The sequence below is a fragment of the Streptomyces sp. NPDC006743 genome, assembly GCF_040703815.1.
GTDB lineage: Bacteria > Actinomycetota > Actinomycetes > Streptomycetales > Streptomycetaceae > Streptomyces.
The window spans coordinates 168,104-223,965 of sequence record NZ_JBEYJA010000005.1 but is presented as its reverse complement, the minus strand read 5'-3'; the positions used below and the strand labels follow the sequence as shown (position 1 = coordinate 223,965).

The 55,862-nt window shown below is 74.6% G+C and carries 53 protein-coding genes and 2 pseudogenes (2 of these 55 running past the window's edge); 27 read left to right on the top strand and 28 right to left on the bottom strand.

All coding sequences use genetic code 11. The features are described from left to right. Positions 1 to 417, bottom strand: partial view of a DMT family transporter gene (locus ABZ719_RS07200; RefSeq protein WP_366724217.1) — the 5' end (the start) only. It extends 669 nt beyond the left edge of the window; only the first 417 of its 1,086 coding nucleotides appear in the window; the start codon lies at positions 415 to 417; its stop codon lies off the left edge, out of view. 74 nt (positions 418 to 491) lie between these two features. Here ABZ719_RS07200 and ABZ719_RS07195 point away from each other — a divergent pair, with 74 nt between their 5' ends. Next, positions 492 to 1,394 (top strand): LysR family transcriptional regulator, encoded by a 903-nt coding sequence (locus ABZ719_RS07195; protein WP_366724216.1) that lies wholly within the window; start codon positions 492 to 494, stop codon positions 1,392 to 1,394. A 40-nt stretch (positions 1,395 to 1,434) separates the two neighbouring features. Here ABZ719_RS07195 and ABZ719_RS07190 read toward each other — a convergent pair whose 3' ends face one another. Continuing rightward, complete coding sequence (locus ABZ719_RS07190) at positions 1,435 to 1,947, bottom strand: Rieske (2Fe-2S) protein (RefSeq protein WP_366724215.1); 513 nt, start codon at positions 1,945 to 1,947, stop codon at positions 1,435 to 1,437. Between the two features lie 148 nt (positions 1,948 to 2,095). On the opposite strand from ABZ719_RS07190, the gene ABZ719_RS07185 reads away from it, so the two are divergent. The 6 genes from ABZ719_RS07185 (at position 2,096) to ABZ719_RS07160 (ending at position 6,825) form a co-directional block, all read left to right on the top strand. Continuing rightward, the gene (locus ABZ719_RS07185; RefSeq protein WP_366724214.1) at positions 2,096 to 2,863 is read left to right on the top strand and encodes a HipA family kinase; all 768 of its coding nucleotides are present in this window, start codon (positions 2,096 to 2,098) and stop codon (positions 2,861 to 2,863) included. Positions 2,864 to 2,940: 77 nt separating this feature from the next. Beyond that, the gene (locus ABZ719_RS07180; protein WP_366724247.1) at positions 2,941 to 3,369 is read left to right on the top strand and encodes a DUF3037 domain-containing protein; all 429 of its coding nucleotides are present in this window, start codon (positions 2,941 to 2,943) and stop codon (positions 3,367 to 3,369) included. A 125-nt stretch (positions 3,370 to 3,494) separates the two neighbouring features. Next, positions 3,495 to 4,256: a 3-oxoacyl-ACP reductase FabG gene (gene fabG, locus ABZ719_RS07175; protein ID WP_366724213.1), complete on the top strand. Its 762-nt coding sequence runs from the start codon at positions 3,495 to 3,497 to the stop codon at positions 4,254 to 4,256. Between the two features lie 12 nt (positions 4,257 to 4,268). After that, positions 4,269 to 5,036 carry an SDR family oxidoreductase gene (locus ABZ719_RS07170; protein ID WP_366724212.1) on the top strand — a complete coding sequence of 256 codons (768 nt, stop codon included), beginning with the start codon at positions 4,269 to 4,271 and terminating at the stop codon, positions 5,034 to 5,036. Positions 5,037 to 5,321: 285 nt separating this feature from the next. Then, positions 5,322 to 6,005, top strand: a complete 684-nt coding sequence (gene ung, locus ABZ719_RS07165) for a uracil-DNA glycosylase (protein ID WP_366724211.1) — start codon at positions 5,322 to 5,324, stop codon at positions 6,003 to 6,005. 292 nt (positions 6,006 to 6,297) lie between these two features. After that, positions 6,298 to 6,825, top strand: a complete 528-nt coding sequence (locus ABZ719_RS07160; RefSeq protein ID WP_366724210.1) for a hypothetical protein — start codon at positions 6,298 to 6,300, stop codon at positions 6,823 to 6,825. A gap of 9 nt (positions 6,826 to 6,834) precedes the next feature. Here ABZ719_RS07160 and ABZ719_RS07155 read toward each other — a convergent pair whose 3' ends face one another. Next, positions 6,835 to 7,365: a hypothetical protein gene (locus ABZ719_RS07155; RefSeq protein ID WP_366724209.1), complete on the bottom strand. Its 531-nt coding sequence runs from the start codon at positions 7,363 to 7,365 to the stop codon at positions 6,835 to 6,837. Between the two features lie 200 nt (positions 7,366 to 7,565). Further along, positions 7,566 to 8,081: a DinB family protein gene (locus tag ABZ719_RS07150; protein WP_366724208.1), complete on the bottom strand. Its 516-nt coding sequence runs from the start codon at positions 8,079 to 8,081 to the stop codon at positions 7,566 to 7,568. A 321-nt stretch (positions 8,082 to 8,402) separates the two neighbouring features. Here ABZ719_RS07150 and ABZ719_RS07145 point away from each other — a divergent pair, with 321 nt between their 5' ends. Further along, on the top strand, positions 8,403 to 9,314 hold the full coding sequence (locus tag ABZ719_RS07145; protein ID WP_366724207.1) for a Gfo/Idh/MocA family oxidoreductase: 912 nt from the start codon (positions 8,403 to 8,405) through the stop codon (positions 9,312 to 9,314). Here ABZ719_RS07145 and lnt read toward each other — a convergent pair. Next, positions 9,232 to 10,809, bottom strand: a complete 1,578-nt coding sequence (lnt, locus tag ABZ719_RS07140; RefSeq protein ID WP_366724206.1) for an apolipoprotein N-acyltransferase — start codon at positions 10,807 to 10,809, stop codon at positions 9,232 to 9,234. The genes ABZ719_RS07145 and lnt overlap by 83 nt on opposite strands. 711 nt (positions 10,810 to 11,520) lie before the next feature. On the opposite strand from lnt, the gene ABZ719_RS07135 reads away from it, so the two are divergent. Then, complete coding sequence (locus ABZ719_RS07135) at positions 11,521 to 12,261, top strand: glucose 1-dehydrogenase (protein WP_366724205.1); 741 nt, start codon at positions 11,521 to 11,523, stop codon at positions 12,259 to 12,261. A 62-nt stretch (positions 12,262 to 12,323) separates the two neighbouring features. Here ABZ719_RS07135 and ABZ719_RS07130 read toward each other — a convergent pair whose 3' ends face one another. The 3 genes from ABZ719_RS07130 to ABZ719_RS07120 all read right to left on the bottom strand — a co-directional run bounded on the left by ABZ719_RS07130 (position 12,324) and on the right by ABZ719_RS07120 (position 14,458). After that, positions 12,324 to 12,503, bottom strand: coding sequence for a hypothetical protein (locus ABZ719_RS07130; protein ID WP_037856514.1), 180 nt, complete (start codon positions 12,501 to 12,503; stop codon positions 12,324 to 12,326). A gap of 109 nt (positions 12,504 to 12,612) precedes the next feature. Next, positions 12,613 to 13,488: an undecaprenyl-diphosphate phosphatase gene (locus ABZ719_RS07125; RefSeq protein ID WP_366724204.1), complete on the bottom strand. Its 876-nt coding sequence runs from the start codon at positions 13,486 to 13,488 to the stop codon at positions 12,613 to 12,615. 190 nt (positions 13,489 to 13,678) lie between these two features. After that, positions 13,679 to 14,458: a VTT domain-containing protein gene (locus ABZ719_RS07120; protein WP_366724203.1), complete on the bottom strand. Its 780-nt coding sequence runs from the start codon at positions 14,456 to 14,458 to the stop codon at positions 13,679 to 13,681. Between the two features lie 146 nt (positions 14,459 to 14,604). Here ABZ719_RS07120 and ABZ719_RS07115 point away from each other — a divergent pair. The 3 genes and pseudogenes from ABZ719_RS07115 to ABZ719_RS07105 form a co-directional block, all read left to right on the top strand. Beyond that, positions 14,605 to 14,961, top strand: a pseudogene (locus ABZ719_RS07115) (DNA alkylation repair protein); the annotation flags it as partial. Between the two features lie 266 nt (positions 14,962 to 15,227). After that, a complete protein-coding gene (tuf, locus tag ABZ719_RS07110) occupies positions 15,228 to 16,397 on the top strand; it encodes an elongation factor Tu (RefSeq protein ID WP_366724202.1) in 1,170 nt (389 codons plus the stop codon). Positions 16,398 to 16,629: 232 nt separating this feature from the next. Continuing rightward, on the top strand, positions 16,630 to 17,475 hold the full coding sequence (locus ABZ719_RS07105) for a fused MFS/spermidine synthase (RefSeq protein WP_366724201.1): 846 nt from the start codon (positions 16,630 to 16,632) through the stop codon (positions 17,473 to 17,475). An 89-nt stretch (positions 17,476 to 17,564) separates the two neighbouring features. Here the strand turns inward: ABZ719_RS07105 and ABZ719_RS07100 are convergent, their stop codons facing one another. Next, positions 17,565 to 18,641, bottom strand: coding sequence for a hypothetical protein (locus ABZ719_RS07100; RefSeq protein WP_366724200.1), 1,077 nt, complete (start codon positions 18,639 to 18,641; stop codon positions 17,565 to 17,567). Between the two features lie 145 nt (positions 18,642 to 18,786). Between ABZ719_RS07100 and ABZ719_RS07095 the strand changes: the two genes are divergently transcribed. Both ABZ719_RS07095 and ABZ719_RS07090 read left to right on the top strand, forming a co-directional pair. Beyond that, positions 18,787 to 19,224, top strand: coding sequence for a DUF4442 domain-containing protein (locus ABZ719_RS07095; protein ID WP_037856531.1), 438 nt, complete (start codon positions 18,787 to 18,789; stop codon positions 19,222 to 19,224). Between the two features lie 351 nt (positions 19,225 to 19,575). Then, positions 19,576 to 20,232 carry a DedA family protein gene (locus tag ABZ719_RS07090; RefSeq protein ID WP_366724199.1) on the top strand — a complete coding sequence of 219 codons (657 nt, stop codon included), beginning with the start codon at positions 19,576 to 19,578 and terminating at the stop codon, positions 20,230 to 20,232. A gap of 189 nt (positions 20,233 to 20,421) precedes the next feature. Here ABZ719_RS07090 and ABZ719_RS07085 read toward each other — a convergent pair whose 3' ends face one another. Beyond that, complete coding sequence (locus tag ABZ719_RS07085) at positions 20,422 to 20,979, bottom strand: gamma carbonic anhydrase family protein (RefSeq protein ID WP_366724198.1); 558 nt, start codon at positions 20,977 to 20,979, stop codon at positions 20,422 to 20,424. Between the two features lie 130 nt (positions 20,980 to 21,109). On the opposite strand from ABZ719_RS07085, the gene ABZ719_RS07080 reads away from it, so the two are divergent. Continuing rightward, a complete protein-coding gene (locus tag ABZ719_RS07080; protein WP_366724197.1) occupies positions 21,110 to 21,904 on the top strand; it encodes an acyltransferase in 795 nt (264 codons plus the stop codon). A gap of 187 nt (positions 21,905 to 22,091) precedes the next feature. Here the strand turns inward: ABZ719_RS07080 and ABZ719_RS07075 are convergent, their stop codons facing one another. Continuing rightward, positions 22,092 to 22,949 (bottom strand): DMT family transporter, encoded by an 858-nt coding sequence (locus ABZ719_RS07075; protein WP_366724196.1) that lies wholly within the window; start codon positions 22,947 to 22,949, stop codon positions 22,092 to 22,094. 94 nt (positions 22,950 to 23,043) lie between these two features. On the opposite strand from ABZ719_RS07075, the gene ABZ719_RS07070 reads away from it, so the two are divergent. Further along, positions 23,044 to 23,616, top strand: coding sequence for an XRE family transcriptional regulator (locus ABZ719_RS07070; protein WP_366724195.1), 573 nt, complete (start codon positions 23,044 to 23,046; stop codon positions 23,614 to 23,616). Between the two features lie 42 nt (positions 23,617 to 23,658). Further along, positions 23,659 to 24,213: a YbaK/EbsC family protein gene (locus tag ABZ719_RS07065; RefSeq protein ID WP_366724194.1), complete on the top strand. Its 555-nt coding sequence runs from the start codon at positions 23,659 to 23,661 to the stop codon at positions 24,211 to 24,213. Positions 24,214 to 24,350: 137 nt separating this feature from the next. Here ABZ719_RS07065 and ABZ719_RS07060 read toward each other — a convergent pair whose 3' ends face one another. Then, a complete protein-coding gene (locus tag ABZ719_RS07060; RefSeq protein WP_366724246.1) occupies positions 24,351 to 25,580 on the bottom strand; it encodes a 4-hydroxybenzoate 3-monooxygenase in 1,230 nt (409 codons plus the stop codon). An 87-nt stretch (positions 25,581 to 25,667) separates the two neighbouring features. Beyond that, positions 25,668 to 26,081, bottom strand: a complete 414-nt coding sequence (locus ABZ719_RS07055) for a CoA-binding protein (protein WP_366724193.1) — start codon at positions 26,079 to 26,081, stop codon at positions 25,668 to 25,670. Positions 26,082 to 26,245: 164 nt separating this feature from the next. Here ABZ719_RS07055 and ABZ719_RS07050 point away from each other — a divergent pair, with 164 nt between their 5' ends. The 4 genes from ABZ719_RS07050 to ABZ719_RS07035 all read left to right on the top strand — a co-directional run bounded on the left by ABZ719_RS07050 (position 26,246) and on the right by ABZ719_RS07035 (position 32,723). Further along, positions 26,246 to 26,977, top strand: coding sequence for a hypothetical protein (locus ABZ719_RS07050; protein WP_366724192.1), 732 nt, complete (start codon positions 26,246 to 26,248; stop codon positions 26,975 to 26,977). A 492-nt stretch (positions 26,978 to 27,469) separates the two neighbouring features. Next, positions 27,470 to 28,096 (top strand): YigZ family protein, encoded by a 627-nt coding sequence (locus ABZ719_RS07045; protein WP_366724191.1) that lies wholly within the window; start codon positions 27,470 to 27,472, stop codon positions 28,094 to 28,096. A gap of 120 nt (positions 28,097 to 28,216) precedes the next feature. Further along, on the top strand, positions 28,217 to 29,380 hold the full coding sequence (locus ABZ719_RS07040) for an exonuclease SbcCD subunit D (protein ID WP_366724190.1): 1,164 nt from the start codon (positions 28,217 to 28,219) through the stop codon (positions 29,378 to 29,380). A 349-nt stretch (positions 29,381 to 29,729) separates the two neighbouring features. Then, positions 29,730 to 32,723, top strand: coding sequence for an SMC family ATPase (locus ABZ719_RS07035; RefSeq protein ID WP_366724189.1), 2,994 nt, complete (start codon positions 29,730 to 29,732; stop codon positions 32,721 to 32,723). A gap of 39 nt (positions 32,724 to 32,762) precedes the next feature. On the opposite strand, the gene ABZ719_RS07030 is transcribed toward ABZ719_RS07035, so the two are convergent. After that, the gene (locus ABZ719_RS07030) at positions 32,763 to 33,209 is read right to left on the bottom strand and encodes an Lrp/AsnC family transcriptional regulator (RefSeq protein ID WP_366724188.1); all 447 of its coding nucleotides are present in this window, start codon (positions 33,207 to 33,209) and stop codon (positions 32,763 to 32,765) included. 123 nt (positions 33,210 to 33,332) lie between these two features. Here ABZ719_RS07030 and ABZ719_RS07025 point away from each other — a divergent pair, with 123 nt between their 5' ends. Next, positions 33,333 to 33,851 (top strand): rhodanese-like domain-containing protein, encoded by a 519-nt coding sequence (locus ABZ719_RS07025; RefSeq protein WP_366724187.1) that lies wholly within the window; start codon positions 33,333 to 33,335, stop codon positions 33,849 to 33,851. Between the two features lie 62 nt (positions 33,852 to 33,913). Here ABZ719_RS07025 and ABZ719_RS07020 read toward each other — a convergent pair whose 3' ends face one another. Then, a complete protein-coding gene (locus ABZ719_RS07020; RefSeq protein WP_366724186.1) occupies positions 33,914 to 35,602 on the bottom strand; it encodes a DUF885 domain-containing protein in 1,689 nt (562 codons plus the stop codon). A gap of 272 nt (positions 35,603 to 35,874) precedes the next feature. Then, positions 35,875 to 36,366, bottom strand: coding sequence for an Lrp/AsnC family transcriptional regulator (locus ABZ719_RS07015; RefSeq protein ID WP_366724185.1), 492 nt, complete (start codon positions 36,364 to 36,366; stop codon positions 35,875 to 35,877). 59 nt (positions 36,367 to 36,425) lie between these two features. Here ABZ719_RS07015 and ABZ719_RS07010 point away from each other — a divergent pair, with 59 nt between their 5' ends. Next, complete coding sequence (locus tag ABZ719_RS07010; protein WP_366724184.1) at positions 36,426 to 37,718, top strand: PLP-dependent transferase; 1,293 nt, start codon at positions 36,426 to 36,428, stop codon at positions 37,716 to 37,718. 150 nt (positions 37,719 to 37,868) lie between these two features. Here the strand turns inward: ABZ719_RS07010 and ABZ719_RS07005 are convergent, their stop codons facing one another. The 3 genes from ABZ719_RS07005 to ABZ719_RS06995 form a co-directional block, all read right to left on the bottom strand. After that, a complete protein-coding gene (locus ABZ719_RS07005; RefSeq protein WP_366724183.1) occupies positions 37,869 to 39,335 on the bottom strand; it encodes a GNAT family N-acetyltransferase in 1,467 nt (488 codons plus the stop codon). Positions 39,336 to 39,641: 306 nt separating this feature from the next. Next, on the bottom strand, positions 39,642 to 41,225 hold the full coding sequence (locus ABZ719_RS07000; protein WP_366724182.1) for an alkaline phosphatase D family protein: 1,584 nt from the start codon (positions 41,223 to 41,225) through the stop codon (positions 39,642 to 39,644). 221 nt (positions 41,226 to 41,446) lie between these two features. Continuing rightward, on the bottom strand, positions 41,447 to 43,018 hold the full coding sequence (locus ABZ719_RS06995; protein ID WP_366724181.1) for a PLP-dependent aminotransferase family protein: 1,572 nt from the start codon (positions 43,016 to 43,018) through the stop codon (positions 41,447 to 41,449). Here ABZ719_RS06995 and ABZ719_RS06990 point away from each other — a divergent pair. Beyond that, a pseudogene (locus tag ABZ719_RS06990) lies at positions 43,009 to 43,854 on the top strand (DMT family transporter); the annotation flags it as partial. The gene ABZ719_RS06995 and the pseudogene ABZ719_RS06990 sit on opposite strands and share 10 nt — an antisense overlap. 93 nt (positions 43,855 to 43,947) lie before the next feature. Here the strand turns inward: ABZ719_RS06990 and ABZ719_RS06985 are convergent. Next, entirely contained in the window at positions 43,948 to 44,778 is an 831-nt protein-coding gene (locus ABZ719_RS06985; protein WP_366724180.1) for an alpha/beta fold hydrolase, read from the bottom strand. Between the two features lie 222 nt (positions 44,779 to 45,000). On the opposite strand from ABZ719_RS06985, the gene ABZ719_RS06980 reads away from it, so the two are divergent. Together ABZ719_RS06980 and ABZ719_RS06975 are read left to right on the top strand one after the other, a co-directional pair. Continuing rightward, positions 45,001 to 45,885: an RNA polymerase sigma-70 factor gene (locus ABZ719_RS06980; protein WP_366724179.1), complete on the top strand. Its 885-nt coding sequence runs from the start codon at positions 45,001 to 45,003 to the stop codon at positions 45,883 to 45,885. 329 nt (positions 45,886 to 46,214) lie between these two features. Beyond that, complete coding sequence (locus ABZ719_RS06975; RefSeq protein ID WP_366724178.1) at positions 46,215 to 46,976, top strand: GntR family transcriptional regulator; 762 nt, start codon at positions 46,215 to 46,217, stop codon at positions 46,974 to 46,976. 105 nt (positions 46,977 to 47,081) lie between these two features. Here ABZ719_RS06975 and ABZ719_RS06970 read toward each other — a convergent pair whose 3' ends face one another. Beyond that, a complete protein-coding gene (locus ABZ719_RS06970) occupies positions 47,082 to 48,239 on the bottom strand; it encodes an ROK family transcriptional regulator (RefSeq protein WP_366724177.1) in 1,158 nt (385 codons plus the stop codon). A 236-nt stretch (positions 48,240 to 48,475) separates the two neighbouring features. Here ABZ719_RS06970 and ABZ719_RS06965 point away from each other — a divergent pair, with 236 nt between their 5' ends. Further along, positions 48,476 to 48,919, top strand: coding sequence for a hypothetical protein (locus ABZ719_RS06965; protein ID WP_366724176.1), 444 nt, complete (start codon positions 48,476 to 48,478; stop codon positions 48,917 to 48,919). Between the two features lie 85 nt (positions 48,920 to 49,004). Here ABZ719_RS06965 and mug read toward each other — a convergent pair whose 3' ends face one another. The 7 genes from mug to ABZ719_RS06930 all read right to left on the bottom strand — a co-directional run. Then, entirely contained in the window at positions 49,005 to 49,553 is a 549-nt protein-coding gene (gene mug / locus ABZ719_RS06960) for a G/U mismatch-specific DNA glycosylase (RefSeq protein WP_366724245.1), read from the bottom strand. Continuing rightward, the gene (purB, locus tag ABZ719_RS06955; protein WP_366724175.1) at positions 49,550 to 50,992 is read right to left on the bottom strand and encodes an adenylosuccinate lyase; all 1,443 of its coding nucleotides are present in this window, start codon (positions 50,990 to 50,992) and stop codon (positions 49,550 to 49,552) included. Before purB ends, mug begins: the two co-directional genes overlap by 4 nt. A gap of 59 nt (positions 50,993 to 51,051) precedes the next feature. Further along, positions 51,052 to 51,885, bottom strand: a complete 834-nt coding sequence (locus ABZ719_RS06950; RefSeq protein ID WP_366724174.1) for an SGNH/GDSL hydrolase family protein — start codon at positions 51,883 to 51,885, stop codon at positions 51,052 to 51,054. A 261-nt stretch (positions 51,886 to 52,146) separates the two neighbouring features. Next, a complete protein-coding gene (locus tag ABZ719_RS06945; protein ID WP_366724173.1) occupies positions 52,147 to 53,160 on the bottom strand; it encodes a hemolysin family protein in 1,014 nt (337 codons plus the stop codon). After that, positions 53,157 to 54,542: a hemolysin family protein gene (locus ABZ719_RS06940; RefSeq protein WP_366724172.1), complete on the bottom strand. Its 1,386-nt coding sequence runs from the start codon at positions 54,540 to 54,542 to the stop codon at positions 53,157 to 53,159. Before ABZ719_RS06940 ends, ABZ719_RS06945 begins: the two co-directional genes overlap by 4 nt. Positions 54,543 to 54,713: 171 nt before the next feature. Next, on the bottom strand, positions 54,714 to 55,148 hold the full coding sequence (locus ABZ719_RS06935) for a GNAT family N-acetyltransferase (protein WP_366724171.1): 435 nt from the start codon (positions 55,146 to 55,148) through the stop codon (positions 54,714 to 54,716). Between the two features lie 148 nt (positions 55,149 to 55,296). Continuing rightward, positions 55,297 to 55,862, bottom strand: partial view of an ABC transporter permease gene (locus ABZ719_RS06930; protein WP_366724170.1) — the 3' portion only. It continues 2,008 nt past the right edge of the window; only the last 566 of its 2,574 coding nucleotides appear in the window; its start codon lies beyond the right edge, outside the window — the gene reads right to left on this strand; the stop codon is at positions 55,297 to 55,299.

The following is a 55,862-nucleotide window of genomic DNA, read 5'->3' as shown; positions in this document are numbered from 1 at the left end:
CGGCCGGTCCTCGGAGAGGGCGACCAGGGACAGCGCCATGCCCCACAGCGGCGAGGTCGCGTTGCAGATGCCCGCGAGGGTGGACGGGATGGTCAGTTCCGAGTACGCGAACAGGGAGAAGGGCAGCGCGTTGAGGAAGAGACCGGCGACCGCGAGATGACCCCACGTGCGGGCGCCGCGCGGCAGCCGCTCCCGCTTCACCGCCATGGCCACGGCCAGCACGGCCGTGCCGAACACCAGCCGTCCCAGCGTCACCTGGAAGGGCGCGAAGCTCCGCGTGCCCACCTTCATGAACAGGAAGCTGAACCCCCACACCAGTGCGAGGAAGGCGAAACGGACCCGCCAGTGCAGCGGGCCGCGGGCCCGGCCGGGCGGGGCGGTCGGGGTCGGAGCGGAGGATGCGGTCGCGGAACTCATGGACGTAGCGTGCCCGGACACCACCTCGTAGCACAATCGAGAATTGGCGGCCGGTACCTCGTAGTATCGCTTACATGTTGAACCTGGAGCGCCTGCGCACCCTCGACGCCCTCGCCCGGCACGGCTCGGTCAGCGGTGCGGCCGACGGGCTGCATGTGACCACCTCGGCGGTCTCCCAGCAGATGGCCAAACTGGAAAGGGAGGTGGGCCAGCGGCTCCTCGCCAGGAACGGCCGGGGCGTGCGGCTCACGGACGCCGGCCGGCTCCTCGCCGAGCACGCGGCGCGCATCCTCTCCCAGGTCGAGCTGGCCCAGTCCGACCTGGAGGCCCAGCGGGGGCAGGTGGTGGGCGAGCTGCGGCTGGCCGCCTTCCCCACCGGCGCCCGCGGACTGTTCCCCCTCGCGCTGCGCCATCTGCGCGCCCGGCACCCGGCCCTCGGCGTCACCACCGCCGAGGTCGAACCCGCGCCGGCCGTACGGGCCGTGCTGCGCGGGGACGTCGATCTGGCCGTGGTGCTCGACTGGTACAACAAGCCGCTGCCCGTGCCCGACGGGCTCACCCGGGCGCCGCTCCTCGACGACCCGGTCGACGTCGCGATGCCCGCCACGCACCGGCACGCGGACCGCGCACAGGCCGCCCTGGAGGACTTCGCCGACGACGACTGGATCACCTGGGGCGACGACGAGTTCTGCCACGAATGGCTGCTGGACACCCTGCGGTCCAAGGAGGTGGAACCGCGCGTCGCGCACCGCGCGCAGGAGCACGCCACACAGCTCGCGCTGGTCGCCGCCGGACTCGGCGTCTGCGTGGCGCCCCGGCTCGGGCGGGGACCGCTGCCCGCCGGCGTGCGCACGGTCCCGGTGCGCCAGGCCGTGCGCAGGCACGTCTACGCGGTGTGGCGCACCGACGCCGACCGCCGCCCCTCGATCCGCGCCGCCGTGGAGGCCCTGCGGGAGGCGGGGGAGCAGATCGGCTGAGCGGCACCCGCCCGGGGGCGGGGGCTTCGTGCCGCCGTCTTCAGGCCAGTTCGATCCCGTCGCCGTGGACGGAGATCTTCCGGGCGGGCAGCGGCCGGAGCGCGGGGCCCTTCCGCACGCTCCCGTCGGTCACCGAGAACTCACTGTGGTGGCACGGGCAGCTGATCACCCCGTCCGCGATCCCGCTCACCGTGCAGCCCTGGTGGGTGCAGGTGGAGGAGAACGCCTCGAACCGGCCCTTCTCGGGCTGGGTGACGACGACGCCCCGGTCGGCGAAGATCCGGCCGCCGCCCTCTGGGATGTCGGACGTCCTGGCGAGGACCCCACCGGCACCCGGCGAACCGGCGGAAGACGGCCCGGAAGCCCCCGGCGAACCGGAGGAGGACGGTCCGGAGGCGCCCGACGCCGGCTCGCCGGCTCCGGAGGTGCCCGACGCCGGCCCGCCGTCCGGCCCGCAGGCGGTCAGGGTGACGGCGATCCCCGCCGCGCCCAGCGCCGCCACGACCGTACGGCGGGCCGGCTCCTGCGGGGGACGGTTCGATGCGCTGGTCATGCCGGCGTTCCCTTCTCGCGGACTCCGCCGCGGACTTCGCGACGGATCTGTGCGCAGGGGTACGTCCGCGCGGCGCCGGGCGTTCAGATCGCCTCCGGACCCGTCCGGGGCCCACCGGAGCCGCCCGGGGCCCCAGTAACCTGGGGCGATGCTCAAGGAAGTCAACGCGACCCGCTTCATCACACCCCTGCGGGAGGGCGGCTCGCTGCCAGGACTCGTCGAGGCCGACGACCTCGGGACGTACGTCCTGAAGTTCAGCGGCGCCGGGCAGGGCCGCAAGACGCTCGTCGCCGAGGTCGTGTGCGGAGAACTGGCCCGGCGGCTGGGGTTCCGGGTTCCCCCGCTGGTGACCATCGGCCTCGATCCGGTCCTCGGACTCGGCGAACCCGACGAGCGGGTCCAGGAACTGCTGCGCTCCAGCGGCGGCGCCAACCTCGGGATGGACTTCCTCTCCGGAGCCCTCGGGTTCGACCCGCTGGCCTTCCCGGTGGACGCCGGCGAGGCGGGGCGGATCGTCTGGTTCGACGCGCTCGTGAACAACGTGGACCGCTCCTGGCGCAACCCCAACCTGCTCAGGTGGCGCGGCGAACTGTGGCTCATCGACCACGGCGCGACGATGATCTGGCACCACAACTGGCCGGGTGCCGAGGCCTCCGCCGCACGCCCCTACGACGCCACCGACCACGCGCTCGCGCCGTTCGGCCCGGACCTCGCGGCCGCCGCCGCACACCTGGCCCCGCTCGTCACCGAGGAACTGCTCGCCGAGGTGACCGCCGAGATCCCGGACGCCTGGCTGACCGGGGAGCCCGGCTTCGGCACGCCCGGCGAACTGCGCCGCGCCTACGCCCGGCCGCTGCTCGCGCGGGCCGCCGTGATCCACGAGCGCATCCACGGAATCGAGGGGACGGCCAAGTGAGCGACCACGACACCACCGGGCGGCAGGCGGCGGACCACTCCGTCACGGGCCGCCGGCAGACGGGCGACCACCACATCCTGGGGGGCCGGCAGGCGGGGGAGCGCCACATCATCGGCGGCCGGACGAGCGAACGGGACGTCTTCGAGTACGCCCTGCTGAGGATCGTCCCGCGGGTCGAGCGCGGCGAGCGGATCAACGCCGGGGTGCTCGTCTACTGCCGTGCCAAGGCCTACGTCGGCGCCCGCACCCATCTCGACGAGGCCCGGCTGCTGGCGCTCGACCCGCACGCCGACGTGGCGGGCGTGCGGGCCGCCCTCGCCGCTGTGGAGAGCGTCTGCGCGGGCGGCAGCGCGGCCGGGCAGGCGGCGGGCGACGACGCCGGACGCCGGTTCCGCTGGCTGGCCGCGCCCCGCTCCACGATCGTCCAGCCCGGCCCGGTCCACACCGGACTCACCCTGGACCCGGCCGCGGAGACGGAGCGGTTGCTGGACCTTCTGGTGAGGTAATGGATCACACGCACCCGGTGTGCCGTTGACACCGGGTGCCAGGGCTTCTAGCGTCACACCCACCGAAGGTACTAAGCGGTTGCTCACCGCACACCGGGTTCTCTCAAGGGCGAGGAGAAGCAGCAATGTCCACCACTGACCAGCGGGTCGCCGTCGTCACCGGTGCCGCGCGCGGCATCGGCGCGGCCACCGCCGTACGACTGGCCGCCGAGGGCCGTGCCGTCGCCGTGATCGACCTCGACGAGGCCGCCTGCAAGGACACCGTGGAGAAGATCACCGCGGCCGGCGGGCGGGCCGTCGCGATCGGCGCCGACGTCTCCGACGAGGCCCAGGTGGAAGCGGCGGTCGCACGCATCGCCGAGGAACTCGGCGCGCCCACGATCCTCGTCAACAACGCGGGCGTGCTCCGTGACAACCTGCTGTTCAAGATGAGCGTCTCCGACTGGGACACCGTCATGAACGTGCACCTGCGCGGCTCGTTCCTGATGACCCGCGCGGTCCAGAAGCACATGGTGGACGCGGGCTTCGGCCGGATCGTCAACCTCTCCTCGTCCTCCGCGCTCGGCAACCGGGGCCAGGTCAACTACTCCGCCGCCAAGGCGGGTCTGCAGGGCTTCACCAAGACCCTCGCCAAGGAGCTGGGCAAGTTCGGCATCACCGCCAACTCCGTCGCCCCGGGCTTCATCGCCACCGAGATGACCAAGGCCACCGCCGACCGCGTGGGCATGGGCTTCGAGGACTTCAAGGCCGCCGCGGCGACCCAGATCCCGGTGCAGCGCGTCGGCGAGCCGGAGGACATCGCCAACGCGATCGCCTTCTTCACGGCTGACGCCGCCGGCTTCGTCTCCGGCCAGGTGCTCTACGTCGCCGGCGGACCGCTCGACTAAGGAAACACGCACATGACTTCCGTGGAACCCGCCGAGCCGTCGGGCAAGGTCGCCCTCATCACCGGCGCCAGCCGCGGCATCGGCTACGGCATCGCCGAGGCACTGGTGGCCCGGGGCGACCGGGTGTGCATCACCGGCCGCAACGAGGACGCCCTGAAGGAGGCCGTGGACAGGCTCGGCGCCGACCGGGCCATCGGCGTCGCGGGCAAGGCCCACGACGAGGCCCACCAGGCGGAGGCCGTCGAGCGCGTCATGGAGGCGTTCGGCCGCGTCGACCACCTGATCAACAACGCCGGCACCAACCCGGTGTTCGGACCGATCGCCGACCTCGACCTGAACGTGGCGCGCAAGGTCTTCGAGACCAACGTCGTCTCCGCGCTCGGCTTCGCCCAGCGCACCTGGCACGCCTGGCAGAAGGAGCACGGCGGCGCCATCGTGAACATCTCCTCCGTCGCCGGCCTCGCCCCCTCGCCGTTCATCGGCGCGTACGGCATCAGCAAGGCCGCGATGATCAACCTGACCCAGCAGCTCGCGCACGAGTTCGCGCCGAAGGTGCGGGTCAACGCCATCGCCCCGGCCGTGGTGAAGACGAAGTTCGCCCAGGCCCTGTACGAGGGCCGCGAGGAGGAGGCCGCCGCGGCCTACCCGCTCGGCCGCCTCGGCGTCCCCTCCGACATCGGCGGCGCGGCGGCGTTCCTCACCTCCGGGCAGTCCGACTGGATCACCGGGCAGACGCTCGTCGTGGACGGCGGCATCTTCCTCAACGCCGGCGTGAGCTGAACCTCCTGGCCGGTGACACCGGCGTGAGCTGATCCCTCCCACCCGGTGGGCCGTCCTGGACAGGGCGGCCCACCGGCGTTCTCCGGACCGGTCCCACGCCCTGCCCGGACGCGCGAAGCCGCCCGCCGCCATGCCAACGTGGTCATGAAAGCCCTGCTCAACAGGCATGTGAGGAGGGTTCAGGGCGTGCGAGGCTGCGGTGGTCGCCGGGGGCGCGGGAGCGTTGTCAGTGGTCGCCTGTAGTTTCGGTGAGCAGTAAGTGACCGCACATCGTGAGGACGTGACGTGACCGACATCGCCATGCTGCCCGAGTCCTGGCGCGGGGTTCTGGGCGACGAACTGCAGCAGCCCTACTTCAAGGAGCTGACCGAGTTCGTCGAGGAGGAGCGGGCGAGGGGTCCCGTCTACCCGCCGCGCGAGGAGGTCTTCGCCGCGCTGGACGCCACGCCGTACGACCGGGTGAAGGTCCTCGTCCTCGGACAGGACCCGTACCACGGCGAGGGGCAGGGACACGGCCTGTGCTTCTCGGTGCGCCCCGGTGTGAAGGTCCCGCCGTCGCTGCGCAACATCTACAAGGAGATGCACGACGAGCTGGGCACCCCCGTCCCGGACAACGGGTATCTGATGCCGTGGGCCGAGCAGGGCGTGCTGCTGCTCAACGCGGTGCTCACGGTCCGCTCCGGCGAGGCCAACTCCCACAAGGGCCGCGGCTGGGAGAAGTTCACCGACGCGGTGATCCGGGCGGTGGCCGACCGGCCCGACCCGGCGGTCTTCGTGCTCTGGGGCAACTACGCGCAGAAGAAGCTCCCCCTGATCGACGAGACCCGGCACGTGGTAGTCAAGGGCGCGCACCCCTCTCCCCTGTCGGCGAAGAGGTTCTTCGGCTCGCGTCCGTTCACGCAGATCAACGAGGCGGTGGCCCGGCAGGGACACGAGCCGATCGACTGGCGAATTCCGGACCTGGGCTGAGTCCGTTCCCGTGCCGCAATCCGGTCGGAGGTCTGGTACCGGTCCCGATGGGGGCGAGGGCGGGGTGGCCGGCGGGGGCAGGCAGGACCGGGGGGCGCCTTCAGGTGCCGTGTCCGGTGGCGCGTCCGCGTCGTCCACCGGCGGTGCCGCGGCGCCGCCGCCCCGGCCCGTGACGCCGCCGGTGTCCCGACTCGGGGTGAGACGCGGCCCTCCCGCGGGCAGCCTGAGCCGGAATGCCGGTGGGTGCCGTTAGCGTCGGGGGAGTCGGGTCGGGGAGAGGGCTGGAGGGCGCGTGGCGGAGCGGCAGGAGGAGACCGCGGACGACGCCGTGCTGACGCGGATCGGGCAGAGCGTCATGCTGCACCACGCGGGTGACCGGGAGGAGGCCCGGGGCCGGTTCCTCGCCCTGTGGCGGGAGATCGGCGCGGACGGCGATCCGCTGCACCGCTGCACACTGGCCCACTACATGGCCGACACCCAGGACGACCCCTGCGACGAACTGGCCTGGGACCTCAGAGCACTGTCGGCCGCCGAGGAACTCACCGACGAGCGGCGCGCCGGGTCCGGGGGCGCACCGGCGGCGGTCCGTGCCCTGTACCCGTCCCTGCACCTGAACCTGGCCGCCGACTACGTGAAGCTCGGCCGCCGTGAGGCCGCCCGGAGCCACCTCCGCCACGCTCGCGGCACGGCCGGCGGCCTGGCCGACGACAGTTACGGCGACGGGGTGCGCGCGGCGATCCACCGGCTGGAGCTGCGCCTGGGCGACGGCGGTCCCGGCGCCGGAGGGGATCCGGAGGGACCGCCCCGGCAGCGGTCGTAGCGGCGGTGCTCAGCGGCCGTAGGTCTGGCCGCAGATCTTCGCCTCGGGACTGTTCGCACGCCAGCCGCCGTACTGCTTGCCGAGCGCGCAGACACCCGGGCCGGCGGGCGGCGCTCCGTGCCCGGCGGGAGCCCGGCCCTGGCGTGCCGCGGGAGGCCGGGGCGGCGCGGGGTGGTGCGCGGGACGGCCGGGGGAGTGCGGTGCCGGGTGCGGGTGCGGGTGCGGGTGCGGGTGCCGCGCGCGCGGTGCCGGGGCGCTGGCCGGGGCCGCGGGTGCGGCCGGGTGCGGGGCGGCGGGCGGACGCGGGTGCGCGGACGGTTCGGAGGAGCCGGAGGAACCCGCGCGTCCCAGGGCCTCCCGGGCGGGAGCCTGGACGGCGCGCGGACCGGTGCCGCCCTCCGGGCGCGGGGCCGGGGCCGCGGCGGAGGCGGCTTTCGGCCCCGGCCCGCCGGAAGCCGGCCGCTGGACCGTGACGCAGCCGGTCAGGGCCGAGACGGCCATGGTGATCAGGAGCGTTGCGGCGGTCGTCGTTCGATGCACCCGCGTCACTCTGCTGCGTCCGGGGCGCGCGCGGCCCGCGGACCGGCGGAGGATGCCCCGCACGGGTGATCTCCCGCCCCGTAGGGAGTCCGGGCGGTGCGGGTGGGTGACGCCCGTGCGGTCGGCGCGGTGCGGGCGGGCGCCGCCTCTGCCGCCGGCCGGCGCGCCCGCGTCCCGCCCCCGGCTCGGGACCCGCCCCGTCAGTCGCCCGTCGCCCCGTCGAGGCGCTGGCGGATCAGGTCGGCGTGGCCGTTGTGCCGGGCGTACTCCTCGATCATGTGGGTGTAGATCCACCGCAGGTTGAAGGGCTCGTCGGAGCTCCTGCTCCTGCCCTTCGACAGGTCGTCCAGGCCGACGCCGGCGCAGAGGCGGCGGGCGGCCTCGATCTCGGCCTGCCAGGTGGCGTGGGCCTCGGCCCAGGTGTCGGTGGCGGTGACGTGGAAGTCGCCGTCGGGGTCCTCGTCGTCGTAGTAGAGCGGTCCGGCGTCCTCACCGGCCAGCACCCTGCGGAACCAGCTCCGCTCCACCTCCGCCATGTGGCGCACCAGGCCCAGCAGGGTCAGGTCGGACGGTGGGGTGGACGCGGTGCGCAGCTGTTCGTCGGTCAGACCCTCGCACTTCCACGCCAGGGTCTGGCGGTGGTAGTCCAACCAGCCTTCCAGCATGGTGCGTTCGTCGGCTGTCAGGGCGGGTTCGCGGCGTTCGGTCGTCGTCATGCGACGATCGTCGCTCAGGGGTGGCCCGCACACCACGGGTTTTCCCCCGCCGCGGAGCGGACCGGCCGGCGGTTCCCCAGTTCCCCCCGTGCCTCGCCGGGAGCGGGGAGCGGGGAGCCGGGCGCCCGGCGCACCGGTGAACGGGCTCGCGCCCGGTGCGGGCCCGCGGGGCGAGACCGGGCGCCGCGCGCTCCGGGCCCCTGCCGGGAGCGCCGCTGTGCGGCTTCGACGGGGCATCGCCGGCCGGCGGCCCACGCGGCGCCCGTATGCTGCCGTGCGGGCAGGAACCGCGGACGCGGGCACAACGGCGAGGGAGAACACGTGAAGGTCGGCTGCATCGGACTGGGCGACATCGCGCAGAAGGCGTACCTGCCGGTGCTGGGCACACAGCCCGGGGTCGACCTGCACCTGCAGACCCGGACGCCCGCCACGCTGCAGCGGGTCGCCGACAGCCTGCACCTGCCCGCCGGCCGGCGCCACACCGACCTGGACGCCCTGCTCGCGCAGGGCCTCGACGCGGCCTTCGTGCACGCCCCCACCGCCGTCCACCCGGAGATCGTCACCCGGCTCCTGGAGGCCGGCGTACCCACGTACGTCGACAAGCCGCTCGCCTACGAACTCGCCGACTCCGCCCGGCTGGTGGAACTCGCCGAGGAACGCGGCGTCTCGCTCATGGTGGGCTTCAACCGCCGCCACGCGCCCGGATACGCGCAGTGCGCCGAGCACCCGCGCGATCTGATCCTCCTGCAGAAGAACCGCGCGGGGCTGCCCGAGGAGCCCCGCACGATGATCCTCGACGACTTCATCCACGTCGTGGACACCCTGCGGTTCCTGGTGCCGGGACCGGTCGACGACGTCACCGTGCGCGGCCGGATGCGCGACGGACTGCTGCACCACGTCGTGCTGCAGCTCGCGGGGGACGGGTTCACCGCGCTCGGCGTCATGAACCGCCTCAGCGGCTCCGCGGAGGAGATCCTCGAGGTCTCCGGGCAGGACACCAAGCGCCAGGTGGTCAACCTCGCCGAGACCATCGACCACAAGGGACAGCCGACCGTGCGCCGGCGTGGCGACTGGGTGCCCGTCGCCCGTCAGCGCGGCATCGAACAGGCCGTACTGGCCTTCCTGGACGCGGTCCGCGCCGGCACGCTCCTCAGCGCCCGGGACGCGCTGGAGACCCACGAGCTGTGCGAGCGCGTCCTGCGGACGGTGCTGGAGCGCTCCGGCGCGGCCTGAGCAGCGCCCGCACCCCCTCGGTCACGCACAGCGCGGCCAGCACCAGCAGCGCCGCGTGCACCGGCCAGTCGCCGTAGCGGACGTAGAGGGTCGCGCCGTGCGCGGTCGGTACGTCGTACACCCGGGCCGTGCTCGCGCCGGTGCCGAGCCAGGGTCCGGCGCGCCGGCCGTCCGGGCCGTAGACGGCGGACACCCCGGTCAGCGTGGCGTGCACCATCGGGCGCCCGGTCTCGGCGGCGCGCAGCGCCCCGAGCGAGGCGTGCTGCGCGGGCGCCCAGCTGTGCTGGAACGTGGAGGTCGAGGACTGGGCCAGCAGCACCCCGGCACCGTCCCGCGCCAGGTGCCGGCTCATGTCCGGGAAGGCGGTCTCGAAGCAGATCAGCGGACCGATGCGCAGGCCGTGGCCGACGTCCATGACCACCTGCCCGCTGCCCCGCCTGCGGTCCTCGCCGGCGGCCTTGCCGACGGAGGTCGCCCAGCCCAGCAGCGAGCGGGCCGGGACGTACTCACCGAACGGGACCAGCCGCATCTTGTCGTAGCGGTCGCCGGTCGGGCCGTGCGGGCCGACCAGCACGGCACTCTTGTAGATGCCGGGCCGGTCGGAGCGCCGGGCGTCCACGTCGACCAGGACGTCCGCGCCGGTCTCCCGGGAGAGGGCCGCGAGCCGCCGGGCGAGGTCCGGCCGCTGCGCGAGGTCGAACCCGACGCTGCTCTCCCCCCAGACGACCAGGTCGACGTGGCGTCCCGCGAGGCCGCGGGTGAGCTGCTCCTCGCGGTCGAAGCGCCGCTGCCCGCTCTCGGTCCCGCCGATCATGCCCGGCTGGACCACGGCGATGCGGACCTGACCGTCGGTCTCCGGGCGCGGTGCCCAGGCCCAGGCCGCGGAGGTCAGCGCGGCGGTGGCGGCGAGGGAGGCCACCGCGGGCGCCCGGACCCCGCGCACCGCCACGAGCACGGCGACCGCCACGTCGACGGCCACCACCAGGAAGCTCAGCAGCCACACACCGCCGACCGAGGCCAGACGCAGGGCCGGTGCCACCTGCCACTGGCTGGCGCCCAGCATGCCCCAGGGGCCGCCCAGGCCCTGCCAGGACCGGACGAGTTCCACGGCCAGCCAGGCCGACGGCAGCACGACGAGGGAGACCGCGCAGCGGCCGGCGGAGGGCGTGCCGCCGAGGAACCGCCGCACCAGCCACCCCCAGGGCGCCCAGAGCGCGCCCAGCAGCGCCGCCAGCACCACCGTGAACACGTGCAGGCTCGGCAGCAGCCAGTGGTGCACGGCCAGCATGAAGCCCAGGCCGCCGCACCAGCCGTCGTACGCGGCCCGCCGCCCGGTCGGCGCGCAGCGGGCCAGCAGGATCCACGGGACGAGCGCGACGTACGCGAACCACCACAGCGCCGGTGCGGGGAAGGCGAGCATCGGCAGCGCACCGGCGAGGGCGGCGAGCACCGAACGCCGCCAGGGCGAGCCGAGCAAGCGGCCTGACGTCTTCATAGGGCGCCCTCCTACCCGTGGACGGCTCCGCTTACCCGGCGATCTTCGGACGGCTTCCAGTGTGCGCGCCGCCGGCCCCCCTGCCCAGGCGGGCGACGGCGCGGACTTTCCGGACGCTCCGGGAACCGGCCGCCCGCTTCCGGATGTCCGGCGGTCCGTACGACCCGGGGCGGCGCGTCCGGCGGCGGGCGGTCTTCGGCCGCACGGAACCCCGGCCGGACGACCTGCGGCTCCCGGGCCCGCCCCTTGCGCCCCGGGTCAGTGGGCGACCGCCCTCACTTCGCAGCCGTGGCCTCGCCGAGCCTGGCCGGCCGGGTCCTGATGGTCGCTTCCGGCAGGACGGCCGGGTCCTCGCCCCCGGACCCGCCGGGGCGGTGGAACGCGGAGAACGTGACGACCGTCGGACCCGGCCGAACGGCCAGGACGGCCTGCGGAACCCGGACCGGCCGCTCCTGTTCACCGTGTGGGGCAGTGAAGCAGCGCGTTCGTGCCGACGGCGGGAAGGGGCAGCCCCGCTCGCGGCCGAGGTGCGCGCGTTGGGCCGCTCGGGTGAGCTGGAGGGGGCCGCCGTGCCGCTTCCGCAGCGGCGGCCGCGGCCGCCGGCCGGCGAGGTGCTCCGGCGCCCGCGGGCCTAGGATGATCACATCCGGGCCGCCCGCCGGCGCGTGGCGCGGGTGTGGCAGGCAGCGGGCGAGGAGACCGGAGGTCGGTATGAAGCGTCTCGTGACGGTCGTCACCGGCGGGAGCCGGGGCATCGGCGCCGCCGTCTGCCGGCGGCTGGCGGCCGAGGGGCATGACGTGGTGATCGGCTACGTCCGTGACACCGGCGCCGCGGAAGCCGTGGCGGACGAGGTGCTGGAGGCGGGGGCACGCAGTGTCACCGTGCGCGTGGACACCTCCGTCGAAGCGGACGTCGAGCGGCTCTTCGCCACGGCCGAGGAGCGGCTGGGGCCCGTGACGGGCCTGGTCAACAACGCCGGCGTGACCGGGCCGCTGGGCCGTCTCGCCGATACGGACACCGCCGACCTGCGCCGCGTCGTGGACGTCAACCTGCTGGGCACGCTGCTGTGTTCACGGCGCGCCGCCCAGCTGATGGGCCCGCGCGGAAATGGCGTGATCGTGAACATGTCGTCCGCCGCCGCCACCCTCGGCAGCCCCGGCGACTACGTCCACTACGCGGCGACGAAGGCCGCCGTCGACGCGCTGACCATGGGGCTGGCCAAGGAACTCGGCCCGGAGGGCATCCGCGTCAACGCGGTCGCGCCCGGCATGATCGACACGGAGATGCACGCGGCGATGGGCGACCCGGACCGGGCCCACCGCGCCGCCGCCGGCATTCCGCTGCGCCGCCCCGGGCGGGCCGAGGAGATCGCCGCCGCCGTCGCCTGGCTGATGTCACCGGACGCCTCCTACGCGTCGGGAGCGGTGCTGAGGGTCTCCGGCGGACGTTGAACACGGCACCGCCGCCCGGCACCGGGAGGCCGCCTCGGGGCGTCAGCGGCTCCGGCGTGGCCTCACGCCGCTTCCACCACCCGGCCCCGGATGGCGGCGGCCCACTCGACCACCAGCAGCTCGTACTCCGCACGCTCCTGGGCCGACAGCGACCCGCCCGCACGCAGCCAGAGCGCCCGGATCTGCTCGTTAAGCTCGGCGGCGGACCGCACGGAACCAAGGGCCATGGAATTGGGGGACATGGCCACAAGCGTAGGGGCAAGCACTGACGCTGCGCTACCGGACGGCTACGGGAACCGTATGGAGTCGGTCACCGCCACCGCCTGCGCCGCTCGCACCCCGCCCGCCCGCTCACCCAGCCGGCTCGGCCGCGTGCGGACTGAGCACTCCGGTCGTGACCAGCCCGATGATGACGAGACCGAGTGCGATCCGGTACCGGACGAACGGCATGAAGCTCTTGGTCGAGACGTACTTCATGAACCATGCGATGACCGCGTACCCGGACACGAAGGCGACCACCGTCGCCGACAGCGTCGGCCCCCACGCCACCTGGCCGCTCTCCGTCGCGTCCTTCAACTCGAAGGCGCCCGAGGCCAGTACGGCGGGAACGGCCAGCAGGAAGGAGTAACGGGCCGCCGCCTCGCGCCGGTAGCCCATGAACAGCCCGCCGCTGATGGTGGCGCCGGAGCGGGAGACCCCGGGCACGAGCGCCATGGCCTGGCAACAGCCGTAGACGAGACCGTCCTTGACGCCCAGGTCCCGCAGATCCTTGCGCTGCTGGGGCGCCCGGTGCCGGCCGCTCTTCTCGTCGCGCGCCGCCAGCCGGTCGGCGACGCCGATGACCACGCCGACCCCGACGAGCATGGCCGCGGTGACCCGTAGATCGCGGAACGGGCCCTCGATCTGGTCCTTGAGCGTCAGGCCGAGCACCCCGATCGGCACGGAACCCACGATCACCAGCCAGCCCGTACGGGCATCGGGGTCGCGGCGCATCGAGGCGTCGAGGAGCGAGCGGGACCAGGCCGCGACGATCCGGCCGATGTCCTTGCCGAAGTAGATCAGCACGGCGCACTCCGTGCCGATCTGGGTGATCGCCGTGAAGGCGGCGCCGGGGTCCTCCCAGCCGGAGAAGGCGGCCGTCAGCCGCAGATGCGCGCTGGAGGAGACGGGGAGGAACTCGGTCAGCCCCTGGACGAGTCCGAGGACGAGCGATGCGAACCAAGACATGGAGGTACCGAGTCCAAGTGCCGGGCGGGAGAGGGTGACGGGTGCGGCGCGCACCCGGGCCGCCGTGAGCCGGGACCGGTGCGCCGAGGGGCAGCGTAGCGGTTCGACATGACGAGATCCCTACCGGGACTTTGCCGGCTCTTTACGGCAGGGGGTGTTCGCGACGGCGGTGTCCTCGGCGCCGGTGTCCTCAACGCCCGCGCAGATGATGCCGCTTGCGCCAGGCGATCGCCGCGCCCGCCAGCGCCGGGACGGCGATGCAGGCCATCGCGATCAGGAACGCCGGCGAGGTCGGCGTGGCGGCGCGGGCACCGGCGACGGCGTAGGCGGCGGTGTTCGGAACCGACCCCAGCGCCGTCGCGATCAGGAACGCCGGCCAGCCCATGCGGGAGACGGCGGCGCAGTAGTTGGCCGCCCAGAACGGCACCCCGGGGAACAGCCGGGCCGCCATCATCGAACGGAACCCGTGCCGGCTCAGCTGACCGTCCGCCGCCCTCAGCAACCTGCCGCGCAGCAGCGGCCGCAGCGCGTCCTGGCCCAGCACACGCCCCAGACCGAAGGCGATCCCGGCGCCGAGGACCGTACCCGCCAGCGCCGCCGCGAGCCCGAGCACCGAGCCGAACAGCGCGCCCGCGGCGAGGTTCAGCAACGGACGCGGCACGAACGCCACCGTGCACAGGCCGTAGGCCGCCGCGAACAGCAGGGCCGCGGCGAACCCGCCGAGTTGCGGCGGCCAGCCGTGCGCCAGCAGCCGCTGCGGCTGGAAGAGCAGCACGCACGCGCCGGCCGCCGCGAGCAGCGCGAGCAGCAGGGACAGCCGCGCCCAGGGCGACAGCAGGACTCTGGCGCAACGGGCGGACGCGGTGAGGGTGAGGGGCGCGGCCGTGAGGACGGCGGCGCCCGGCTCCGTGACGGTGGCCCGGGGAGAGGCCGTGGCGGTGCCCCCAGAGCGGTTGGTGGCATCGAGCATCTGGTGACATTAACCGACAGGTGTGTCTGATCGCCGTATGGTTCGTCTCATGAGGGTCACGGTCGCGGGCACCCCGGCGGTGCCGGACAGCGCTCTCACCGACACCGTGCCGGAGCGGCTGACCACCGCCTACGCCGCCGCGGCCTCCCTGGTGGGACACCGTGGACCTGCTCGCGGCGCACGTCGTCGGCCCGCTGGTCGCCGCCGGCCCGCGGCGGGCGGCGGACATGGACGCCTGGATCGCGGACGAGAACCGGTGGGTCGTCCGCGCCGCCCTGCTCCACCAGCTCCGCCACCGGCAACGCACCGACAGCGCACGCCTGTTCGCCCACTGCGTGCGCCAGGCCGGGCACCCGGACTTCTTCCTGCGCAAGGCCATTGGGTGGTCGTTGCGCGAGTACGCCAAGACGGACCCGCGGGCCGTACGGGACCTCGTGGCCCGCGAAGGGGGCCGGTTCGCGCCGCTGCCGGTGCGGGAGGCCCTGCGGAACATCGGCCTCTGAAGGCCGCCGGTGTCCTGGCCGGGCCGAAAACCGTTCGACGCGCGGCCGCCCTTCGGCGATGATCGACCCATGTTCCGGCACGCCTTCCTCCTCGCAGCATCCGCGGTCGCGGATGCTCCGGAGGCTGCCGTCCGGATCCTCGTCGCCGCAGTCGACGGCGCCCGAAGCTGACCCTCCCCGGATCGTCCGGCGGACCCCGCAGGGGGAGGGTCGGCACTTCTTCGGGGTCCCGCGTCACCTTCACCACCAGGCTTCGAGGTACAGCCATGCCCAAGACGGCGTACGTACGCACCAAACCGCACCTGAACATCGGCACGATGGGCCACGTCGACCACGGCAAGACCACCCTGACCGCCGCCATCACCAAGGTCCTGGCCGAGCGCGGCACCGGCACGTTCGTGCCCTTCGACCGCATCGACCGGGCTCCGGAGGAGGCCGCCCGCGGCATCACCATCAACATCGCGCACGTCGAGTACGAGACCGACACCCGGCACTACGCGCACGTCGACATGCCCGGTCACGCCGACTACGTGAAGAACATGGTCACCGGAGCCGCTCAGCTCGACGGGGCGATCCTCGTGGTCTCCGCGCTCGACGGGATCATGCCGCAGACCGCCGAACACGTGCTGCTCGCCCGGCAGGTGGGCGTCGACCACATCGTCGTCGCGCTCAACAAGGCCGACGCGGGCGACGGCGAACTGACCGACCTCGTCGAGCTGGAGGTCCGCGACCTGCTCACCCGGCAGGGCTACCCCGGCGACGCGGTACCGGTCGTGCGGGTCTCCGGGCTGAAGGCGCTGGAGGGCGACCCCCGCTGGACGGCGTCGATCGAGGCGCTGCTCGACGCGGTGGACACCTATGTGCCGATGCCCGAGCGGTACCTCGACGCGCCGTTCCTGCTGCCGGTGGAGAACGTGCTCACCATCACCGGCCGCGGCACCGTCGTCACCGGAGCCGTGGAACGGGGCAGGGTCCGCGTCGGTGACCGGGTCGAGGTGCTGGGCGCGGAGACCGAGACGGTGGTCACCGGCCTGGAGACGTTCGGCAAGCCGATGCAGGAGACGCAGGCCGGGGACAACGTGGCGCTGCTGCTGCGCGGCGTCCCGCGCGACGCGGTCCGTCGCGGACACGTCGTCGCGGCGCCCGGCAGCGTGCGGCCCCGGCGGCGGTTCACGGCGCGGGTGTACGTGCTGTCGGCGCGCGAGGGCGGCCGGACGACCCCGGTCGCCACGGGGTACCGGCCGCAGTTCTACATCCGCACCGCGGACGTGGTCGGCGACGTCGACCTCGGCGAGGCGGGGCTCGCGCGGCCGGGGGACACGGTCACCATGACGGTCGAACTGGGCCGCGAGGTGCCCCTGGAGCCGGGCCTGGGCTTCGCCGTCCGCGAGGGCGGCCGGACGGTGGGGGCGGGGACCGTGACCGCCGTCGACTGAACGCGGCCGGCGGGAAGCGGCCTTCCGGATCGCGCCTTCCGGATCGCGCCTTCGGGATCGCGGCTGCCTGCCGCCTCTCCCGGCCGGGACTTCCCCGGCCGGGAGAGGCGGGTGCCGTGCCATCGGCGGTGGTCGGTGGCACGGCACCCCGGCGGGGCCGCCGGTGCCCGCGCGCGGGCCCGCACCGCGGCTGTCTGCCCGGTGGGGGGGACCGTCCCGGCACAATGGTGGGGTGACCGAGCCCATACCCGTGACCCGCGCCGTCGATCACGGGACCGCCAAACTGATGCCCGACGTCGACCGCGAGCGCGCGTGGCTGCTGACCGTGGACGGCGCGCCGCAGTCGTACGTCGATCTGGACGCGCCCACCCACCTGGAGTTCGAGTACGCCCGCAGGCTCGGGCACGTGCTGGACACCGTGGCGCGGGAGGGCCGTCCTCTGGACGTGCTGCACCTGGGCGGCGGCGCGCTCACGCTGCCCCGGTACGTGGCGGCGACCCGGCCGGGTTCACGCCAGGACGTGGTCGAGGCCGACCGGGGCCTGCTGGAACTGGTCGTCGGACATCTCCCGCTGCCCCGGGGATCGGGCATCGGCCTGCACGCGGCCGATGCCCGCGCCTGGCTGGAAACCGCCCCGGCCGACGCGGCCGACGTGCTGATCGCCGACGTCTTCGGCGGCTCCCGGGTCCCGGCGCACCTGACCTCCCTCGCCTACGCGCGTCAGGCCGAGCGCGTGCTCCGCCCCGACGGCGTCTACCTGGCCAACCTCGCGGACGCCGCGCCCTTCGCGTTCCTGCGTTCCCAACTCGCCACGTTCGCCGCGGTGTTCGAGGAGATCGCGCTCATCGCCGAGCCGGGCGTGCTGCGGGGACGCCGCTTCGGCAACGTGGTGCTGATCGCCTCGCACCGCCCGATCGAGACGGCCGCCCTGGCCCGGCGCACCGCCTCGGACACGTTCCCCGCCAGGGTGGAACACGGCGCCGCGCTGCGGGAGTTCGTCGGCGCCGCCCGGCCGGTGCGGGACGAGGACGCGGTGGCGTCGCCCGAGCCGCCGGGCGGGGCGTTCGGCATCGGCTGAACGCCCCCGCCCCGCGGCGCAGCCGCTGCCACCCGCCGCCCGCTGCCACCCGCCGGTGCCGCTGACCGCTGACGCTGACGCAGGCGCCGTCACCCCCCGGTGGGCGTCCCGTGCAGGCGGACCGTGGCGAGGACCTTCAGGACGGTCTCCTTGGGCACCTCGTCGCGGACGCCCTTCACGCCGTAGAAGTTCCACGACACGAAGTCGCCGGCGGAGTTCTTGAAGCCGAAGGTGAGCGCCTTGCCGTCGGTCGCGCACTTGCCCTTCACCGGCGTCTTCGTCGACTGCGCCCAGGCGATGCTGCCCTGGATGCCCGAGGTGGTCTTGAAGGGCTGGGCCTTCTTGTCGAAGGAGATGCTCTTCTTGTCGGGCTGGGTGAAACCGCCGTACACCCACCACGGCACCGTGTTCACCGCGACCTCGTCGGTGTTCTTCGCGCCGTCGGCGCCCTTGACGCCCATGGTGGCCAGGGACGTGTTCTCGGTGCGTCCGTCCTTGTCGTCGTCGGACGTGCACCACTTCGACTTGTCCTGGGCGAGCCCGGACATGACCGCGAGCAGCTTGCCGGTCTTGTGGTCCTCGAAACTGACGCCGACACCGGGCGGCTTGACCTCCCAGTCCGCGGGCACGTCGAAGGCGACGCCCCACTTGGGATTCACGACGACCTTCCAGCCCGCGATCTGCGGCTTCTCGGTCTCGTTGCCGCGGGGGTTGTCGTCCGGGGCGGAGCCGGAGGGGCCTGCGGAGGTGGACGCCGACGCGGTCGCGGACACCGGCGGGGTCGCGCCGGAGCCCTCGGTACCGCCGTTCGCCGTGTCGTCCTTCTTCCCGCCGAGCACCAGGAAGCCGGTCACCCCGGCGGCCACCACCACGGCCGCCGCCGCGACGATCGCGACGAGCTTCGTCCGGTTGCCGCCGCCCCCGCCGTTCCCGCTGCCGCCGCCGGCCGGCGGCCGCGGCATGCCGGGAGGCACCGGCGCGCCCCACTGCGGCTGCGGCATCGGCTGCTGCGGAGGCTGGGGCGGCTGCTGGGCATACGGGTTGGGCTGCTGGTAGCCGGGCTGCTGATACGGATTCGGCTGCTGGTATCCCGGCTGCTGGTACGGGTTGCTCTGCGGGTCCTGCGGGTTCTGCTCGCCCCCGGGCGGCTGCTGTCCTGGCCACATGAGCAGTAACCCTAGGGCGCCGGGGACACGATTCGGTCACCGGGCCTTGTCAGGGACGTACCGGAAAGCGGAGGGGAGGGGCGGCGTCCGCCTCTGGTCAGCGTGGGCTACTCGTGAGTAACCTTCGGGCATGAACGCAGACCAGATGTCCATCGGCGAGCTGCTCGCCGCCACGGTGCCGATGGTGCGCACCCTGAACCTCGAGTACCTGGAGACCACCCCGGAGCGGGCCGTGCTCGCCCTGCCGGACCAGGAGGAGTACCGCAACCACGTCGGGGGCCCGCACGCCGGCGCGATGTTCACGCTGGGGGAGTCGGCGAGCGGTGCGATCGTGCTGGCCGCCTTCGGCGACCAGCTCGCGAGGGCGGTGCCGCTGCCGGTGGACGCCCGGATCGCCTTCAAGAAGATCGCCCTCGGCCCGGTGCGGGCCACCGCGACCCTCGGCCGTCCCGCCGCCGAGGTCGTCGCCGAACTCGACGAGGGCAAGCGCCCCGAGTTCCCGGTGACCGTCGAGATCCAACGCGAGGACGGCGCCGTGACCACCGAGATGACCGTCGTCTGGACCCTCCGCCCCAACAACTGACGGCCGGCCCGGGCGGAGGACGGGCGCGCGGGCCGGGCGGAAGACGGCGCATGGCCGGGGGAGGGGCCGGTCTCGGGTCAGGTACTGAGGCGGCGGTGGGCTCCAGCGGCGCAGGCCCGCGGGTCGGCGGACGCCGGCTCCTCACCTCGCTGACCTCGAAGATCACCGTCCCGGCCCCGCCGAACGGCCTTCTCACACCGCCCGGGCCGCGCTCGCCCGGCTCCCCGGCTCCGACGTGGACGGCGCTCGTGGCACGCCGCAAGCGTGAGCCGACCCGGTACGCTTCCTGGGGGGCGCGCCTTCGTGGCGCCTTCCGTGAACGCACGGACGCGAATCGGGGAGGAACCGGCGGTGCACGTCCAGGATTGGCTCGACACGGTGCCTTCGGCCGCTGTCTACGCGGTGGTGGCACTGGTCATCGGAGTGGAGAGCCTGGGCATTCCGCTGCCCGGCGAGATCGTCCTGGTCTCCGCCGCGCTGCTGTCCTCCCAGCATTCGGGCATCAACCCCGTCGTGCTCGGCGCGTGCGCCACCGCGGGCGCGGTGATCGGTGACTCCATCGGGTACGCCATCGGCCGCAAGGGCGGCAGACCGCTGCTCGCCTGGCTCGGCGGCAAGTTCCCCAAGCACTTCAGCGAGGGTCATGTCGCCACCGCGGAACGGTCCTTCCAGAAGTGGGGCATGTGGGCGGTGTTCTTCGGCCGCTTCGTCGCCCTGCTGCGCATCTTCGCGGGCCCGCTCGCGGGCGTGCTGCACATGCCGTACTGGAAGTTCCTGATCGCCAACGTCCTCGGCGGCATCTGCTGGGCGGGCGGCACCACGGCCGCCATCTACTACATCGGCGTCGTCGCCGAGTCCTGGCTGAAGAAGTTCTCCTGGCTCGGCCTGGTGGCGGCCGTGCTGATCGGCCTCGTGTCGTTCCTGGTGATCAAGCGCAAGGCCAAGAAGGCGCAGGTCGCCCACCAGCAGGAGACCGAGGCGGCGGAGCCGGTCGCGGCCGGCGAGTGACGCCGCCGCGCACCCCGCCCGGGGCGTACCGCCCCTTGCTGTTCCCCACCGGACCGGCCGGGCACCGGCCGCACCGGACCGGCCTCGGGCCGGCCCCGGCGGGTGAGCCTCGGACCGCCCCCGGCGGGCCGGTGACCTGCCGTCCCTCTGCGGGGACGGTCACCTGCCGCCCCCCGGCGGGCCGGTCCGCTACCGGCTCCCGGTCGGCGGGTGCTCCTGCGCGTGGACGTCGCGGTGCGCCTCGGCCAGTTCCGCGTACATCGTGCCGTTGAGCGTGATCCCCTGCCGTTCCTCCTCGGTCAGTTCCCGCCTGACCTTGGCGGGCACGCCCGCGACCAGCGATCCCGGCGGTACCCGCATGCCCTGCGGCACCAGGGCCTGCGCGGCCACCAGCGATCCCGCCCCGATCACCGCCCCGTTCAGCACCGTCGCGCCCATCCCGACCAGGCAGTCGTCCTCGACCGTGGCGCCGTGCACCACGGCGTTGTGGCCGATGGAGACGCGCTCACCGACGCTGACGGGGAAACCCGGGTCGGCGTGCAGCGTGCAGTTGTCCTGCACATTGCTGTGCCGGCCGACGGAAATCCGTTCCACGTCACCGCGCAGCACCGCGCCGTACCAGACGCTCGCGCCGGAGCCGAGCGTCACCTCCCCGATCACCGTCGCCGTGGGGGCCACGAACGCCTCCGCGTCCACCTGCGGCTCCCGCCCGCCGATGCCCGTGATCAGCGCCTTCTGCGTCGTCATCGTCCCGCCTTCCCCTGCCGTCCACGGCCTCGTCCGGGCCCGGTACCCCGGCACCGTACGTCATCCGGTGGGGTGAAGATCACAGGTGTCCGGCCGGATGGGGACACCAGGGGCTGAGTACGGTGAGCGGGTGCCTCAGCGCAAGAACACGTTCTCGTCCCGGTCCTCCTCATGGTCGCGCCGCCTCGCGCAGCGCGCCGTCCACGCGGGCTGGGCCTGGGTGCAGCGCACGGGTTCCGTCACGGCGGAACACCCCGGGCGGCTGCGCTTCGGCGCGATGGGAACAGGTACCAGACTGGCCTTTCCGCTCGGTACGGTCTTCGGCGAACCCTGGATCCACCTCGGTGCCCACTGCATCATCGGCGAGCAGGTCACGCTGACCGCCGGGCTGATGCCCGACCTCGACCTCGGGCCGGACCCGATCCTGCGCATCGGCGACGGCGTCGTCCTCGGGCGCGGCAGCCACGTCATCGCGGACACCAGCGTCACCATCGGCAGCGACTGCTACTTCGGCCCCTACGTCTACGTCACCTCCACCAACCACTCCTACGACGACCCGCACCAGCCCATCGGCAAGCAGTGGCCGCGGATGGAGCCGGTACGGATCGGCCCGGGATGCTGGATCGGCACCGGTGCGGTCGTCCTGCCGGGCGCCAGGATCGGGCGGAACGTGGTGGTCGCCGCCGGTGCGGTCGTCCGCGGTGAGGTGCCCGACCACGCCGTGGTGGCGGGGGCGCCCGCCCGGGTCGTACGCCGCTGGACGCCCGACGAGGGCTGGCAGCCGCCGCTGCGGACCCCGGCGCCGGTGCCGCTGCCGGACGGCATCACTCCGGAACAGCTGCGGGCGCTCGCGGAACTGGCCGAGGACGGCACGGGGCAGAACGGCCCCGGGCGGAAAGTTCCTGAGCAGAACGCCCCGGAGTAGGACAGTTGCCCGGAGGGGAGCAGGGTGGCAGGCAGCCGGCGGCGGAACGGCGGTCAGGAAGCAGGAGGCGGTACGGCGCAGGCGGGCAGTCCGGGGCGGCAGGCCGGTCGAACGGGCGCGGCGCCGCCCGGCCTTCCATCGGCGCGCGGGCCGAGGTCACCGCCGGGCGGCGGTGACCTCGCGTCCCTCAGCCGGTCGCCAGCAGCAGGGTCCCCACCATCGCCAGTCCCGCCCCCGCCGCCTGGACGGCCCGGAGGCGTTCGCTGAGGAAGCCGCGCGCGGCCAGCGCGGTCACCACCGGGTAGAGCGAGGCGAGGACGGCGGCCACGGTGACCGGGCCGTGCTGCGCGGCGACCGCGTAGGTGCCGTTGGCCGCGACGTCCGCGAGACCGACGAAGGCGAGCGCCGGCAGCGAGGCCCACGGGAAGCCGGTGGCGGGCAGCACCTCGCCGCCGCGGCGCGCGGAGGCGTACAGCGCGGCGCCGCCCGCCGCCACGTTGGTCACGCGCTGCACGAAGAGCGCCAGGAACAGGCCGGTGACGGTGGTCGAGGCCTCGGCGATCAGCGCGAACACGGTGCCGAAGCCGACCGCCGCGACGAGCGTCAGCAAGATCGTCCGCCGCTGCACGGTGGCGCCCCTCGTCCGGGGGCCGCCGGCCAGGACGACGCCGGTGACGGCGACCGCGATGCCCGCGATCTGCGTCGGCCCCGGCCGTTCGCCGAGCACCAGGCCGACACCGATGGGGATGGCCACGCTCAGGGTGGCGAGCGGGGAGACCACTCCCATGGGGCCGAGCGCGAGTGCCTTGTAGAAGGAGAGCATGGCCACCGGCCCGACCAGACCCGCGGCGACCGCACACCACAGCCGGGGACCCGCCTCGCTCCAGCCGCCGGTGGCGAGCACGATCGCGCCCAGCACCACGGCCGCGATCGACTGGGACACCACGACGACGGTCAGCGCCGGGTTGCGTCGTGTCAGCAGTCCGCCGCCGAAGTCGGCCAGGCCCCACAGGAGGCTGGTGGCCAGGGCGAAGAGTGCTGTCACGGCGACCTCGCAGAGTACAGTGCGGTGAACGATCGGGTGCAACCCACCGTAGTTCACTGTATTAATCTCTGTCATCCAAAATATTGGACGGAATGTGTCGGACCTCGAACTGCTGACCCAGTCCCTGGCGCGCAACGTCAAACGCTGGCGCGGCGAGCGCGGCTTCACCCTGGACACGCTCGCCGCCCGCGCCGCGGTCAGCCGCGGCATGCTCATCCAGATCGAGCAGGCCCGCACCAACCCCAGTCTGGGCACCGTCGTCAAGATCGCGGACGCCCTCGGTGTCAGCATCACCACGCTGCTCGACTACGAACAGGGCCCCCGCGTCCGAGTCGTCCCCGCCGACCAGGCGGTCCGCCTCTGGCACACCGACGCGGGCAGCTACAACCGCCTGCTCGCCGGTGCCGAGGCGCCCGGCCCGCTGGAGATGTGGGAATGGAAACTGGTGCCGGGCGAGTCCAGCGCGTCCGACCCGCATCCCGCGGGCACCTTCGAACTGGTCCACGTCACCGCGGGGGAACTGACCCTCGTCGTGGACGGGACGGAGTACCGCGTGCCCGAGGGCGCGAGCGCGTCGTTCGAGGCCAGCGCGGCGCACACCTACGCCAACCACGGCGACGTGCCCATGAACATGGTGATGGCGGTCTCTGTTCCGCCCGTGCACTGAGACGCCCGCCCGCGCCCCGGGCGCTCTTGCTAGCGTGCGGACATGCGCGCACCCATCGGACGCTTCGACCAGGTCACCGCCGCCCCGGACTGCCTCGACGAGCTGACCCGTCCGGTCGCCGACGCCGTACGCCACTGGCGCGGCAGCGTCCCCGCCGACCAGTTCGTCTACGTCGAGACCGACCCGCGGTGGGCCGACACCGCCACCTTCGTCGAGCACTACGGCCGCGACCTCCTGGAGCAGTCGGCGAACTGCGTGGTGGTCGCGGGCAAGCGCGGCGGCGAGTCGCGGCTGGCGGCCTGCGTGGTGCTCTCCACCACCCGTGTCGACGTCAACGGCGTGGTGCGCCGCCGGCTCGACGCGCGCAAGGCGTCGTTCGCGCCGATGGAGGTCGCCACGGGGGAGACCGGCATGGAGTACGGCGGCATCACCCCTCTCGGCCTTCCCGGGGACTGGCCGGTCCTGGTGGACTCGGCCGTGGTCGACCTGCCGTACGTCCTGGTCGGCAGCGGCCGCCGGCGGGGCAAACTCCTCATCCCTGGCAAGGCGTTCGCGGAGCTGCCGGGGGCCGTCGTCCTGGACGGGCTGGGGGTCTGAGCCCGCCCGCGGGAAGGAGCAGGGGCGAGCCGCGCCCCGGGACCGACCGCACTCAGGCCTGAGCCGCACTAGGGTCCGAGTCACGCTCGGACCCGAGCCGTACTCAGCTCGAGCCCACGCTCGGACCCGCGTCACGCTCAGGGGTGGCCGGCCGTGCCCAGGTACTGCTCGGCGAAGGCGGCCGCGGCGGACGGTGAGGTGAACAGCCGGCGCAGCCGGGCCAGCGTCGTGCCCGCCCGGTACGGGTCGCCCGCCGCCGTGCCGTGGTAGACGTCGGAGAGCCACTGGGAGAACTCCTGGTAGTCCCACACCCGCCGCAGGCTCGCCGCCGAGTAGCCGCTCAGAGCGCGGTCGTCGCCCGTGGTGAGCCGGGCGGCGAGCGCGTCGCCGAGCAGGAAGGCGTCGTACAGGGCCAGGTTCATGCCCTTGGCCGCGATGGGCGCGGTCAGGTGCGCCGCGTCGCCGGCCAGGAACAGCCGGCCGGAGGCCATCGGCTCCACGACGTAGTCGTGCATGTCGAGCACCCGTTTCTCCAGCAGCCGGCCCTCCTGGAGCGGCGGGGCGTCCGCCGCCGCGAGCCGCTGCCGCAGCTCCGCCCAGACCCGCTCGTGCGGCCAGTTCTCCGGGTCGTCGCCGGGCGGGCACTGCAGGTAGTAGCGGCTCACCTCGGCGCTGCGGGGCATGTGGCCGGCGAACCCGCGGGGGTGGACGCCGAACAGGACGCAGTCGGCCGACGCCGGGGCCTCGGCGAGCAGCGCCAGCCAGCCGATGCCGTAGTCGTGCCGTGCGATCCGGGCGTGCGCGGGCGCCAGGGCCGCCCGGCTCACCCCGCGCGCTCCGTCGCACCCGGCGACGAAGTCGCAGTGCACCACGTGCCGTTCGCCCGTCTCGGCGCAGCGGTAGGAGACCGACGGATGGTCGGTGCCGGTGTCGTGCAGGGTCACGTCCCGCACCCCGAAGCGGATGTCGCCGCCCCGGACGTCGGCGTACTCGCGCACGAGGTCCTTCACGAGCAACGGCTGCGGGCAGACGTAGTGGTGATGGCCCGTCATGTCGGTGTACGGGAAGCGGTGGCGCTCGCCGTCGAAGCGGAACTCGCAGGTGGTGTGCCGGCCCGCCCCCTCCAGCAGCCGCACCGCCAGCCCGCGTCGGCGCAGTCCCCGCACGGCCCCCGCTTCGAGGACACCGGCGCGCGGGCGCTGCTCTATGAACTGCCGGGACTTCGTCTCCAGGACCAGACAGTCCACGGAGGCGGCCCGGAGGATGTTGGCGACCGTGAGCCCCGCGGGCCCGGCGCCGATCACGACGACGGGACGGCGGGCGGGGGAGGCGGCGCGGGAGGAGGAGGCACCGGGGTGGGGGGAGATCTGGGTCACCCCGGCATTATGTCGGTGTCCTGTCAGGAGTGATCAAGTGCGCTCACGCGTGGCCGGGGCGGTCCGGCGTGAGGGCGGTCACCGGGCGGCCAGGCGCGGGATCTCGATCGCCGGGCAGCGGTCCATGACCATCTCCAGTCCCGCGGCCCTGGCGCGCGCGTAGGCCGCCTCGTCGACGACCCCCAGTTGGAACCACACCGCCCGCGCGCCCACGGCGACCGCCTCGTCGGCCACGTGGCCGGCCAGCCGGCTGTTGACGAAGACGTCGACGACATCGACGTCGAAGGGGATGTCCGCGAGGGAGGCGTAGCCCTGCTCCCCGTGCACGGTCTCCGCCGCGGGGTGGACGGGGACGATCCGCTTGCCGAAGCGCTGCAGCACCCCGGCGACGCCGTAGGCCGCACGGCCGCGGTTGTTCGACAGACCCACCACGGCCCAGGTGTCACCCAGCCCGGTCAGGATCTTGCGCACCGTCGCCGCATCGCCGTACACCACAGTTCTCCTCCGTGTCCCGCAGCAAAGACCCACCGACGCGGCAACACCGGGCACCGGCCGCCGATTCCCGCCCTGTCCGGATTCCCGTCCCGGTCCGCCACACCGGACGGAATGTGCCCCGCTTGCCTGCGCGCGGGCCGCAGGCCGCCTACGCTCGGGGCGTGCTGCGCATCACCGACGCCCGAACCGGCGAGCCCGTGGAGGCCGCCCCGGCCCGCCGTGGCCTGACCCGCGTCGAGGCGCACGCCTGCGGCTTCGACGCCTGCGGCCTGCGCGTGCTCCTCGTCGCCGACCTGCTCGTCCGCGCCCTGGAACTGGGGGGCACCCCCGTGTGGGCCCTGCTGACCGGCGACCGCGAACAGGCGGAGCTGCGGGCGGGCGCCGCGGCCCTCGGGATCCGGCCGTTCGAGGACAGCCACGGTCTCGGCGCCGCGCTCGGCGAGGCCCAGGTCGTGCACGTGGCCCGCGAGGAGGACGCCGGTGGGACCGGCGGCGTGCGGATCGCCGTGGCGCCCGTCGACACCGCGCTCCCCCTGACGCCCGCGGTGGACCCCGATCCGGCCGCCTGGCGCCTCGCCCTGCTCGGCCACCCCCGTACCCGGCGCGTGCGGCTGGACACCGACGCGCTGGAGGAGTCCCGCCGCACCCTCGCACGCTGGCGCGGCGCGGTCGCCGGCTGGGCGGAGCAGCCCTCGCGGCCCGTCCCCGACGACGTGCGCGCCCGGCTGCGCGGCGCCTGGGAGGACGACCTGGACGTGCCCGCGGCGCTGCGCGTCCTCGGGCAGGTGGAGACCCGGCCCGGCCTCGCGGACGGCGCCCGTTTCGAGACGTACGCCTACGCGGACCGGCTCCTCGGCCTGGACCTGACGCGCGACGTGGGACGTACCGTCTGAGCGCCTGCGCGGCGACGTGGGGACGTGCCGTCTGAGCGCCTGCGCGGCGACGTGGGGACGTACCGTCTGAGCGTCCGCGCGGCAAGGAGGCCGCGGCTCTGGGGGGCCGCGCCGCAAGGGGGCCGCCGCGCGGAGTGTCCGCGAGGCGGAGCGTCCGGTCGGCTGGGCGCGTGAGCGGCGGTGACCAGGAGCGTCCCCGTGGCCCGAAGCGCCGGGACGCGCCCGCCGCGGGCCGCGGGGCCGGCCGGTGCCGACCGCCTGCCGGGCCGCCGCCCTGGACCCCGCCGCGCTGCGCGCCTCGGCGCAGGCCGCGGAGAAGTTCCCGGCGTCCGTCGTGACGTACCGGCCCCGCACGGGACCACCCGGGCCGCTCTCCCGCCGGTGCCGCCCCCGTGGCGGCGGACCCGCCGGCGCCCGGAAGGCGCCCGGCCCGCCGCCGACGCGCACGGCACCGGCGGGAGGGTGCCCGCGCAGTCCGCATAGGCTGGCCGGATGCAGGACGAGTACCGCACAGTCGCCCGCGCGGGCGTGCACGAGACCGAGATCAACCGCTCCCGCTTCCTGTGCGCCCTCGCCCCGGCCGCCACCGAGCAGGAGGCCCAGGAGTTCGTCGCCGCCGTCCGCAAGGAGCACGCCGACGCCACGCACAACTGCTGGGCCTACGTCATCGGCGCCGACGCCGGGATCCAGAAGGCCAGCGACGACGGCGAACCCGGCGGCACCGCCGGCGTCCCCATGCTCCAGATGCTGCTGCGCCGCGACATGCGGTACGTCGTCGCCGTCGTCACCCGCTACTACGGTGGCGTCAAGCTCGGCGCCGGTGGTCTCATCCGGGCGTACGGCGGCGCGGTCGGCGAGGCGCTCGACGCCCTCGGCACCCTGACCCGCCGCCGCTTCCGGCTGGCCGCGGTGACCGTCGACCACCAGCGGGCCGGCAAGGTGCAGAACGAGCTGAGGGCGGCCGGACGCGCGGTGCGGGACGTGCGCTACGGCGAGGCGGTCACCATCGAGATCGGCCTGCCGGACGCCGACGTGGACGCCTTCCGGGCGTGGCTGGCGGACATCACGGCCGGGACCGCCGCCTTCGAACCGGGCGGCGAGGCGTACGGGGACGCGTGAAACCTCACGTGACGAAACGGGCATTACGTCCCTAAGTCCCGCAATCGTGGCCGTCGGTGACCGGCCGATACGGAAGTGACCGCCCGTACTGTCACACCCGGCGGTTACCCTTCGGGGATCATGAGGCTCCTGCACACTTCCGACTGGCACCTGGGCCGGGCGTTCCACCGCGTGAACATGCTCGGGGCCCAGGCCGCCTTCGTCGGACACCTCGTGGCGACCGTGCGGGAGCGCGGCGTCGACGCGGTGGTCGTCTCGGGAGACGTGTACGACCGCGCCGTGCCCCCGCTGGCCGCGGTCGAACTGTTCGACGACGTCCTGCACCGCCTGGCGGCTCTCGGCGTGCCCACAGTGATGATCTCGGGCAACCACGACTCCGCCCGCAGGCTCGGCGTGGGTGCCGGACTGATCGGCCGCGCCGGGATCCACCTGCGCACCGAACCGTCCGCGTGCGGCACCCCGGTGGTGCTCCGGGACGCCCACGGCGACGTCGCCTTCTACGGGCTGCCCTACCTCGAACCCGCCCTGGTCAAGGACGAGTTCGGCGTCGACCGGGCCGGCCACGAGGCGGTCCTGGCCGCGGCCATGGACCGGGTCCGCGCCGATCTCGCCACGCGCGCCCCCGGCACCCGCTCCGTCGTCCTCGCGCACGCCTTCGTCACCGGCGGCGAGGCCAGCGACAGCGAACGGGACATCACCGTGGGCGGGGTCGCCTCCGTGCCCGCGGGCGTCTTCGACGGCGTCGACTACGCGGCGCTGGGCCACCTGCACGGCAGCCAGGTCATCACCGAGCGCGTGCGCTACTCCGGCTCCCCGCTGCCGTACTCCTTCTCCGAGGCCCGGCACCGCAAGAGCATGTGGCTCGTGGACCTGGACGCGGCCGGGAGCGTCAGCGCCGAGCGGGTCGACTGCCCGGTGCCGCGCCCGCTGGCCCGGATCAGCGGCACCCTGGAGGAACTGCTGGCGGACCCGGATCTCGCCCGCCACGAGGAGGCGTGGGTCGAGGCCACCCTGACCGACCCGGTCCGCCCGGCCGACCCGATGGCCCGCCTCACCGAGCGGTTCCCGCACACCCTCAGCCTCGTCTTCGCACCCGAGCGCGCCCCCGACGACCCCGATGTGACCTACGCCCGCCGACTGGCGGGCCGCAGCGACGAGCAGATCGCGGAGGACTTCGTGGCGCACGTGCGCGGAACCGGCCCCGACGCCCGGGAACAGGCCGTCCTGCGCGACGCGTTCGACGCGGTACGGGCGGACGCGGCCGAGCGGGAGGTGGCCCGGTGAGCCCCCGGTACGCGCGGGAGGACGCGGCCGGGCACCGCGTCGCGGACCACCCGCGCAGAGGCCCGGCACCGCAGCACCCGGCGACCGGCCGCGCCACCGCCGCCTCGCGCCCGGCCGGCGACGGCGGCCCGGAGCGGCGGGATTCCGAGCGGCGCGGGCCGGGGCGCCAGGGGTCCGGGCGGCGCGCGCCGGAACGCCAGGGATCCGGGCGGCGCGCGCCGGGGTGGCTGAGGTCCGAATGGCACGGCCCGGAGCGGCGCGGGCCGGGTCGGCAGGGGTCCGGGCGGCGCGGGCCGGCGTGGTCGGCGTCCCTGCGGCGCGGGCCGCAGGACGGTACCGGGGAGGCCCGGTGAGGCTGCACCGGCTCGACATCACCGCCTTCGGGCCCTTCGGCTCCACTCAGACCGTCGACTTCGACGCCCTGTCGGCCGCCGGCCTGTTCCTGCTCCACGGGCCCACCGGAGCCGGCAAGACCTCCGTGCTGGACGCCGTCTGCTACGCGCTGTACGGCTCCGTGCCCGGCGCCCGGCAGAGCGCCCAGGGCACCACCCTGCGCAGCGACCACGCGGCCCCCGGCACCCGCACCCAGGTCACCCTCGACGTCACGGTCGCCGGACGCCGCCTGGAGATCACCCGGCAGCCGCCCTGGGAGCGCCCGAAGAAGCGCGGCACCGGCACCACCGTGGACAAGGCACAGACCTGGCTGCGCGAGTACGACGCGCCCGCGGGCGCCTGGAAGGACCTCAGCCGCTCCCACCAGGAGATCGGCGAGGAGATCACCCAGCTCCTCGGCATGAGCCGGGAACAGTTCTGCCAGGTCGTCCTCCTGCCCCAGGGAGAGTTCGCCCGTTTCCTGCGCGCCGACGCCGAGGCTCGCGGCAAACTGCTCGGCCGCCTGTTCGACACCCACCGTTTCGCCGAGGTAGAGAAACGCCTCGCCGACCGCAGGCGCGCCACCGAGACCCGGGTGCGCGAGGGCGACGCCGCGCTGCTCGCCGACGCCCACCGCATGCAGCAGGCGGCGGACGGCGCCATGGACCTGCCCGACCTCACGCCGGGCGAACCCGGCCTGGCCGACGCCGTACTGACCGGCGCCGCCGTCGCCCGCAGCACCGCACGCGAACAGCTGACCGTCGCCCACTGCGGGCTCACCGCCGCCGAGGCCGCGCACACGGCCGCCGAGCGCGCCCTGGAGGGCGTACGCGAACTCGCCCGGCTGCAGAGCCGGTTCGCCGAGGCGCAGCAGCGGGCCGCGCGCCTGGCCGAGCGGGCCGACGCCCACCGTGCGGCGCGGGAACGGATGGAGCGGGGCCGCAAGGCCGAGACGGTCGCCCCGGCCCTCGCCCTGCGGGAGGCCGCCGACACCGCGCACCGCCGTGCGGCGGCCACCGAGGCGCACGCGCGCGCCCTGCTGCCCGCGGGCTTCGCGGACGCAGGGCCGGCCGGACTCGCCGCCGCGGCGCGCCGGGCCGCCGAGGAACTGGGGCAGCTGGAGTCGGCCCGGCGCGCCGAGCGCCGTCTGACCGAACTCGCCGCCGAACGCGCGGAGGTGGACCGCCAGGCCCGCGCCGACGAGGACCTGCTCCAGGAGGCGGAGACCTGGCTCGCCGGGTGGGAGACGACCCGCGCACGGCTGCGGAGCCGTATCGACAGCGCCCAGGAGGCGGCGGGCCGGGCCGATCAGCTCGCCGTGCGCGGCGAGAGCGCCCGGGCCCGGCTGCGGGCGGCCCGGACCCGGGACCGGCTGACCGGGGAGGCGGAACAGGCGCGGCGCCGTGCCCTCGACTCCGCCGAACGCGCCGTGCGGGCCCGGGCCCACTGGCTCGACCTGAAGGAGCAGCGGCTGAACGGCATCGCCGCCGAACTCGCCGCGGGCCTCACCGACGGCGAACCCTGCGCCGTGTGCGGCGCCACCGAACACCCGGCGCCGGCCCGGAAGATCGCCGGGCACGTCGGCCGCGAGGCAGAGGAACGCGCCCTGGCCGCCTTCCAGGACGCCGAGGAACGGCGCGCCGAGGACGAGCGCCGCCTCGGCACCGTACGCGAGGCTCTGGCCGCCGCCACCGCGGAGGCGGGCGACACGCCCACCGACCGGCTCGCCGGGGAGACCGCCGAGCTGGAGCGGCTGCTCACGCGCGCGCGGGAGGACGCCTCCGTGCTGCACGCCGCTCAGGAGGAACTGCGCACGGCCGAGGCGGAACGCGAACGACGCCTGGCCCACCTGCGCCAGGCGGAGGCCCGCGCGGCCGCCCGGCTGACCCGCCGCGAGAACCTGGACCGGGAACGAGCCGCCCTCCGGACCGAGGTGACCGAGGCCCGTGGCGCCGCCGCCGGCGTCGCCGAGCGGGCCGCGGAACTGGAGCTGCGGGCGGCCCGGCTCGCCGACGCGGCCGACGCGGCGCGCGCCGCCGAGGAGAGCGCCCAGCGCCTCAAGGACGCCGACGGGCGGCTCGCCGAGGCCGCCTTCCGGGCCGGTTTCGACACCCCGCAGGCCGCGTCCGCCGCCCTCCTCGACGACGCCGCCCACCGCGACCTCCAGCACCGCCTGGACGCCTGGCACGCCGAGGAGGCCGCCGTGCGCGCCGTGCTCGCCGAGGCCGCCACCGTGACCGCGGCCCGGCAGCCGGCCGCCGATGTCGCCGCCGCCGAGGCCGCGGCCCACGCGGCGGCCCGGCGGCTGCGTGAAGCCGCTTCCGCGCGGGACGCCGCCGCCCGCCGCTGCGCCGAACTCGACCGGCTCTCCGCCCGGGCGGCCACCGGCGTGCGGCGCCTGGCGCCGCTGCGCGCCGAGTACGACCGGGTGGCCCGGCTCGCCGCCCTCGCCGCGGGCACCTCCGCCGACAACGAACGCAGGATGCGCCTGGAGTCCTACGTCCTCGCCGCCCGCCTGGAGCAGGTGGCCGCCGCGGCGACCGCCCGGCTGCAGCGCATGTCGTCGGGCCGCTACACCCTGGTCCACTCCGACGACCGGGCCGGACGCGGGCGCAGCGGCCTGGGGCTGCACGTCGTCGACGCCTGGACCGGCCGCGAACGCGACACCGCGACCCTGTCGGGCGGGGAGACGTTCTTCGCCTCCCTCGCGCTCGCCCTCGGCCTCGCCGACGTCGTCACCGACGAGGCCGGCGGGGTCCGCCTCGACACCCTCTTCATCGACGAGGGCTTCGGCAGCCTCGACGACCAGACCCTCGACGAGGTCCTCGACGTCCTGGACTCGCTGCGCGAACGCGACCGCAGCGTGGGCATCGTCAGCCACGTCGCCGATCTGCGCCGTCGCGTCCACGCCCAGCTGGAGGTCGTCAAGGGACGCTCCGGTTCGGCGGTGCGCCGGCGCGGGGTGGGCTGAGCGGGCCACCGGGGCATGCCCCGGACCGGCGGGGCGGACTCAGCGGCCGAGCGGGCGCCGGGACAGCGGCGAGGAGTACACGACGCTCGTCGTCACCGACCCCAGCGCGCCGATCCGGCCCGAGACCTCCTCCAGGTGCCGCATGGAGCGCGCGGTGACCTTGATGACGAAGCAGTCGTCGCCCGTCACATGGTGCGCCTCCAGGATCTCGGGGGTGGCGGCGACCAGGTCGTGGAAGGGCTTGTAGTTGCCGTGGGGGTAGCGCAGCCGCACGAACGCGAGGATCGGCAGGCCCAGCCGCTCCGGGTCGACCACGGCCGTGTACCCCTGGATGACGCCCGCCTCCTCCAGCCGGCGCACGCGCTCGGTGACGGCGCTCGGGGACATGGACACGGCCCGGGCCAGCTCCGCGAAACTGGCCCGCCCCTCCCGCTGGAGGACGTCGAGGATGCGCCAGTCGGTGGCGTCCGGGGAAAACACGGTCATGGGCGTTGGATAGCAGGCGAAACCCCGGCCGATCAAGGGGGGCGCCGGGGATCGTCACTTCAGCCGGGCGGTTTCCGGCCGTAGATTTCCGGTCGTCGGACCGGACCACGGAAGGAACAGCCGATGACCACCACCGCCGCCGGAACCAAGAGCCCCGGCCCGGGCGCCGCCCGCGCCGCCGTCAACGCCGTCCTGCGCGTCCCCCCGGCCACCCACGCCGAGGCCGCGGCCCACTTCTGGGCGAGTCTCGCCTTCCACGCCGACGTGTCCGACGTGGCCGCCGCGCTCGCGGACGGCGGCGAGCCGGGGTTCGTCCTCGTCGACTGCCGCTCCACCGAGGCCTGGGACCAGGGACACGTCCCCGGCGCGGTCCACCTGCCCACGGCGCTCGTCCCCGAGCAGGCCCCGGCGCTGCTCGACCGGTCCGTCCCCGTCGTCACCTACTGCTGGGGCCCGGGCTGCAACGGGGCCACCCGCGCCGCGCTCGCCCTCGCCGAACTCGGCTACCGCGTCAAGGAGATGCTGGGTGGGTTCGAGTACTGGGCGCGGGAGGGCTTCGCCTACGAGACCTGGCAGGGCGCCGAGCGCCGGAGTCCCGACCCGCTCACCGCACCGGCCGCGAGCGGGGACTGCGGCTGCTGAGCAGCAGCCGGGGGCGGGGCGGCCGGACCCGGGCCCCTCCGCCCCCTGGCTTCAGAGCCGGCTCAGAGCTGGGACAGCTCGTCCAGCAGGTCGTCCAGGCCCAGCGAACCCTGGGAGAGGGCCGCCATGTGCCAGGCCTTCGCGTCGAACGCGTCCCCGTGCCGCTTCCTGGCGTTCTCGCGGCCCAGCAGCCAGGCCCGCTCACCCAGCTTGTAGCCGATGGCCTGGCCGGGCATCGACAGGTAGCGGATCAGCTCGCTCGCCACGAAGTCCCGCGGACGGCTGCTGTGCGCGCCGAAGAACTCCAGGGCCAGCTCCGGCGTCCAGCGCTCGCCCGGGTGGAACGGCGAGTCCGCCGGGATCTCCAGCTCCAGGTGCATGCCGATGTCGATGATCACGCGGACCGCCCGCATCATCTGCGCGTCGAGGTAGCCGAGCCGCCGTTCCGGGTCGGTGAGGAAGCCGAGTTCGTCCATCAGACGCTCCGCGTACAGCGCCCAGCCCTCGGCGTTGGCGCTGACGATGCCCACGGTCGCCTGGTAGCGCGAGAGGCTGTCCGCCACGTGCGCCCACTGGGCGAGCTGGAGGTGGTGGCCGGGCACGCCCTCGTGGTACCAGGTCGACACCAGGTCGTAGACCGGGAAGCGGGTCTCTCCCATGGTCGGCAGCCAGGTGCGGCCCGGACGGGAGAAGTCGGCGGACGGCGCCGTGTAGTAGGGGGCCGCGGCGCCGCCGGGCGGGGCGATGCACGACTCCACCCGGCGCACCCGTTCGGCCAGTTCGAAGTGGGTGCCGTCGAGCGCTTCGATCGCCTCGTCCATGAGGCCCTGCAGCCAGTCGCGGACCTCGTCCACGCCCTCGATGTGCGTGCCGTGCTCGTCGAGGTGCGCCAGCGCCACCCACGGGGTCTCGGCGCCCGGCAGGACCTTCTCGGCCTCCTTCTTCATCTCGCCGAGCAGCCGGTGGAACTCCGACCAGCCGTACGCGTAGGCCTCGTCGAGATCCAGGTCGGTGCCGTTGTAGTAGCGGGAGAAACGCGCGTAGCGCTCGCGGCCGACCGTGTTCGGCGTGCCCTCGACCGCCGGGGCGTAGACGTCGCGCATCCAGTCCCGCAGACCGACGACGGCGGCGGTCGCCGCCCGGGCGGCCTCGTCCAGTTCGCCGCGCAGGGACTCGGGGCCGTCGGCCGCGAAGTCCTCGAACCAGCCGCGTCCCTGACCCGTGTCGGACCACTCGGTGAGCTGGCCGATGAAGGTCTGCGTCGGCCGCGGTGCCGCGTAGAGCTTGCGCTCCAGACCGGCGGTGAGGGACTCGCGGTAGCCGCGCAGCGCGGCCGGCACGGCCCGCAGCCGCTCGGCGACCGCCGCCCAGTCCTCGTCCGTGTCGGTGGGGGTGATGGTGAACGCCTCACGCACCGAGTGCACCGGGCTGTGGATGTTGCTGACGGCGCGCAGGCCCTCCTCGGCCTCGTGCACCGCGATCTCGGCGGTCAGCCGCTCGCGCAGCAGGCGCGCGCACCGGCGCTCGGCCTCGGAGTCCGCGCCGGGCCGCCGCTCGGCCTCGGCCAGCCGCGCCAGGGTGGTGCGCGCGAGGTCCGCGACCGCCTCCTGTCCGGCGGGCGAGGTGTCGGGCAACCTGCTCGAACTCTCCTTCACACCGAGGTAGGTACCGGTGATCGGGTCGAGGGCGATGAGTTCGTCGACGTAGGCGTCGGCGACCTGACGGGGCAGCGGGCTGTTGGTGTCTGACATGCGGACCATCCTCGTACGCGAAGAGGGTCCGCGTCAGCCCGGTTTGCCGGGCGAAGGGACCGAATCCGGTCGCTGCCGGGTCGATTTCGCTCAGAGCTTCGCGCGTTCGGTCGCGCGGCGCCGTGTTCTTCCGCGTGCCGCTCCGGCGCCGATCCCGCCGGGGCGTGGCGCCCCACGTCCCGCCGGTCCCTCGGCGCGCCGTTCCGCGTCCGGTCCCTCGGCGGGCCGCGGCACGTCCCGCCGTCCTCCTCGGCGTGCCGCGCCGCCTCGGGTCAGGGCGCCGGCGGTTGTGTGCCGGGCGGCAGCAGCGGGCCGCAGTCCCACTGCTGGAAGATCAACCGCGTCTCCACCCGGGCCACCTCGCGCCGAGCCGTGAACTCGTCGAGCACCAGCCGCTGCAGATCCGCCATGTCCGCCACCGCGACATGCACGAGGTAGTCGTCGGGACCGGTCAGATGGAACACGGTCCGCGATTCCGCAAGCGCCCGGATCCGCTCCACGAACGGCCCGACCAGTTCCCGCCGGTGCGGCCGGACCTGCACCGACAGCAGCGCCTGGAGACCCCGGCCCAGCCTGGTCGGGTCGAGCCGCAGCTGGTGGCCGAGGATCACGCCCGAACGGCGCAGCCGCGTCACCCGGTCCAGACAGGTCGAGGGCGCGACGCCGATCTGGGCGGCCAGATCGCGGTAGGTCGTCCGGGCGTCGTTCTGCAGCAGCCGCAGCAGATGGAGGTCCACCGGATCCAGTACGACTGATTCGGCCATGGGCCGAACGTAGCACGGCCGACCCGCCGCCCGACCCGGTCGCTGTTCACCCTTTCGTCATGGACACGCCCTTGGACTCAGCGAGCACGTCCGCGGACGGCGCCCCGCGCCCCGCACCCCGAGCACTGGCCACCGAGGCCGTGCACGCCGGCCGGGAGGACCTCGCCCGGCAGGGCCTGCACGCGCCGCCGATCGACCTGTCCACCACCTACCCCTCCTACGACAGCCGGGCCGAGGCCGCCCGGATCGACGCCTTCGCCTCCGACGGAGCCGAGTTCGACGGACCGCCCGTCTACGGGCGGCTCGGCAACCCGACCGTCTCCCGCTTCGAGACCGCGCTCGCCCGGCTGGAGGGCACCGAGACCGCGGTCGCCTTCGCCAGCGGGATGGCCGCCCTCAGCGCGGTCCTCCTCACCCGCTCCGCACTCGGCCTGCGGCACGTCGTCGCCGTACGCCCCCTGTACGGCTGCAGCGACCACCTGCTGACCGCCGGACTGCTCGGCTCCGAGGTGACCTGGACCGATCCGGCGGGCATCGCCGACGCGCTGCGCCCCGACACCGGGCTGGTGATGGTCGAGTCCCCGGCCAACCCGACGCTGGCCGAGGTGGACCTGCGGGCCGTCGCCCACGCCTGCGGCTCCGTGCCGCTGCTGGCCGACAACACCTTCGCCACCCCCGTGCTGCAGCGCCCGGCCGGGCAGGGCGCCCGCCTCGTGCTGCACAGCGCCACCAAGTACCTCGGCGGCCACGGTGACGTGATGGCCGGTGTGGTCGCCTGCGACGAGGAACTCGCCGGCCGGCTGCGGCAGGTCCGCTTCGCCACCGGAGGCGTGCTGCACCCGCTCGCCGGTTACCTGCTGCTGCGCGGTCTGTCCACGCTGCCGGTGCGGGTACGGGCCGCCTCCGCCACCGCCGCGGAGCTGGCCGCCCGGCTGGCGGCCGACCCGCGCGTCGCCCGCGTGCACTACCCGCGGATCGGCGGCGCCATGGTCGCCTTCGAGGTGCACGGCGACCCGCACGCCGTCATCGGCGGTGTCCGGCTGATCACGCCCGCCGTGAGCCTGGGCAGCGTCGACACGCTGATCCAGCACCCCGCCTCCATCAGCCACCGCATCGTGGACGCGGAGGACCGGCGCGGCGCCGGGGTGAGCGACCGGCTGCTGCGGATGTCGGTGGGCCTGGAGGACGCCGAGGACCTGTGGGCGGACCTCGACGCGGCCCTCGGGGCCTTCCCGCAGGCGTCCCCGGGCAGTTCCTCGCGGGCCTCCTCGGCCGCGGGCCGGGGTGCCGTGCGGGCGGAGCGACGGCCAGAGCCGCCGCAGGTCAGGGGTCTGCACGAAGCACTGAGCTGACCCGAGCTGTGCTGAGCCGACCTGGGAGCCGGCCCCGGCGACCGGGGGGGAGAGGGGTGGGGCCGTCCCGGGGCGGCGGGGATCGGCGGGGACCGTCCGGGGCATCCGCCGCGTCCGGTGCCGGTCCCCGCCGCGGTGGGGACCGCGGGATCAGTCGCGCAGGCCCGGCCCGTCGTACTGCTCGCGCCGGCCGCCGTGCGCCGGACGGCCCGGCACCGGTCCGCCCGGCACCGTCGCGGCGTCCAGGCGAGCGGTGATCACCAAAGTGCCCTCCTCGACCTGGTAGTCCAGGGGGAGACCGAGGCCCCGCATGGCGCTGACCATGCCGGTGTTCGCCGCCTGCGTGACGGCGTACACGCTCGCGCAGCCCGCCTCGACGGCCATGTCCACCAGCCGGCCCAGCAGTTCCGCGCCGACGCCGCGCCGCTGCCACTCGTCCTCGACGAGCAGGGCGACCTCCGTCTCGTCGCCGTCCCACAGCAGGTGGCCGAGGCCGACGATCCGCCCGGAGGCGGTCTGCGCGGCGAGGGTCCGGCCGAAGCGCGGGCTGAGGAGGTGGTTCAGATAGCGGTCGGCGTCCGCCACCGGACCGTGGTACCGCAGGCCGAGCGTGCGCGCCGAGCACCGTTCGTGCATCCGCAGGGCCGCCGCCAGATCGCCCGGGCCGGCCCGGCGCACGGTGAGGGCGTTCCCCTCGGGCAGCGTCAGCACGTCCTCGCCGCGCGGAACCCGCGGACCGAGGCGGGTGTCCAGCTCCACCAGCGCGCGGGCCCGCGCGAACTCGGTGGGCGTGAAGGGCAGATGCGGGCGCTCCACGGTGATCACCCCGCCCTCGGGTGCCCGCAGCCGCAGCACCGTGTCCTCCAGCACCCCCTCCGCCGGAACCTCCTCGTCCGTACGTCCGCCGCCCACCGGCCGGGCCGGCAGCGAACGGATCGTGCACCGGCCCAGCAACTGGCGCAGTGCCAGCGGAAGTTCGGCGGTGTCCAGCGCCGTGCGGGCGGCCAGGGCGAGCGCGCGCGTCGGCGCGTCCACCAGGTCGTGCGCGTCGGCCCGTTCGATCCACGTGTCACGGCCGCCGGCCGCCGCGGCCGCCCCGGTCAGTTCCGGTGCCTCGACCCGGCCCGGGGCACGCAGCAGGAACTCGTCCACCGTGCCCTGGGCCAGCGGATGCGTCTGCAGGCTCAGGATGTCGACGCCGCGGCCGGCCAGTGCCGCGCAGAGCGCCGCCAGCGAGCCCGGCTCGTCCCGCACGGTCGTCCGCATCCGCCACAGCGCGCTCGGCACCGGCGCCTCGTCACGGTCCGCCGGGAGGGGAGCGCGTGACGGCCCGGTCTGCCGCCGGGCGGCGGCAGACCGGGCGCCGGTATCGTCCGCCGGGGGCGCGTGCCCGTGGCGCCGCGCCCACCAGGTGTGGAACCCCGCCGTGGCCAGGAGCGCCAGCGCCGAGACCGCCAGCAGCGCGGGCCCGTCCGGGCCGTGCCCGATCAGGTTCGCCACCCCGTCCGCCACCGCGACGGCCGTGAACAGCGCGGCGAGTTCGACCACGTCCCGTCGCCAGTGGTGCACCGGACGCCCGCGCTTCGCCGTCCGTGCAGTCCGCGTCACATCAGACATTTCTCTACTCATGCCGTCACTGTGAAGGAACCGTGTTGCGTGATCACGAACGCTCTGTGACTTACTGGTAAAGCGCGGATCCGCGCGGTTCGCCGCCTTCCTGGCGGCCTGGACCGCCCCGGGAGGACGGAACGCCCCCCGGGCCCGGCAGCACACCGCCGGCCCGCCGCCGCTCCCGTGCCGGGCCCCGGCCGGCACCGCGTGGAGAACGCCGCGTCCAGGGCCGGCCGGCCGATCCGGCGGCGAAGCCGCGCACCGGGGGATGACGCCGGCGCGCGGCACACGAAGAGCGTACGGGAACCAAAGTCACTGCCCGACCCGTCCCGGCTGCAGCACCTGGGTGAACAGCACGCCGCCGTCCTGCTCCCGCAGCCGGACCGTCAGTTCGCCGCTGTCGCCGTCGATGTCGACCTCCCCGAAGAACTGGTAGCCCTCGGCGGGCGAGACGTTGGCCACGGTGGGCGCCTTGACGAACACCCGGTCGGGGCCGAACGTCCCGTCGAGCGGACTGGCCGGGAAGGCACCCGCGTTGAGCGGCCCGGAGACGAACTCCCAGAACGGCGCGAAGTCCTTGAACGCCGCCCGCGAGGGGTCGTAGTGCTGCGCCGAGGTGTGGTGGACGTCCGCGGTCAGCCACACCGTGCCGGTGATCCGACGGTGCTTGACGAACCGCAGCAACTCGGCGATCTGCAGCTCCCGGCCGAGCGGCGCGCCCGGGTCGCCCTGCGCGACCGCCTCGAAGTTCGGCCGGCCCTCCACCCCGTCGGGCACGACCAGCCCCAGCGGCATGTCCGCGGCGATCACCTTCCACACCGCCCGCGACCCGGCCAGCTCACGCTTGAGCCACCGCAACTGCTCGCGGCCCAGGATGCCCTGCGGGTCGCTCCTCTGGTCGTCGGGCGAGTTGGCGTTGCGGTAGGTCCGCATGTCCAGCACGAACACGTCGAGCAGCGGCCCGTGATGGTGGACGCGGTAGATCCGGCCGTCCGGACGGCCGCTGACCGTGGAGAGGGGGAAGTACTCGGAGAAGGCCCGCCGGGCCCGCAGCGCCAGGTCGTCGAGCCGGGTGCCGGCGGGGTAGGGGGTGCCGCCGCCGATGACCTCGCCGGGGTACCAGTTGTTGCGCACCTCGTGGTCGTCCCACTGGATGATGCCGGGCACCTGGGCGTTGAACCGGCGCAGCGCCCCGTCCAGCAGGTTGTAGCGGAAGTTGCCGCGGTAGTCGGCCAGGGAGACGGCGACGTGCGACTTCTCCTCGGTGGTGACGCTCCGGTAGACGCCGCCGTCCGGGAGCGCTGCGGTCGCCTGGATCGGGCCGTCGGCGTAGATGTTGTCGCCGCTGCACAGGAAGAAGTCCGGATCCAGCTTCGCCATGGCGTCGAAGATGCGGTAGCCGCCGATGGACTCGTTGATCCCCCAGCCCTGCCCGGCCAGGTCACCCGACCACACGAACCGGACGCCCTGGCGGCGGCGTGCGGGGGCGGTGCGGAAGGTGCCGTACGCCGGTTCACCGGTGCGGCGCGGGTCGTGCGGGTCGGCCAGGAGCACGCGGTAGTGGATCTGCTCGCCCGACGGCAGCCCGTGCAGCCGGGCCGTGCCCGTGAAGTCGGTGCCGGCGCCGAGGAGCGGCCCGTGCCATCTGCGGGGGGCGCGGAACGATTCGGTGGCGGACGTCTCGACGATCATCCGGGCCGGGCGGTCCGAGCGCACCCAGACCAGACCCGAGTCGGCGGTCACGTCGCCCGCCTGCACCCCCCAGTCCGCCCGGGGACGGCCGGACAGGGCCAGCGCCGGTGCCGCACCGAGCGCCCCGGGCAGGGTCAGGGCCGCCGACGCGGCCAGCGAGCCGCGCAGCACGCTGCGGCGGCCGGGAAGCGGACGATGGGACATGGAAGGGCCTCCAGGGGCGAGATCCGGCCGGTGTTCGCAGCCACACCTACTGGTGCGGTACGGCGAACACGCAAACCCCGGGTGAACACCGGCCGCGCGCCCGGCCCGGCGGCGCTCTTCCCCCGGCCGGCGGCCGGCTGCCCGGTCGGCGTCCGTCGGCCAGGCCCGGTCCGCCGGACACGACCGGCCTGCCGGGTGGCTCGTGTCCGCCGCAGCCGGTTCTACGCGTCGGCCGCCTCCGCCATCACCCGTACGCCCGCGCGGATCCGGGCCGGCGGCAGGTGGGCGTACCCCAGGACGAGGCACACGCCCGGCCCCGCGTCGTCACGTCCCCGGCCCGCCGCCGTTCCCGCGCCGTCGCCGGGACGCGTCCCCGTAGTCCCCCCGCTCCGGGCGTTCGTCTCCGGGGCGGCGCCCGGGGCCGTGACCGGCCGGCCGGCGCCGCGCTCCGGGACCGTGCCCGCACGCGCGTGCGTGTACGCCGTCAGCGTGCGCACCGCGACGCCGGCGGCGCCCGCGCGGGTGAGGAACCGGTCCTCCGGGCCGTAGCGCCGCGGCAGGGCGGCGATCAGGTGCAGACCGGCCGCGATCCCTGAGAGCCGTACGCCGGGGAAGTGCTCCCGCAGGGCGGCGACGAGCGTGTCCCCGCGTTCCCGGTAGGCGCGCTGGCAGCGGCGCAGCTGACGGTCGTAGTCGCCCCGCTCGACGAAGTGGGCGAACAGTGCCTGGTCGACGGTCGGATGACCGAGGTCCATGGTCCGTTTGCGCTCGACGACCTCGTCGGCCAGGGAGTCGGGCACGAGCAGCCACCCCAGCCGCAGCCCGGGTGCCAGGGACTTGCTGACCGAGCCCGCGTAGACGACGTGCTCGGGGTCCAGGCCCTGGAGCGCCCCGACCGGGGCACGGTCGTAGCGGAAGTCGCCGTCGTAGTCGTCCTCGAAGACCAGGCCGTCCACCGACCGGGCCCAGCCCAGCAGTTCGGCGCGGCGCCGGGCGGAACAGGCGATGCCGGTGGGGAACTGGTGGGACGGCGTGGTCACCACGGCCCGTATCCCCGCCCGGTAGAGCGGACCGAGGGCCGGACCCTGCGCGTCCAGCGGCAGCGGGACGGTGCCCACGCCGACGGAGGCGTACAGGGCGCTGTGCTGCGGGCTGCCGGGATCCTCGACGCCGACCAGCCGCGTACCGCGCGCGTGCAGCACGGAGCCGAGCAGGCAGGTGGCCTGGGCCACGCCCGAGACGACCACGATCCGCTCGGGATCGGCGACGACGCCCCGGCGCCGCGTGAGCAGCCCGGCCAGGGCCGTGCGCAGCCGGGGCAGCCCGCGCGGGTCCGGGTAACCCAGGTCGTGATGGGGGAGGTCCGCCAGCACGGCGCGGTGTGCGGCGGCCCACGCGGCGCGCGGGAACAGGGACAGGTCGGGTGTGCCGGGCACGAAGTCGGCGCGGGCGCCCGGGGAGCGGGGAGCGAGGTCACGCGCGCGCGTGCGGGCCGCCCGGGCGGCCCCGCCCACCCAGGTGCCCGCGCCGCGCCCGCTGCGCAGGTAGCCCTCCGCCGTCAGCTGCTCGTACGCCTCCGTGACCAGCCCCCGCGACACCCCGAGGTCCGCCGCGAGATCACGGCTGGAGGGCAGCCGCGTTCCCGGGGCGAGCCGGCCCGAGCGGACGGCCTCACGCAGCGCCGTCTGGAGCGTGCGTCCCCGCGCGCGGGCGGGCGCCGACGCGGCCGGCAGCAGCAGCTCCCAGGCGGCGGCGCCGGCCGGCCCGCGCGGATTGGTCCCCGATGAGGTCATGGAAGTGGACCTTAAACCGGACCGCCACGCTGCCTAGCGTCGCCGTCATGAACGCCACCACCTCGCGCGGCGCGCTGCTCGCCGCGCTAGCCTGCCTCCTCGTCGGAGGGTCCTTCACCGCCAACAGCGTCCTCGGGCACTACCCGTACGCGGGGGGCCAGTTCCTGCGCTACGCCCTGGCCTGCCTGCTGCTCCTGCCGCTCGCCGGACGGGGCGCCGCGGACCGGCTGCGGCGGCTGACCCCGCGCCGGTGGGCCCGGCTCGCGCTGCTCGCCGCGGTCGGCATGGTCGGTTTCAACCTGGCCGTCATCGCCGCCGAGCGCACCGCCGAACCGGCCGTGCCCGGCGTCTTCGTCGGCTGCGCCCCGGTGGTCGTGGCGGTCCTCGTGCCGCTGCTGGAAGGACGCCGCCCGCGGCGGACCGTGCTCCAGGGCGCCTGCCTGGTCGCCGTCGGTGCCCTCGCGGTGCAGGGCTGGGGCCACACCGACGGCGCCGGGATCGCCTTCTCCGCGGGGGCGCTGGCGGGCGAGGCCGGTTTCGCGGTCCTCGCGGTGCCCGTGCTGCGTCCGCTCGGGCCCCGGCTGCTGTCGGCCGTGGTGTGCGCCGTCGCCGCCGTGGAGTCGGCGGCCGTGGGGCTCCTGCTCGACGGCGGCGCATGGCTGCGGCGCCCGGACGCGGCTGAGGCCGCCGCGCTGCTGTGGCAGGCGGCGGTCGTGACCGTCGTCGGCTTCGTGTGCTGGTACATGGGCGTGCAGCGGATCGGCGCCGAGCGCGCCACGCTCTTTTCGGGCCTCATCCCGGTCGCCGCCGCCTGTTCCGCGCCCCTGGTCGGCACCGGGTCCTACGGCGCCGCCCAGGCCGTGGGCAGCGCCCTGGTCGCCACCGGGGTCGCCGTGGGCTCCGGGGCGCTGCGGCGGGTCCGGCGGCGCTCAGCGGCTCCCGTCGAGGAGCACCCGCGCGACCAGCGCCGGATCGTCGTTCATCGGGACGTGCCCGCAGCCGGGCAGCCGCACCAGCCGGGCCCGCGGGACGGTCTGCTTGGCGCGCACGCCCTGCCGGGGGATCAGCAGGCGGTCCTTGGTACCCCAGGCCACGGTGACGGGGATGCCCGGGATGTCGTCGGTGAACCGGACCCCGACGCCCGCCCTGAGCGTCTCCTCGAAGCCGGTGGCCCGCGCCAGGGCCAGCGTCTCGGCGACCACGGCCTCGGGTGAACGGCGGGCGGGCCGCGCGTAGATCGTGCTCGTCAGGACGGTGCGGCCGGCCGCCGTGCGCGACAGCCGCTCGACCAGCGGCAGCGGCGTGCGCCGGGCGACGGCCCGCATGCCCTGGAGCACGCCGAACGCGTACCGGCGTTCGGCCTGGGACCAGAACCCGGCCGGGGACAGCGCCGTGACGGACCGTGCCCGCTTCTCGCGGCCCAGTTCGAGGGCCAGCAGTCCGCCCAGCGAGTTGCCGGCGACATGGGGCCGCTCGATCTCCAGGGCTTCGCACAGGGCGCCGAGGGCGGCGTTCATGGTCGGCAGATCGTGCCGCAGCCCGTCGGGCAGGGCGGGGGACTCCCCGAAACCGGGCAGATCGACGCAGATCACGTCCCGCTCTCCCGCCAGGAGGTGGACCACCGGGTCCCAGGCCTGCCGGTGGTGGCCTATGCCGTGCAGCAGGAGCAGCGGCTCACCGGTGCCCACGCGCGCGTAGGACAGCGTCACGGTCCGCGGACCGTGCGCGGAGGGGACCTGGAAGGAGACGGTGTCTGACATGGATGCTCCTCATCGGGGTCGGGGTCGGGGTCGGGGTCATGGGCGTCAGGAGGCAGGCCCGCACGGGGATCTGCGGGATCACCGGGAAACGGAGACCGCGCGCGGGCAGGGCGGTAGACAGCTTGTCAGCAATTACTACCGGCGGGTAGCCCCTGGTCCGCGAAAGCCCCCGTTCCCCGCGATCGCCTGGACACCGCCGCGCGGGTCGGCTGGGATGGTGCGGTGACCACCGAGACGCGGACCGACCTCTTCGAAGAGCACCGGCCCGTCCTCATGGGCGTCGCCTACCGCATGCTCGGGCGGGTGGCGGACGCCGAGGACGTGGTCCAGGAGACCTGGCTGCGCTGGTCCCGCGCCGACCGGGACACGGTGCGCGAACCGCGCGCCTACCTGGTGCGCGTCACCACCCGCCTCGCCCTCGACCGGCTCCGGCAGATCAAGGCGCGCGGTGAGTCCTACGTCGGCCCGTGGCTGCCCGAACCCCTCCCCACCGACCTCGCCGGCACCGTCGCGGACGGCGCGGAACGGGCCGTGCTCGCCGACTCCGTGTCGCTCGCCGTCCTGGTCGTCCTGGAGTCGCTGTCACCGCTCGAACGCGCCGTGTTCGTCCTCAGAGAAGCGTTCGGCCACCCCTACGCGGAGATCGCCGCCCTGCTCGACCGGAGCGAGGCGGCGGTGCGCCAGCTGGCCGGGCGCGCCCGCAGGCACGTCGAGGAGCGGCGCCCGCGCTACGAGGCCGACCCGGTCCAGCGGCGTGAGCTGACCGAGAAGTTCCTCGCCGCCGCGGCCGGCGGTGACCTGGCGGCTCTGCTGAGCCTGCTCGCGCCGGACGTCCGCCTCGTGGGGGACAGCGGCGGCAAGTCCAAGGCGCCGCTGCGGGTGCTGGAGAGCGCGGACCACGTCGCGCGTTTCCTCGTCGGCGCGGCCCGCAAGGGCGTGCTCGACCCCGCCGTCCGCCTGCTGGAGCTCAACGGCGGTCCCGCCGCCCTGGTCCTGTCCGGCGGCGAGCCCGACAGCGTCTTCCAGCTGGACGTCGCCGACGGCCGGATCCAGACCGTCTACATCATTCGCAATCCGGACAAATTGGCGTCTCTCGCCAGCGCCTGAGCAGCCTCGGCGAGACGGCCGGCGGCCCGGCCGGCGTCCGGCTCCCGTGCCGGCGGCCCGGGCGACGGCCCGGGCGCCGCGTCCGGCTCCCGTGCCGCAGCCGAAGCTCCCGTCCGCGCGGCGGGGGCTTCGCCGTCACGCCGTGAAACGCCCGCCTGTGCGAACGCCGCGTGAACGCTGTGCGCCGCGACGGGCCCCGGCCCCCATGCGGCCGATGATTGGTCTTGACCAAGGGTGAGGGCGGCCCTATGGTCGCAGACAAGTACAACAACCTTTAATAAACAAGGGCGCTAAAACGCCGCCGGACCACGGCGATTGCGGAGGACAGGGTGGGGACCACGCAGCTGGAACCGGTGCCGGAGCCGAAGTACTGGCACCTGAAGACCGTGCTCAGTGAGGCACTGGACTCCGAGTTCTCGGTCGGCGAGATCCTGCCCAACGAGCGGGACCTGGCCGCCCGCTTCGGAGTGGCCCGCGCGACCCTGCGCCAGGCCCTGGAGCAGCTGGAGCTGGAGGGCAGACTGCAGCGCCGCCGCGGGGTCGGGACCACCGTCGCACCCCCGCGCGTGGGTGTGGCCGTCGGCGGCGGGCAGCACACCTGGCCGGGCACGGCGGACGACGCCTGGCATCTCGTGGACTGCGTCCAGGCGGTCCCGCCCGCCGCTGTCGCCGACGCCCTGGGGGGCGACCGCGACGCGCCCGTGCACACGGTGCGCCGGTCCCGGGTGAGCCAGGGCCAGCCGGTGGCCGCCGAGCTGCTGTACGTGCCGGCGTCGTCGGTGCCCGGCCTGACCGCGATCGACGCGCCCTCGGGACCGGCACGCGCGCGTGCCGTGCTGCGCGAGCTGCAGCACCTGGACCTGGAGGGCCAGGAACGGGCGGTCGAACTCGGCTCGGCCCGCGCCGACGACGCCAAGGAACTGGACCGGCTGCCCGGTGCGCCCGTCCTCGTCGTGACGACGCGCTTCGTCGCCGCGGGGGGCACCGCCGCGCTCTCCGTGGCCACCTACCGGGCCGACACCTGCCGGCTCACCTTCGGCGACTCAGGGCGCGTGGAGATCCACCACGGCCCGGAGACGAAGGCCTCCTGACCACCGGCTGACGGGCCCTGGCGCCGCTCCGCACAGCGGCCGCCGCCGTCGAGCCGCCCCGCCCGGCCCGCCGCCCCGCCCTGCGGGTGCCGGGCCCGCGGGGGCTCAGCGGCGGTTCGTCATCGTGCTCTCCACGGCGAAGAGCTCCTCCTCGACGTGGTCCAGGGCCAGCCGCAGGGCGCCCGTCGTCACGGCGGCCTCGCCGAGCACCGACAGGGTCACCTGCGGTGTCCGCAGGCAGTAGCGGGCCAGTTCACGCCGCAGCGGTTCCAGTACGCCGTCCAGGCCCGCCGCCCAGCCGCCGACGACCACCAGTTCCGGGTCCAGGGCCAGCACCAGGGCCGCCACGTCGTGCACGAGCCGCTGGATGAAGCGGTCCATGGCCGCCAGGGCCCGCTGGTCGCCCTCCCGGGCCAGGGCGAAGACGCCCGCCACCGCCTGCTCGTCCAGGGGGTGCAGCGGCTGGTCCGTGGTGGACAGGAGCGTCTCGGGCGTGACGTCCCGTCCCAGCAGGTGCAGCGCGCCGATCTCGCCTGCGGCCCCGCCGAACCCCCGGTGCAGCCGGCCGCCGATCAGCGAACCGGCGCCGGGGCTCAGCCCGGCCAGCACGAACACCACGTCGTTCGACGCGGTGGCGGCGCCCTTCCAGTGCTCGGCGAGCGCCGCGGCGTTGGCGTCGTTCTCCACCAGCACCGGGCACCGGAAGGAACGGCCGAGCCGTTCGCCCAGGTTCAGGCCCGTCCAGCCGGGCAGCGCGGTGCCCAGCCGTACGACACCGCCCGCCTCGACGATCCCCGGGGTCCCCACCCCGACGGCCCGCAGCGAACTGCGCGGAACCCCGGCCCTGCGCAGCAGTTCGGCGACCGCGGTGCGCAGCCGCTCCAGGCGTTCGTCCGCGTCGGCGGCCTCCCCGACCTCCTTGGCCTGGGCGCCGAGCACCCGCCCGTCGAGGTCGGACAGGAGCGCCGCGACGCGGTGGGCACCGATCTCCAGGCCGAGCAGGTGCCCGGCCTCGGCCCGGAACCGGTAGCGCCGCGCGGGCCGTCCCTGCCGGCGGGCCGCGCCCTCCTCGGCGGCCTTCTCGGCGACGAGGCCCGCTTCCACGAGGTCCTCGACGACGCCCTCGACCGTCGGCCTGGACAGGCCGGTCAGCCGGGTGATCTCCGTGAGCGTCGCGCAGTCCGCGGCACGCAGCGCGTGCAGCACCACCGCGGAATTGATCCTTCGCAGCAGCGAGGGATCCCCGCCGGTCAGCCGCCCCAACGTCCGTCCTCCCAGCTCGTGCGCGTGTTGGGCGGATCGTACTCGGCGCGGGCCGGGGCAGCGAGTGCCGGTCCGGCGGGGGCGGTGCTGCAGGGGGGAGCCGGCCCGGTCCTGTGCCGCGCCCCGGCCCGGATCGCCGTCAGGCGCACCGCCCGGGCGCGGTGCTCCCGCCGTGTCCCGCGCACCCCCGTCTGACGCGCCGCCAATTGTCAGTGGCGGCCGCTTTACTGGAACGCATGGACATCGCGAAGGCTCTCGCCGTGATCGACGGGCTGTGCGCCGCGGCGTTTCCCGCCGAGCCCGTCAGGACGGATGTCGGCGCGGCAGGACCGGGTTACCTGATGGCCGAGTTGGAGACGAGCGACGACTTCTGGGAGGACGACGGCAGCCGGTGGGAGGAGACGGCGGATCAGTTCGCGTGCGACCGCGACGGGCTGGGGGAGCGGTTGACCGAGCGGTGGGGGAGCCCGCAGGCGTTCAGCCTGTACAGCGTGTTCGAACGGGCCACGCGCGGGGAGGAGACGGCGGAGCCGTGGGCCTCGCTCAGCGGGCACGTGCCCGACGTCCAGGTGTGGCGGGCGTCCGGGAGCGGCCGGTGGATAGCCCTCGGCGTCTCCCAGTGGGACAAGGAGCTGCCCTTCCAGCTCCTGGCCGTCGTCACGTCCACCGACCCGCCATGACCGGCACGAGTGCCGTGCCCTCCGGGACCACCACGAGGGCGGCGGCCGGCGGGACGGCCACGACCCCCGCGCAGGCCGCGGTCCGTCACGCGGCCTGCGCCGCCGCCCGCAGCCGGGCGAACTCCACGGCCATGGTCTCCGCCGTCCAGTGCGCGTTCAGACCGCTCGGATTGGGCAGCACCCACACCCGGGCGGAGCCGATCGTCCGCTCCTGCGGCCCGACCTGCGCCCGGCGTTCGCCGAAGGCCGCCCGGTACGCGGTGACACCGACCACGGCCAGCCACCGGGGCCGCAGCCGTGCCACCTTGAGCGCCAGCAGCCGCCCGCCCTCGCGGTACTCCTCCGCCGTCAGCTCGTCGGCCCGGGCCGTGGGCCGGGCCACCACGTTGGTGATCCCGAGCCCGTACGACAGCAGCTCGTCCTGTTCGGCGGGCTCGAGGAGTCTCGGCGTGAACCCGGAGCGGTGCAGCACCGGCCAGAACCGGTTGCCGGGGCGGGCGAAGTGGTGGCCCGTCACGGCGGTCGTCAGACCGGGGTTGATGCCGCAGAACAGCACGCTGAGACCGTCCGCGACCACGTCCGGTACGAGACGGTCGCGGGCGGCCTCGAGCTGCGCCTGGGTGAAGCGGGTCAGAGGATCGCCCCCGGGGCGTAGGCGGCGGCCTCCGGGTGCTCCTTGACGATCGCCTCGATGCGGCCGACGACCGCGCCGACCTGGTCGGCGGCGGCGCCGGTGAAGGACAGCTTGTCGGCCATCAGCTCGTCCAGTTGCGCGCGGTCGAGCGGGAGGCGCTCGTCGGCGGCCAGCTTGTCGAGCAGGTCGTTGCGCTCGGCGCCCTGTTCGCGCATGGCGAGCGCGGTGGCCACGGCGTTCTCCTTGATGGCCTCGTGGGCGACCTCACGGCCGACACCGCCCCGCACCGCGCCCATCAGCACCTTCGTGGTGGCGAGGAACGGCAGGTAGCGGTCCAGCTCGCGGGCGATCACCGCGGGGAAGGCACCGAACTCGTCGAGCACCGTCAAGAAGGTCTCCAGCAGTCCGTCCAGCGCGAAGAACGCGTCGGGCAGCGCGACCCGGCGCACCACCGAGCAGGAGACGTCACCCTCGTTCCACTGGTCGCCCGCCAGCTCTCCGGTCATCGAGGCGTAGCCGCGCAGGATCACCATGAGGCCGTTGACACGTTCGCAGGAACGGGTGTTCATCTTGTGCGGCATCGCCGAGGAGCCGACCTGGCCGGGCTTGAAGCCCTCGGTGACCAGTTCGTGCCCGGCCATCAGCCGGATCGTCTTGGCCAGCGACGACGGGGCCGCCGCGAGCTGCACCAGCGCGGTGACGACCTCGTAGTCGAGGGAGCGCGGGTAGACCTGGCCGACCGAGGTGAAGGCCTGGCCGAAGCCCAGGTGGGCGGCGATCCGCCGCTCCAGCTCCGCCAGCTTCGCGGCGTCACCGCCGAGCAGGTCCAGCATGTCCTGCGCGGTGCCGACCGGACCCTTGATGCCGCGCAGCGGATAGCGGCCCAGCAGTTCCTCGACCCGTCCGTACGCCACCAGCAGCTCGTCGGCCGCGGTGGCGAACCGCTTGCCCAGGGTGGTGGCCTGAGCGGCGACGTTGTGGGAGCGGCCGGCCATGACCAGCTCCCCGTACTCCGCGGCCAGCTTGCCCAGGCGGGCCAGGACGGCCACCGTGCGGTCGCGCACCAGCTCCAGCGAGAGCCGGATCTGCAGCTGCTCCACGTTCTCCGTGAGGTCGCGCGAGGTCATGCCCTTGTGCACGTGCTCGTGCCCGGCGAGGTCGTTGAACTCCTCGATCCGTGCCTTCACGTCGTGCCGCGTGACCTTCTCGCGCTCGGCGACGGAAGCCAGGTCGACCTGGTCCAGAACACGCTCGTAGTCGGCGATGGCCTCGTCCGGGACCTCGATCCCGAGATCCTTCTGGGCGCGCAGCACGGCGAGCCAGAGCTGCCGCTCCAGCCTCACCTTCTGCTCGGGCGACCACAGCGTGGCGAGCTGGGCGGAGGCGTAGCGTCCGGCGAGGACGTTGGGGATGCGGGGCTTGGCGGGAGCGGAAGTCACGTGTACGGATTCTACTGGCGAATCGTGCAGGCCAGCGCCACCGGGGCCTTCGTCCGAACCTACGAGGGCCGGGAACCGGGGGAGCCCGGGCGCTGGGCGCCGGCCGTGTCCGGGCCGGGGTAGGGCAGCAGCTCGGGGCGCTTGGCGGGGCGCCCGTCACCGGAGGAGCGGCCGGTCAGCCGCCTGCCTATCCAGGGGAGCAGGTGCTCCCGGGCGAAACGGGCGTCCGCGGCCCGGCGGGTCAGCCAGGCGGGCGGCACGGTCGCCGGCGGCGGCGTGCGCCACTCGGGGTCCTCCGGCTCGTGGCCGAGCGCCTCCCACACCGCCTCCGCGACCCGGCGGTGGCCCTCGTCGGTCAGGTGCAGCCGGTCCACGCCCCACAGGCGCGGGTCGGCGAGCGACGGGGCCCCGTACAGGTCGACCACGACCGCGCCGTGCCGCTCGGCCAGCTCGTCGACGCAGGCGTACAGCTCCTCCATGCGGGGCCGGAACCGCTCCAGGACGGGGCCCTGACGGCCCGGGCTGCGCATCAGCACGAGCTGCCGGCACGACGGCGCCAGCCGCTCCACCGCCTGCGTCAGCAGCCCGCGCACCCGGCCCATGTCGCACTTGGGCCGCAGCGTGTCGTTCAGGCCGCCGACCAGGGTGACCACGTCGGCCCGCATGGCGGCCGCCGCCTCGACCTGCTCGTCGACGATCTGCCCGATGAGCTTGCCCCGCACGGCGAGGTTGGCGTACCGGAAGCCGGGGCTGCGCTCGGCCATCCGGGCCGCCAGCAGGTCGGCCCAGCCCCGGTAGGAGCCGTCGGGCAGCAGGTCCGACATGCCCTCGGTGAAGGAGTCGCCGACCGCGACCAGGCTGGAGTACGGGGGGTTCGTGGCGTTCGTCTGCATGGCGTGAGCGATGGTAACCCGCCGCCACATCCGCATACCAAGCGGTCGGTCCCACCGGCCGGGACCACGGTCCGGGCCCCGGGAGCACAGCCCGGGCCCATCTGCCGGGCCCGCCGCCCGGGCCGGCCACCTGGGTCCCGGCTCCTGGGCCACGTGCTGGGCCCCACCGCGCCCAACGGCCACGATCCTCGCAACTCCCACAGATCGCGGGTGTTGCGAGGACCGTTAGAACCCAGGGTCAGCACGGTGGGGCCCTTCGCCTCAGACGCGCTGCCCGAACAGTTCCCGCAGCACGTCCTCCATCGTCACCAGCCCCGCCAGCCGCCCGTCGGTGCCCAGCACCGCCGCGAGGTGCGTACGGCTGCCGCGCATCGCGGTCAGCACGTCGTCCAGCGGAGTGCTCTCCCGGACCCGGGCGATCGGGCGCATGTCACGCGGCCGGAACGGCTCGGTGCGCGGCGAGGCGTCCAGCGCGTCCTTCACATGCAGGTACCCGGTGATCCGGCGCTGCTCGTCGACCACGGGGAAGCGCGAGAAGCCGGACTCGGCCGACAGCCGCTCCAACTGCTCGGGGGTGACCCCGAGACGGGCGTAGACCACCTGCTCCAGCGGGAGCACGACGTCGCGCACCGGCCGGCTGCCCAGCTCCAGCGCGTCGTGGAGCCGTTCCTGCGCCCGGTCGTCGATGAGACCGGCCTCGCTGGCGTCCTTGACGATCTCGGCCAGTTCCGTGTCCGTGAAGGTGGCCGACACCTCGTTCTTGGCCTCCACCCGCAACAGCTTGAGCAGGGCGTTGGCGAACGTGTTCACCGTGAAGATCACCGGGCGCAGCGCGCGGGACAGCGCGACCAGCGGCGGGCCGAGCAGGAGCGCGCTGCGCACCGGCTCCGCGAGCGCCACGTTCTTGGGCACCATCTCGCCGAGCAGCATGTGCAGATAGGTCGCCAGCGCCAGCGCGATCACGAACGACACCGCGTGGCCCGCCCCGGACGGCACACCGACCGCGTGGAACACCGGCTCCAGCAGGTGCGCTATCGCGGGTTCGGCGACCACACCGAGGACCAGCGTGCACAGGGTGATGCCGAGCTGTGCCGCCGCGAGCAGCGCCGACACGTGCTCCAGGCCCCACAGCACGCTCCGGGCGCGCCGGTCGCCCTCCTCGGCGTACGGCTCGACCTGGCTGCGGCGCACCGAGATGAGCGCGAACTCGGCGCCCACGAAGAAGGCGTTGACGACCAGGGTCGCCAGACCGATCAGAATCTGTACGGCGGTCACCGGCCGGCCCTCTTCCCGTCGCTCAGGTGCTTGTCCGCGTGCCCGTCGCGCACCGCGGCGGCGTCGTGACGGCCGCTGTCGAGCGGGGCGTGCAGCAGCACTCGGGCCGCGCGGCGCCCGCTCGCGTCCACCACGTCCAGCCGCCAGCCCGCCACGTCCAGGACGTCGCCCGTCTCCGGTATCCGGCCCAGTTCCGCGGCGACCAGGCCCGCCAGGGTCTCGTAGGGCCCGTCGGGCACCCGCCAGCCCACGCGGGCCAGCTGGTCGACCCGGGCGGAGCCGTCGGCCGAGTACAGGGAGCGGCCCTCGTCGTCCGTCCCGGCCGGGGCGAGGTCGGGTGTCTCGTGCGGATCGTGCTCGTCGCGCACCTCGCCGACGACCTCCTCCACGATGTCCTCCAGGGTGGCCACCCCGGCCGTGCCGCCGTACTCGTCGATGACGACCGCCATCGTCCGCCTGCCGGACAGCCGGTCCAGGAGCCGGTCGACGGTCAGCGACTCGGGGACGAGCATCGGCTCGCGCATGATCTCGGAGACCCGCAGGTGGGTACGGCGCTCGGCGGGCACCGCCAGGACGTCCTTGACGTGGGCCGTGCCCACCACCGAGTCCAGGCTGCCGCGGTACACGGGGAAGCGGGACAGACCGGTCGCCCGGGTCGCGTTCGCCACGTCCTCGCAGGTGGCCTGGGCCTCCAGGGCGACGACCTGGACGCGCGGCGTCATCACGTTCTCCGCGGTGAGGTCGGCCAGGTTGAGCGTGCGGACGAACAGCTCGGCGGTGTCCGCCTCCAGGGCGCCCTGCTTGGCCGAGTGGCGGGCCAGCGCCGCCAGTTCCTGGGGCCCGCGCGCGGAGGCCAGCTCCTCGGCGGGCTCCACCCCGAGCCTGCGCACCACGCGGTTCGCCGTGTTGTTCAGGTGGGTGATGAACGGGCGGAACGCGCCGCTGAACCAGCGCTGCGGGGTCGCCACGTGCCGGGCCACGGCCAGCGGTGAGGAGATCGCCCAGTTCTTGGGCACCAGCTCACCCACCACCATCAGGAACACGGTGGACAGGGCGGTGCCCACGACCAGGGCCACGGAGGTCGCCACGGACCGCGAGACGCCCAGCGACTGGAGCGGACCCGCGAGGAGCTTGGCGATCGAGGGCTCGGCGAGCATGCCGACGACCAGGTTGGTGACGGTGATGCCGAGCTGCGCGCCGGACAGCTGGAACGTCAGGTTCCGTACGGCCTTGAGGGCACCGGCGGCGCCGCGCTCACCGCGCTCGGCCGCGCGCTCCAGGGCGCCGCGCTCGACGGTGGTGAGCGAGAACTCGGCCGCGACGAAGGCGCCGCAGGCCAGCGACAGCAGGACCGCCACGAGCAGGAGGAGCACTTCGGTCATCGGGTCACCCCCCTCCCATGGTCGGCCAGGACACGGGGGATCGCGCGGTGGTGCGTACGGCTACTGGGAGGCTCGCCCATGGACGGACGCTCACAACCTTTCATGGAGGACCGGGTGTCCCTCCATGGTAAAGGACGGGCAAAAACCCCCTCCCGGGTGCCGGGCTGCCGGTCAGTCAGTCCGGTCCGCGAGCGGCTTCACCCAGCGCCGCCAGTGCTCCTCCGGCGCGTAACCGGCCGCCCGCCAGGCGAGGTGCGCCCGCTCGTTGCGCGTGAGCACCATCGCGTCGCCGCGCCGCCCGCCGAGCCGCACGAAGCGTTCCTCGGCGGCGGCGAGCAGGGCCGAGCCGATGCCCTGGCGCCGGCGCCCGGGAAGCACCGCCAGCCGGTACAGGTGGCAGCGCCAGCCGTCGAAGCCCGCGATCACGGTGCCGACCAGTTCACCGGCGTCCTCCGCCAGCAGCAGCGCCTCCGGGTCGCGCGCGACCAGTCGCGCCACGCCGTCCCGGTCGTCACTGATGCTCGTGCCCTCCGCCGCCGTTCTCCAGAAGGCCAGCACGGTGTCGAGGTCGGCGGGGGCCGCGGCCCGGATACGCAGGTCGGTCATGGGGGTGATCCCACCACGCGGGCCCGGTCACCGGGCCCGAATTCCATCATGCGGACGTTCCATACCGCCGCCCGCCGCCCGCCGCCCGCCGCCCGTCGCCCGCCGCCCGACGTCCCTCCCCTCACGGCGCCTGCGGCCGCCGATCCCCTCACTCGTGCGCGATCGCCGCCAGCACGTTCATCCGGGACGCCCGCAGGGCCGGCAGCAGGGCCGCGACGATCCCCACCACGGCCGATCCGATCACGACCGCCACGATCGTGCTCCAGGGGATCGCCAGCGTCTTCATCCCCTGCAGGGCCAGCACCCGCTGGGTGCACAGCCCCCACACCAGTCCGAGCGCCAGCCCGAGGACCGCGCCGAACACCGCGATCACCACCGACTCCAGCCGGATCATGCGCCGCAGTTGCCGCCGCGCCAGCCCGATGGCCCGCAGCAGCCCGATCTCCCGCGTCCGCTCCACCACCGACAGCGCCAGCGTGTTCACCACTCCGAGCACGGCGATCACGATGGCCAGCCCGAGCAGCGCGTAGACCAGATAGAGCAGCACCGCGATCTGGTCGTGCACCAGCTTCTTGTAGTCGGCCTGGTCACGCACCTGCACGGTCGGATACGGGGTGAGGGCCCTCTCCAGCCGGGCGCGCAGCCGGGCGGGGCTCGTGCCCGGGGCCGCGTTCACGTACAGCGCGGCGTCCTGCGTGCCGGGGACGTAGCGGT

Bases quoted from the DNA above. Each gene is read 5' to 3' on its own strand.
- ABZ719_RS07100 (WP_366724200.1), bottom strand. From the start codon at position 18,641: ATGTGGCCAGGACAGCAGCCGCCCGGGGGCGAGCAGAACCCGCAGGAC.
- fabG (WP_366724213.1), top strand. From the start codon at position 3,495: ATGTCCACCACTGACCAGCGGGTCGCCGTCGTCACCGGTGCCGCGCGC.
- ABZ719_RS06985 (WP_366724180.1), bottom strand. From the start codon at position 44,778: ATGTCAGACACCGTCTCCTTCCAGGTCCCCTCCGCGCACGGTCCGCGG.
- ABZ719_RS07015 (WP_366724185.1), bottom strand. From the start codon at position 36,366: ATGGCCGAATCAGTCGTACTGGATCCGGTGGACCTCCATCTGCTGCGG.
- ABZ719_RS06950 (WP_366724174.1), bottom strand. From the start codon at position 51,885: ATGCAGACGAACGCCACGAACCCCCCGTACTCCAGCCTGGTCGCGGTC.
- ABZ719_RS07085 (WP_366724198.1), bottom strand. From the start codon at position 20,979: ATGACGACGCAGAAGGCGCTGATCACGGGCATCGGCGGGCGGGAGCCG.
- ABZ719_RS07025 (WP_366724187.1), top strand. From the start codon at position 33,333: ATGACCACCACCGCCGCCGGAACCAAGAGCCCCGGCCCGGGCGCCGCC.
- ABZ719_RS07040 (WP_366724190.1), top strand. From the start codon at position 28,217: ATGAGGCTCCTGCACACTTCCGACTGGCACCTGGGCCGGGCGTTCCAC.
- ABZ719_RS07065 (WP_366724194.1), top strand. From the start codon at position 23,659: ATGCGCGCACCCATCGGACGCTTCGACCAGGTCACCGCCGCCCCGGAC.
- ABZ719_RS07095 (WP_037856531.1), top strand. From the start codon at position 18,787: ATGTCCATCGGCGAGCTGCTCGCCGCCACGGTGCCGATGGTGCGCACC.
- ABZ719_RS06965 (WP_366724176.1), top strand. From the start codon at position 48,476: ATGGACATCGCGAAGGCTCTCGCCGTGATCGACGGGCTGTGCGCCGCG.
- ABZ719_RS07005 (WP_366724183.1), bottom strand. From the start codon at position 39,335: ATGTCTGATGTGACGCGGACTGCACGGACGGCGAAGCGCGGGCGTCCG.
- ABZ719_RS07185 (WP_366724214.1), top strand. From the start codon at position 2,096: ATGCTCAAGGAAGTCAACGCGACCCGCTTCATCACACCCCTGCGGGAG.
- ABZ719_RS07045 (WP_366724191.1), top strand. From the start codon at position 27,470: ATGCAGGACGAGTACCGCACAGTCGCCCGCGCGGGCGTGCACGAGACC.
- ABZ719_RS06940 (WP_366724172.1), bottom strand. From the start codon at position 54,542: ATGACCGAAGTGCTCCTCCTGCTCGTGGCGGTCCTGCTGTCGCTGGCC.
- lnt (WP_366724206.1), bottom strand. From the start codon at position 10,809: ATGAAGACGTCAGGCCGCTTGCTCGGCTCGCCCTGGCGGCGTTCGGTG.
- ABZ719_RS07130 (WP_037856514.1), bottom strand. From the start codon at position 12,503: ATGTCCCCCAATTCCATGGCCCTTGGTTCCGTGCGGTCCGCCGCCGAG.
- ABZ719_RS07195 (WP_366724216.1), top strand. From the start codon at position 492: ATGTTGAACCTGGAGCGCCTGCGCACCCTCGACGCCCTCGCCCGGCAC.
- ABZ719_RS07030 (WP_366724188.1), bottom strand. From the start codon at position 33,209: ATGACCGTGTTTTCCCCGGACGCCACCGACTGGCGCATCCTCGACGTC.
- ABZ719_RS07170 (WP_366724212.1), top strand. From the start codon at position 4,269: ATGACTTCCGTGGAACCCGCCGAGCCGTCGGGCAAGGTCGCCCTCATC.
- ABZ719_RS07010 (WP_366724184.1), top strand. From the start codon at position 36,426: ATGGACACGCCCTTGGACTCAGCGAGCACGTCCGCGGACGGCGCCCCG.
- ABZ719_RS07020 (WP_366724186.1), bottom strand. From the start codon at position 35,602: ATGTCAGACACCAACAGCCCGCTGCCCCGTCAGGTCGCCGACGCCTAC.
- ABZ719_RS06995 (WP_366724181.1), bottom strand. From the start codon at position 43,018: ATGACCTCATCGGGGACCAATCCGCGCGGGCCGGCCGGCGCCGCCGCC.
- ABZ719_RS07135 (WP_366724205.1), top strand. From the start codon at position 11,521: ATGAAGCGTCTCGTGACGGTCGTCACCGGCGGGAGCCGGGGCATCGGC.
- ABZ719_RS07000 (WP_366724182.1), bottom strand. From the start codon at position 41,225: ATGTCCCATCGTCCGCTTCCCGGCCGCCGCAGCGTGCTGCGCGGCTCG.
- tuf (WP_366724202.1), top strand. From the start codon at position 15,228: ATGCCCAAGACGGCGTACGTACGCACCAAACCGCACCTGAACATCGGC.
- ABZ719_RS07150 (WP_366724208.1), bottom strand. From the start codon at position 8,081: ATGACGACGACCGAACGCCGCGAACCCGCCCTGACAGCCGACGAACGC.
- ABZ719_RS06935 (WP_366724171.1), bottom strand. From the start codon at position 55,148: ATGACCGACCTGCGTATCCGGGCCGCGGCCCCCGCCGACCTCGACACC.
- ABZ719_RS07120 (WP_366724203.1), bottom strand. From the start codon at position 14,458: ATGCTCGATGCCACCAACCGCTCTGGGGGCACCGCCACGGCCTCTCCC.
- ABZ719_RS07190 (WP_366724215.1), bottom strand. From the start codon at position 1,947: ATGACCAGCGCATCGAACCGTCCCCCGCAGGAGCCGGCCCGCCGTACG.
- ABZ719_RS07125 (WP_366724204.1), bottom strand. From the start codon at position 13,488: ATGTCTTGGTTCGCATCGCTCGTCCTCGGACTCGTCCAGGGGCTGACC.